Raw genomic sequence first — 57,671 nt, 5'->3', positions numbered from 1 at the left:
AGATGACGACCGAGCCCGACGATGATGTGGTGCATGTTGACCCCGAGTGCTGTCGCGGGGGCGGCCTGCGCGAGGCGGGTCTGTTCGGCACACAGCTGTTCGGCAGTAAGTCCCGCCCCACCGAACTCGGTCGGCACGAAAGCGGTGAGATAACGAGCGTCCGTGAGCTCGCGGAGATCCTGGTAGGGGAACGTGTTCTCGCGGTCCACCTCATTGGCGCGCGAGCGGATGCGGTGGAGGAGGTCGGAACTCAAGAAGGTCACGATGACAACTTTCTACTCGTGCGGACCATCTCACTCTATCGACACCGGAAGGCGCTACGACGGCGCCGATAGCGAACAGTGGAGTGGAGATAGGTGACGATGCTGCCGAATGACCACCCGACATCCGGCAGCATCGCGTATTAGGAGAGGGTCGCGACGACGTCCATTGTCTGGCGTGCGATCGCGAGCTCCTCATTAGTCGGGATGACAAGCACGGTGACGGATGAATCCGCGGTTGTAATTGCCCGGATGTTGTCACCGCGGACAGCATTGACCTCAGGATCGATCTTGACGCCGAAGGGGGCGAGGCGTTCGAGCACCTCGGCGCGCAGCCGGTCGTCGTTCTCGCCGATGCCAGCCGTGAACGCGATGACGTCGAGTCCTCCCATGACGGCCGCGTACGAGCCGATGTATTTGACGAGGCGGTGGACATAGATGTCGAGTGCCTCGCGGGCGTTCTCATCACCACTGTCCGCCATGTCCCACACGGCCCTCATGTCGTTTTCCCCGGCCAGGCCCTTGACTCCCGACTTCTTGTTGAAGAGGTCGTCGAGCTCGTCGATGCTCATGCCAGCAACTCTGCTGAGGTGGAAAATGACGGCGGGGTCGATGTCACCCGTGCGGGTGCCCATGACGAGGCCTTCAAGTGGCGTCAAACCCATCGACGTGTCAACTGCTTCCCCGTTAACGACCGCGGAGACGGACGCGCCGTTGCCGAGATGGAGGACGATTTGTTTGAGATCCTCACGTCCGATCCACTCCGACGCCTTGTGCGAAACGTACTGATGCGAGGTGCCGTGTGCACCGTAACGACGCACGCCGTACCTGTCTGCAACCTCGCGGTTGAGGGCATAACGAGCCGCCTCTTCGGGCAGGGTCTGAAAGAACGCCGTGTCGAACACGACGACGTGCGGCACATCGAGCAGCTCGCGAGCGACGTCGATACCGCGGAGGTTCGCCGGGTTGTGAAGCGGCGCGAGCGGGGCAAGCTCCTCGATAAGATCACGCACGTCTTCGGTGATAAGGGCGGGCCCATTGAAGTTGTCGCCGCCCTGGACGACGCGGTGGCCGACGGCGACGATGCCAGCCTCGGCCAGGCTCGGACCGACGCTGTCGAACAGGTCGAGGACGAACCGCAGTCCCTCCCCGTGGTCGGCCAGCCTCTGCTCGTACTCGTGCTTCTCCCCGTCGTAAGTGTGCTTGACCCGGCTCGTCGACTCACCAATTTGCTCGACCAGGCCGACAGCGATCGCTTCGCCAGATTCCGGATCGACGAGCTGGTACTTGATGGAGGATGAGCCGGAGTTGATGACGAGGACGGTCACGTGGTCTGCCTTTCGAACTGGGTCTGTGCCTGGATGGCGGTGATGGCGATGGTGTTGACGATGTCATCCACGAGCGCACCACGAGAAAGATCGTTGACGGGCTTATTGAGACCCTGAAGGATCGGGCCGACCGCGACAACACCGGACGAGCGCTGGACCGCCTTGTATCCGATGTTTCCCGCGTTGAGGTTCGGGAAGATGAAGACATTAGCTTTGCCGGCGACCGGAGAGTCCGGCATTTTCTTCCGTGCCACTGCGGGATCGACGGCCGCGTCATACTGAATGGGGCCTTCAATGAGGAGGGTCGGGTTTTTCTCCTTTGCGAGGCGCGTCGCCAGGGCGACTGCTTCAACGTCAGCTCCCGCGCCGGAGGCGCCGGTGGAGTAGGAGAGCATGGCAATGCGGGGATCAACGCCGAACTGCATCGCCGTCTCAGCTGAGGTGACAGCGATGTCGGCGAGCTGCTCGGGTGTTGGATTCGTGTTGACGGCGCAGTCGCCGTAAACGAGCACCCGATCGGCCATGAGCATGAGGAACACCGAAGAGACGATGGACGTGTCCGGTTTCGTCTTGATGATTTGGAATGACGGAATGATGGTTTCAGCCGTCGTGTGAGTAGCGCCCGCGACCATGCCGTCCGCGTCTCCCATATGAACCATCATCGTCGCGAAGTACGATGCCGTCTTGAGCTTCTCACGCGCCTGCTCTTCCGTCATGCCCTTCGACTTGCGGAGCCTAACGAGCTCAGGAACATAGCGATCGAGGTGGGCCGGGTCGGATGCGTCGACAAAGCGGGCTGATTCAAGGGAGTAACCGCGCTCAGCAGCACGCGCGAGCACGTCGTCCCGCGAACCGAGGAGGACGATGTCGGCGACGTCGTTGCTGAGAATGATCGAGGCAGCCTGAAGCACGCGATCGTCCTCGGATTCGGGAAGAACGATCGTGCGCCGGTCTGTTCGTGCCCGTTCCATGAGTTCGGTTTGGAACATGAAGGGAGGACGAAGCGCGGGCTCTTCTCGAAACGCGTCGAGGACCCGTTCGTCGACACCATCTGTGAAGACGAGCATTGACGGGTGATCCTCTGCGATCTCCGACTCGATGTCGTCCGGGGCGTTGACGACAAACACGGAGTTGACGGTGACTCGCGAGCCGGACATCTCTGCCGTCGCAAGATCGACGTACCCAGTGAGGCGATCTGCGCTACGGCGGGAACCATCAACGACGAGACCGACGGTCGAGCCGAGATTTGCGGCCGTGCGGCCCGAGCGGGCGATAAGGCCGGGGTTGACCGGATCGCCCTCGGTGTGACCGATGATGAGGACGGCATCGTAATCGAGTGCCTTCTTACGGTAGGCGCGGATGATCGTGTTGAGGGAAGAGGCCTCGTCCTCGAAGTAGTGATCTCGGGTTGTGCCATGCCACGCCCCGAACTCCTTGACGATGCGGTCGTCTTCGGGTGCGCCGTTCACGTAGGGGCGGAACACGCCGACGTTCTCGTAGGCGTCACCCAGCACCTTCAAGATCTCGTGAGCGATGCCGATTCCCCCTGTCGTCTGCTCGGTCGATGTGAGATAGAGAGAGTCAGTCACGACGTTGTTCCTTCCCGAAAACGCTCCAGTACTCAATCATTATCAGCCATAAGGCCTGGGGGAGGGGGAGGTAGCGCCAAATGTGACATAGAATCTAGCCATGGAAACGGACAGCCGCGGAAACATCTGGATCCGCGAAGCGCTGACCCCGCGGATGATTGTCCTCTTCATCATCCTCGCCTTCGCCGCCGGGCTCTGCATCCGCCTCGGCTACTGGCAGCTCGAGCGTGCGACATCCCGCGGCGCGGACCGCGTTATCGCCCAGCACGAGGAGAGACTCGGAGAGCCTGCGCAGCCGCTCCACGAGGTTCTCGGGCTACAAACGACAATGACCGCCGATGAGTACGCCCGGCCCGTCTATGTGACGGGAAGATTCGCTGACCAGCTCCGCGTCGTCGATCGCTCCGTTGGCGGCGAGAACGCCGACCTCATCCTCACTCAGCTCGTTCTCACCGAGGGCCCAGATAAGGGAGGGAACGTGCCCGTTGTCCGAGGGTGGGTTCCGGCGGGTGAGGATCTCCCCCCGGCACCGACCGGCACGCAGACCGTCTTCGGGTATCTCTCTGGACCGGAGGACTCGATAGGCGGCCTGACCGAGACGACAGCGCTCTCCATCTCTGCAGCTGAGCTTGTCAACGCGTGGGGGAGCCCCATCCTCTCTGGCTACATCGTCCAGTTCACTGTCGCAGCCGCCCCGAGCGCGATCGCGAACGGCTCCGCCATCGACATTTCTCAACGTCAGGAGATCTCCGACGGCGTTCGCCACGCCCCTCCGCCCAAGCCCGTCGAAGACGGTGGCTTCAACCTGCAAAACGCCGCCTACGCAATCGAGTGGGTGATCTTCGCCGGGTTTGCTCTCTTCATCTGGTTCCGAATCCTCCGCGGTGCCGTTATGCGCCGACGCGAGGACGAGCTTTTGGAGCAGTGGGCTGACGAGTTCGCTGGCGCGAACTCGTCACAAGACGCGACGAGATAACGCCCGGAAGCCAGTTCGTCGAAGTCACCCATTGCTCGAGTCCGCTGGACGCTCTGACCTTCCCGGATCAGCCCGATTCGCACGTGGGGACTAGCGCGACCCCTATCTCCTCCACGGCCTGTCCGCACGGAGGAGGGAGAATAACCGAGTGCGCCTTAGCGTTCCCCGTGCCACGTCTCCCAGAGCTTGGCGTAGGGCCCGCCCGCATGAACGAGTTCATCGTGGGATCCGAGCTCCCGAATAACGCCGTCTTCGATAACAGCGACGCGATCGGCGTCATGCGCCGTGTAGAGGCGGTGGGCGATCGCGACGACGGTGCGCCCGTCCAGCACCGCAGACAGGCTTGCTTCAAGCGTCCTTGCCGATCGTGGATCGATGAGGGACGTTGCCTCGTCGAGGACGACCGTGTGCGGGTCGAGAAGAACGAGACGGGCGAGCGCAAGCTGCTGCGCCTGCGCGGGATTGAGAACGAGCGCTCCTGAGCCAACCTGCGTCCGAATCCCGTCCGGCATCGACGCGACCCAGCTGAGGGCGTTAACCGAGGCGAGGACGGACATGAGTTCGTCATCGTCGGCGTTCGGCTTCGCGAGCCGCAGATTATCGGCCACCGTGCCAACAAACACGTGATGCTCCTGGGTGACGAGGGCGACCTGACTACGAAGCTCGTCTTCACTTAGGTCGACAAGGGACACCCCGCCGACTGTTACCGTCCCGCCGGTCGGAGGATGAATGCCGGCAAGCATTCTGCCGAAGGTCGACTTGCCAGCTCCGGACGGGCCGACAATGGCGAGCCGCTCACCCGGGATCAGCTCAAGAGTAATCCCGTGCAGAACATCTCGTCCCTCCCTGTAGGCGTACCGCACGTCTTTCGCGACGATCCTGTCGTCAGCTGGCTGGGCGCCCGACGGTACACGGTCGTTCTCGACGAGCCGGACACCGACGATACGGGCGAGCGACACGGACGCGACCTGGAGCTCGTCGAGCCACATGAGGAACTCGGTGACCGGGTTGCGAAGTTGGGCGGTGTAGAGAGCAACGGTTGTCACCATCCCTATCGTGGCGTAGCCGACGCCGACGAGATGGGCGCCCCACACGACCGCGGCCGCGGTCGGCATCGCGCAGCCGAAGATGAGGAAGAAGAAGAGTTCCATCCGCAGCTTTGTCGCGCGGACGTTCGCATCCCACGCATCCCCCATGAGGACGGACTTCATGCGAGCCCGCCGAGCAGTTCCCAAATCCATGGCGTCGATCGTGCCGACAAAATCGACCGATTCCGCGACGACAGAGTTAAGGGTCGCCCATGCTTGGGCCTCCCAGAGGTACGTTGCCCGGGCACGGGTGAGGTACCGGTGTGCGGATATGACGATGAAGGGCACTCCGAGGATGAAGGCGAGCGACACGAGCGGCGACGCCACAACCGCCATCGCCACCGTCACGATGATCGTGATCGCGGAGGTAATAAGGGCGGGAAGGCCGAACCGGATGACCCACTGGATCCGGTCAACATCGTTCGTCGTGCGGGACAGCAGGTCGCCCGTCCCAGCCGATTCAACAGTCGACAGAGGAAGGGTTGTCACGGTGTCGAGGAACTCCTCGCGTACCTCGGCGAAGACCTGTTCGCCGAGCACTCTCGTCCGCAACTGAACCTCCCGGGTGAGGAAGGCATAGACGAGGTACGACAGAACGACGATGAGAGCGGCACCGTTGATGTAGCTGCGTGTTGTTCCCGTAGCGACAGCGTCAATAATGAGGCCAACAATGTAGGGCACGGCGAGCGCGCTCACCGACGCGAGGGCATGAATGATGACGATGGCGATGAAGCGCCACCGATGCCGGGAGAAGATCTCCCTCGCGTACCTCACAACATCGCGGTTGTCCGCGATGGGAAGGACCTGGTTCATTCCTCCACCCCTGACTGTCGCGTGATGACCCACTCATAGCGTTGGGCTGCGGGATCGCCGTTGCGTGCGCGCGCAAGGAGCTCCGAATGCGAACCCCGAACGACCTCGTGGCCGCCTTCGATGAGGACAACCTCGTCGGCTCTGTCAAGCATGAGAGGCGATCCGGTTGTAAGGACCGTGGTCCGGCCCGCCCGGCGCTCGCGGAGCCGCTCGGCGATCCTGTCCTCCGTGTGGGAGTCGACCGCCGATGTGGGTTCTACGAGAATGAGGACACGGGGTGCGTCGACGAGTGACCGGGCAAGAGCGACGCGCTGGCGCTGGCCACCCGACAGGGAACGCGCCTTCTCCGTCACCTCACCAGAGAGCGAGTTGTCGAGAGATGAGAGCACATCATGCCCGTCCGTCGCCGCGAGGGCGTCAAGCAGGTGCTGGTCGCGTTCCTCATCGGGATGGAAAGGCTTGACTGCGGAGGCGCCGTAGATGAGGGCTCTTGCCTCGACAAGCGGACGGTCTGCGACGTCATAGGGACGCTTCGCATCGATGACGGCTCGCAACTGTCCGCCGAATAGTTCGGGCGTCGCCCGTGCGAGCATGATGTTCTGTCGCACGGTGGAGATCGGTAGCGTTCGGATGTCGATGCCGGACACCGTGACATCAGCTTCGGAATCGTCGATACGGGCGAGCCGCTCCGCGAGAGCAGCCGCATCCTCGGGTGTGCTTGAGACGATCGCCGTCGTGATCCCAGGAGTGATCGTCACACCGGTCCGGATGTCAACGAGCGGCCCGTCAAACGGGTCCTCAGACGGGCCCGTGTGCAGTTCGCCGTCCTCGGCGGCGATGCGTTCGTCGAGCGTTCCTGAAATCGGATCGATCCGCATGACATTGAAGATCTTGCGGGCACCGACCCGGGCGCGACCGAACTGGGTGATGACCATCATGACGATCTGGAGCGGACGCACAAGGTAGATCGTCAAACCGAACAGGGCTGTGAACTGGCCGATCGTGAGGTCCCCGTCCATTGTCAACAGCGCGCCCTGCCACATGACGAACGCCGTGAACACGCCGGGGATAAGGATCTGAAGCCCGTCGATCCACGACTGGAGCCTGGCGACCTCGTTGCCTGCCTGGCGGACCCGCTGGGACTGTTCGGCGTAACGGGCTGCGAACTGCGCTTCGCCGCCGATGCCGCGCAACACGCGAAGGCCGGCAACGGTGTCGGTGCCGAGCGAGGTCAGCTTCCCCTGCTCGTCACGCTGCTTTTGCTGGCGGCTTTGCAGGGGCTTGATGAGAAGGGCGGCGGCTGCCGTGATGACAGGTACGCCGATGAGGACGACAAGGCCGAGGGTCGTGTGCTGAAGAAGGAGGATGACAGCGACGGTGGCAAACGCCATGACAGAGCCGATGAGCCGCGGGGTTACCTCGACGAGGTTGCCGACGTGCTCGGAGTCGCTCATCGTCGTTGCGACGACCTCACCGGTTGAACGGTGGCGCAGAATAGCTGGGCCGGAGCGGGTGACGTGGCCGTGGACCTGATTGATCGAGCGCATGGCGGTGCGGAGCCACAGGAGGACTTCGACGCCATGGCCGTATGCCATCGTGAGTGACTGAATAAGAGCGAGCAACGTGAGCCAGCCAGCGATGATCCAGATTGCCGATGTGGCGCCTCTCTCCATTCCCGCGTCGAGGGCGATGCCGAGCACGACCGGTGTGAGCGCACCAATAACCTCCTGGATCGAACGGGAAACGACGCTGAGTGTCATCTCTGATCGTGAGGAGGTATAGAAATCGGTCATAATCGCCCGAGGGCGGCCGCCGGGAAGCGGCTTATCGACAACGCGGGGGAACGAAAACACCAGGACAGCATAGTGCACCCGGAGGGTGTCGGCCATGGCTCGCAGGGCGTCGTAGAATGGGCGAGGACCACTAACGCCGAGTGAAGGATTGACAGCGTGGCCGCATCTTTGCCCGACCCGACAGACGAGGACATCAGCCAGGCAGCCCTCGTGCGTGCCAACTCGGAGACGAAGGCGAACCTTTCGCTCTCGTTCTATAGGCTCATGGCCTATGTGACTGGAGCGTGGCTCCTTCTCCTCGTCGTAGAGATGGTGCTCAAGTACATCATCGACGTCAACGGTGATCACGCCCCCGTGCTTGGTACCTGGATCGCGATCGTCCACGGCATGATCTACGTTGTTTATGTCGTCGCCGTTTTCAACCTGTGGTCCGTCATGAGGTGGGGCTTCGGCCGCATGGTCTATCTCGTTATCGCCGGTGTCGTCCCCGTTCTGTCCTTCATCCTTGAACGCAGAGCCACCCACTGGTTCAGGGAGGACCTGCCAGCCGTCCTCGACGCTGCTGAGGGCCGTGCCCTCCGCCGAGCACAGATCTCGCGCCTTAAGTCCGAGCGCGGAAAGTAGGAGAACATGGATCATCAGACCGTTTACGTCGTCGACAACGGTGCCCAGTATGCCCAGCTCATCGCCCGAAGAGTGCGCGAGGCAGGCTTCTACTCCGAGATCGTGCCGCACTCCATCACCGCCGAGAACATCCTCTCTCGGAAGCCAGCCGCACTCATTCTCTCCGGAGGGCCGGCCTCAGTTTACGAGGACGGCGCACCTCGGCTTGACCCCGAGATCCTCGAGGCTGGCGTGCCGGTGCTCGGCATCTGCTACGGCTTCCAGTCGATGGCAGATGCACTCGGTGGCACAGTCGACAAGACCGGTGAGCGCGAATACGGCAATACTGACATCGAGTTGATGGGTGGACTGCTCGGGCAGGGTGCCGCCACGGTGTGGATGAGCCACGGGGACGCCGTCTCTGTCGCCCCCGAAGGTTTCACCGTCACCGCAACGTCGGCCGGGTCGCCCGTTGCAGCATTTGAGGATCCTGCCCGCCGTCTTTACGGCGTTCAGTGGCACCCGGAGGTCCGGCACACCCCCGGCGGCCAGGCCCTCATCGAACGTTTCCTCCACGAGGGCGCGGGACTCACCGCAAACTGGTCGACCGGAAGCATCATCGACGAGCAGGTCAGCCGGATCAAAGCCCAAATCGGCCAAGAGAAAGTCATCTGTGCGCTTTCCGGCGGAGTCGATTCCGCGGTCGCCGCAGCGCTCGTTCAGAAGGCGGTCGGCGATCAGCTCACGTGTGTCTTCGTCGATCACGGATTGCTACGCGCTGGCGAGCGAGCCCAGGTTGAACGCGACTTCGTCGCAGCAACCGGCGTGCGACTTATCACCCTCGACGACTCGGCGATCTTCCTTGACGCCCTCATCGGTGTCACCGAGCCCGAAGAGAAGAGGAAGATCATCGGCCGGGAGTTCATCAGATCTTTCGAACGTGCCGCGCGGCTCGTCTCCGAGGAGGAGGGTAGCGTCAAATTCCTTGTTCAGGGAACGCTGTACCCCGACGTCGTCGAGTCTGGCGGGGGAGAGGGCGCTGCGAACATCAAGTCGCACCACAACGTGGGCGGACTCCCCGACGACCTCGAGTTCGAGCTGTGCGAGCCGCTGAGGGAGCTCTTCAAAGATGAGGTCCGAGCCGTTGGTCGAGACCTCGGCATCCCGGAGGCGATCGTCGGCCGCCAGCCGTTCCCCGGCCCGGGCCTTGGTATCCGCATCATCGGTGAGGTCACCCGTGACCGACTCGATATTCTCCGCCGAGCCGACTTTATCGTCCGTGAGGAGCTCACCGCTGCCGGCCTCGACTCCGAGATTTGGCAGTGTCCCGTCGTCCTTCTCGCTGACGTTCGCTCTGTCGGCGTCCAGGGCGATCAGCGCACATATGGCCATCCGATCGTTCTACGCCCTGTCTCTTCGGAGGACGCGATGACGGCCGATTGGTCGCGCCTTCCCTACGATGTCATCGCCCGAATCTCCAGCCGGATCACAAACTCGGTCGCTGACGTCAATCGTGTTGTCGTCGACGTGACGTCGAAACCGCCCGGCACAATCGAGTGGGAGTAGCGCCGCTACCTCACCCGGACCGCCCCCGTGACGTCAGCGCGGGGGCGGTTCCGCGTCTATGCCTGGCAGCGCGACCATCCTCTAAGCCGATTGTCGCGGTTAGCGCAATCGACAAGACGTGAGTGGAAGCGGAGTGCCGACGCGCGAGCCTCTCGCCGAATAATGATAGATACCGGGTTTGGCCGCCAGCTCGGGCCAGGAGCGTTCGGTTAGGCGAGAGGTTACATAGATTCGCGAGGTGGAAGGATTCCCTAAATCTGGGACCTTCGTCTCTCACCCTCAGGCGCGGAATATTCACGACTTATACAAAAAATGGCCTGAAATGTCTGGCTGAACTGTATAAACATAACTCCGGGAATGCCGCGAAACGTGAGTATCCGCACAGCGTCTTCCGAAAATGCTGGTAGCGCAACTATTGAGGTCTTGCGGCTGTAGCGGTAACTTTTGTATACTTGTTGCAGGTCCTCGTAGTCTCTAGATTTGGGAACCGGAGGGCAAGCAAGGGCTGGCTCATTACAGCAGAAGGACGGCTCACCCGCTGTCCAAGGAGGAAGTAATGAACACAAAGCTCGCAAAGATCACCGGCATCGTCACCCTCATCTTCGGTGTCCTTTTCATCGGCACGGGTGCGACCGCATGGTTCCTCGTCGCCGACCAGCTCAAGGCAGAGAACATCACCGTCTCGGAGGATGCTGACCTCGCGGCAGGCAACCAGGTTGCTGGCCCGATCTCCGCGTACGCGCAGGCGCAGGTCATCCAGAAGCACGCGCTCGCCATCACTGACGGCGAGACCTATGCCACCCTCGGTGATCTTGCCCGGGCAGCTGAGGAAGCTGGCGATGAGGACCTCGCGACCGAGTACAGCGAGAAGCGCACGACGATGATGAACGCCTCGTTCCTCCGCTCCTCGCTCTTCACCTCGGTCCTGTCGTTTGGCGTTGCCCTCTTCGCCATCGGCGTCGGCGTGTGGATGCTTCTCGCCGGAGCCACTTTCCTCTCGACAAGCCGGACGAATGAGGAGATCGCAGCGGGACGTCGCACCGACACCTACTGATCACTTCAACCGTCTTGACCTGACAGCGCGCGGCTTTGGCCGCGCGCTGTTTCGCATCTACTGCGGCACCGCCACCTCACACGTCGTGGCCTGCCCCACCTTCCTCTCTAGGCCGAAGGTCTCATTTCGGGACCGGTTGCCATGCCCGATAGGGTAGGACATATGGATATTTTGCGTTCCGTTCTCGTCATCCTCCACCTTCTCAGCTGGGCTGTTGTCTTCGGGGCGGCGCTAGCGGGGCTACGCCAGCGGGTCATGCCAGCCGGACTTCTTCATGGAGCCGTGAGCGCACTCGTCACCGGCATCCTTCTCGTTGGAGTGCTTGAGATGGGCGACTACGACGTGAACCATGTGAAGATTGGTATCAAGCTCGTCGTGGCCCTCGTTGTCACCGGCCTCGTCTTCTGGGGCAATCGTAAGGATGAGCTCGACAAAGCCTTCTTCGGTAGCGTTGCAGGTTTGACCGCGGTGAACGTCGCCATCGCCGTCCTCGTCTGAGCGACCTCTCGACAACTCTCATGACGACAGAGCCTCCACTCTCAGCACTCGATCGCCTTCGGCAGAGGGTCGCGGCACAGACCGCCGCCGCCCGGCCGGAGGCACCCGTCTCGGTCCACGGCCACGCGCAGGGTTCTCCCGCGGGCGAGAGCCGACTGCTCGAGGGGTTGAACCCCGAGCAGCGCGCCGCCGTGGTTCACGCGGGCGGCCCCCTTCTTGTCATCGCGGGAGCTGGCTCCGGCAAAACACGTGTGTTAACCCACCGGATCGCCTACCTCGTCGAAACCGAACGGGCCAGACCGGGTGAGATCCTCGCCATCACGTTTACGAACAAGGCGGCGAAGGAGATGAAGGAGAGGCTGACGTCTCTCCTCGGTCCCGTCGCTCACCGCATGTGGATTTCAACGTTCCACTCCGCGTGCGTACGGATTCTCCGAGCGGAGCACGACGCGCTGGGAATGAGATCGACCTTCACGATCTACGATTCCGCGGATTCTCTGCGCCTCATGAACCAGGTGTGCAGGGAAGAGGGCATCGACTCTCGAGTCGCCACGCCGAAGGCGCTCCTGCGGCGGATCTCAGATCTCAAGAACGAGCTCATTGACCCTGATGGCTTCGCCCGGAGTATTAACGATGAGGCGGATGTGACGGTCGCGGCCGCCTATCGCGGATACCAGAACCGGTTGCGGGCCGCGAATGCTCTCGATTTTGACGACATCATCATGACGACGGTGGGCCTCCTCCAGTCTCATCCGGCAATTCTCGAGCACTACCAGCGCAGGTTCCGCCACATCCTCGTCGATGAGTACCAGGACACGAACCACGCCCAGTACGTCCTCATCCGTGAGCTGACGGGCAGGGGAGAGTCGATGGGCGAGCTGACTGTTGTTGGCGACGCCGACCAGTCAATTTACGCTTTCCGCGGGGCAACGATCCGAAACATTGAATCCTTCGAGGACGACTACCCAAACGCGGAATCGATTCTTCTCGAGCAGAACTACCGTTCGACACAGAACATCCTCACGGCAGCCAACGCTGTCATCGCGAACAACCCGAACCGTCGCGCCAAGCGCTTGTGGACCGATTCCGGCGCGGGTGAAAAGGTTGTCGGCTACGTCGCCGACTCGGAGCACGATGAGGCGCGGTTCCTTGTTGAAGAGCTTCAGTCACTCAGCGGGAACCGGCGCTGGTCCGATGTCGCTGTCTTCTACCGGACGAACGCCCAGTCGCGTGCCCTGGAGGAGATGCTGATCAGGGCGGGTATTCCCTACCGTGTCATTGGCGGCACCCGGTTCTACGAGCGTAAGGAGATCAAGGACGCACTCGCCTACCTTCAGGTCGTCGCCAATCCAGACGACACGGTGGCGATGAGAAGGATTTTCAACACGCCACGACGGGGCCTCGGCGCGAAGGCGGAGGATGCGGTTGCACTCCACGCTCAGCGGCACGGAATCTCTTTCGGTGCGGCACTCGACGACGTCGGGTCCGCCACTTACCCGCGGGAGCCCGTATCGGGGTTAACCCCACGTGCCGAGAAGGCGATCATTGATTTCCGGACCATCCTCGAGGAGGCGCGCGCCATGGCAGAGAGCGGCTCCGCTCCGGCAGATGTGCTCGATTCTCTCATGGCAGGAAGCGGCTACACGGAAGAGCTGAGACGCTCGGACGATCCGCAGGATGAAGCGAGAGTCGAGAACCTCGCGGAGCTCCACGCCGTCGCAGCGGATTTTAAGAAAGCGAATCCTGACGCGACGCTCGGCGATTTCCTGGAGCATGTCGCCCTCGTCTCCGACACGGATCAGCTCCCGGATGGGGATGCCATCGACGAAGGCGACATCACTCTCATGACGGTCCACACCGCCAAGGGGCTCGAGTTCCCGGTCGTTTTCGTCACCGGGCTCGAGGACGGCACGTTTCCACACATGCGATCGCTTGCCGATCCGGTCGAACTCGCTGAAGAGCGCCGCCTCGCGTACGTCGCTCTTACACGGGCGCGAGAGAACCTCTACATCACCCGGGCCTCTGTGCGCAGCCAGTGGGGTGCCCCGCAAGAACTTCCTCCGTCCCGGTTCCTCGACGAGATCCCGGACGGCCTCATCGACTGGCGACGCGCCCACTCATCGGCTGACGTGCTACGCCGCTCTAGCGCTCCTCGCTACTCCAAGCCGAGCTTCGGCGGATCGCGCACGGGCGGCACGGTCAAGCCGGGTCGGCTCGACAGCGGCACCGGTCGCCTCGATGGAAAAACGAAAAAGGCGGCCGCAGCTGAAACGCTGAGCCCAGAGGATCGCGAAAAGCTTGCAGCGGCCGAAGCGGCGAGAGCTGCGGAGCAGACAGCGGAAGCAGAAGAGGTGAAGAGGAAGCGGGCTGCGGCGGCGAAGCAGGAAGAGGAGAAGCTCGGTGCTCTCGCCTCCGTGAAACCCGGTGATACCCTCATCCACAAGAAGTTCGGTGCTGGCATCGTCCGTGCGGTCGAAGGTCGCGGTGCGAACATGGTGGCGACGATTGAATTCGATGGCAGGTCCAAGCGTCTCATGCTCGCCATGGCGCCACTCAGTCTGCCGGACTGAGCCGTCAAAGGGCGGTCGGCGTGCCGCGAGCGACCGGCGTGTCGTGCGGACTAGAGTGACCTCACCAGGGGAGGAGCGGCAGTGACAGTAGCTGAGCCGAATACCCGGCGCAGGCGCCATCCGATGGCGGATCCAGGCGGATACATTGCCGGGCTCGATGGTCTGCGAGCACTGGCGGTTGGCGCGGTCGTGATCTACCACATCACTCCCACTGCCATGCCCGGCGGTTTCCTTGGAGTCGACGTCTTCTTTGTCGTCTCCGGATTCCTCATCACGACCCTCCTGCTACGCGAACTGCGGAAGACAAAGGGCATCAACCTCAAGGGCTTTTGGACACGCCGTGCCCGCAGGCTGTTGCCCGCACTCATCTTTCTCGTCCTTACCGTCGTACCGGTCGCTGGTCTTATTAACAAGGACCTCCTCGTCGGCATCGGACGCCAGGTCCTCGGGGCGCTGACGTTCTCGTCGAACTGGCTCGAGATCGCCAACGGAAGCTCGTACTTCAACCAGACCTCCCCGCAGCTATTCAAGAACTTCTGGTCCCTTGCCGTTGAGGAGCAGTTCTACCTCATCTGGCCGCCGCTCTTCATTCTTGTCATCGTTTTCATGAGGGGATGGCGTCTGCGAGTCGGTATCAGCGTTGGACTTGCAGTGGCCTCGGCGATCCTCATGGCTGCCCTATACATCCCCGAATACGCGACACGCGTGTACTACGGCACGGATACGCACCTGTTCGGGCTTGCGCTTGGCATTGCCCTCGCCTTCTCTTGGGCCCCCGCCAGTGGCACGTGGCTTGCCGGCCGGTGGAGCCGCTGGAGTCAGGTCGCCGGAGTCGGTGCGCTCATTGGACTATTCGTTCTCATGCTCACCCTCGGGGACCAGTCGGCTCTTGCATACAGGGGCGGTATCTTCCTCTCCTCGATTCTCACCCTGACGGTCATCGCCGCCATGATCTCCCCGGGCTCACGACTCGCCAGGGCGTCCGAAAATCGCGTCTTCCACTGGATCGGAACCCGGTCATACGCTATTTATCTGTGGCACTGGCCGATTCTCGTCATGGTCGGGCTACTTGTGCCCGCGGCCCCCGGCACCGCACTCTTCTGGGTGCGCTCCGCGGCCGCCGTCGCCATCACCGCCGGTATCTGCGAATTTTCATTCCGCTACATTGAGACCCCGATCCGGGTCAACGGCTTCAGGGCGGGCTTCGGTTCTGTCCGGGACAGGCTTCTCACGCGGAGGCCGATCTACGTCGGACTCGCGGCGTCGACTGTGCTCATGATCGTCGGCACCGGTGTCGCCGTCGCTGTCGCCCCCGACAAGTCCTCCGTCCAGCTTGAGATCGAGGAAAACGAAAAGCGGTTAGAGGCCGCGACCCCTTCAGACAAGGATCCTGTCGGTCCGGTCGATGAGGGGGAGGAGCCCGCTGCACCGCCAGCAGCCCCCGACGCTGCGCAGGTCGAGCCTGCGGCAGATTCCCCGGCTCCGACGGAACCGGAAGCCGAGGCAGACAAGACGGACGGCAAGACCTTGTTCCCGATGCCGACGGGCGAGGAGATCACCGCAATTGGCGACTCGCTTATCGTCACCTCGGCCGGTGGCCTCGAGGCCACCTTCCCCGGCATCAACTTCATCGCGAAATCGAACAGGCAGTGGCACGAGGCGCCTGCTCTCGTGCAGGAGGGTCTCGACAATGGGACGATCCGGCGAGCCGTTATCCTCGACTACGGGACGAACGCCGGAATCCCAGATCCACAAATCGTTCGCGACACGATTGACATGCTTGGCCCTGACCGCATGATCGTACTCGTGACGATCTACGGACAGTCGACGTTCATTAATGCGGCGAACGACGTCATCAGGGAGATCGCCGCAGATTATCCCAATGTGGCGGTAGCTGATTGGCACGCGGCGATCAGCCTGGAGCCACACCTTCTCCAGGCCGACCAGACTCATCCGGATTATGGCGGAATGGACTTGTTTGCGGAGACGGTGCGCGACGCCTTCGCGACGCTTTCGCTTTGAGCGGCACGAATTCGCTCTTTTGGGGCGCACGTCACGTGCGGTTTTGATACCGTTGTCAAGATGTCTCGAAGTCGAGACACTTGTCGTGAAAGGGAAGGACCTCCTCCGTGGATCTCTTCGAATACCAGGCTCGGGATCTCTTCGCCAAGCATGGTGTACCCGTGCTTGCGGGGATCGTCGCCACAACCCCCCAGGAAGCCCGCGAGGCAGCAGAAGACATGGGCAGTGAGCTGTTCGTTGTCAAGGCTCAGGTGAAAACCGGTGGCCGCGGCAAAGCCGGCGGGGTCAAGCTTGCTCGGACCGCGGAGGAGGTGGAACAGGCCGCCGATGAGATCTTGGGTATGGACATCAAGGGCCACACCGTTCGCCGGGTCATGATCGCCGAAGGTACCGATATTGCTGAGGAGTACTACTTCTCGATCCTTCTCGACCGTTCTGAGCGCCGCTATCTCGCGATGTGCTCGGTTGAGGGAGGCGTCGAAATTGAACAGCTCGCGGTCGAGCGTCCCGATGCTCTCGCACGCGTCCCAATCGATCCCGATGAGGGCATCGATGAGGCGATGGCACGGCACATCGTCGACGAGGCCGGCTTCCCGGAAGCGGACGCGGATGCGGTCGCTGATGTCATCCTCAAGCTGTGGGACGTGTACGTCAACGAAGATGCAACGCTCGTTGAGGTCAACCCGCTCGTCAAGACAACCGACGGAACGATCCTCGCCCTTGACGGCAAGGTGAGCCTCGACGATAACGCGGCTTTCCGGCACCCTCACCATGCCGAGCTTGAAGACAGGGAGACGGAGAACCCTCTCGAGGCCAAGGCGAAAGAGAAGGGGCTGAATTACGTCAAGCTCGACGGCGGTCAGGTTGGCATCATCGGGAACGGAGCGGGTCTCGTCATGTCGACACTCGATGTTGTCGCATACGCCGGTGAGCAGTACGGGGTCGGTCCCGCAAACTTCCTCGACATCGGCGGAGGTGCGTCAGCAGAGGTCATGGCGAACGGACTCGATGTCATCCTCGGGGATGCGGATGTCCGCTCGGTTTTCGTCAATGTCTTCGGCGGCATCACCGCCTGTGACGAGGTCGCCAAGGGCATCGTCGCAGCGCTTGACATCCTTGGTGACGCGGCAACGAAGCCGCTCGTTGTGCGACTTGATGGCAACAATGTCGACGAGGGGCGGCGGATCCTCGAAGAGGCTGCCCACCCCCTTGTGACGATCATGGAAACGATGGACGGCGCGGCTGCCAAGGCCGCTGAGATTGCGGCATAGGGAGTAGCATCATGGCAATTTTTCTCGACTCCAGCTCGAAGGTCATTGTTCAAGGAATCACCGGATCCGAGGGCCGTAAGCACACAGCCCGAATGTTAAACGCGGGCACGAAGATTGTCGGCGGCACAAACCCGAAGAAGGCTGGCCAGACAGTCGGCTTCGACGTCGAGCCGGTCGGACCAGGTCGCGCCGAGGCAGGTCACGTTGACGTTCCCGTTTTCGGTACTGTCGACGAGGCGAAGGACGCGACCGGGGCGGATGTTTCGGTCATCTTCGTCCCACCCGCTTTCACGAAGGCCGCAGTTATCGAGGCTGTCGACGCAGGCATGAGGCTCGTCGTTATCGTCACCGAGGGAATCCCTGTCGCCGACACGGCCGAGTTCCGCTCGTACGCGGATAAGAAGGGCGTTCAGCTCATTGGCCCGAACTGCCCCGGCATTATCACTCCCGGTCAGTCAAACGTCGGCATCACCCCGCCCGACATCACCGGCCCCGGACGGATCGGTCTCGTGTCGAAGTCGGGCACTCTCACGTATCAGATGATGTACGAGCTGTCCGATATTGGGTTCTCCACCTGCATCGGAATCGGCGGCGACCCTATCGTCGGCACAACTCACATCGATGCGCTTCGAGCGTTCGAAGATGATCCGGATACGGACCTCGTCGTCATGATCGGCGAGATCGGGGGCGATGCCGAGGAGCGCGCAGCGGAGTTCATCAAGGCCAACATGTCGAAGCCTGTCGTTGGGTATGTCGCGGGCTTCACAGCCCCCGAAGGCAAAACCATGGGCCATGCAGGCGCCATCGTGTCCGGTTCTGCTGGAACGGCACAGGCGAAGAAGGAGGCCCTCGAGGCAGTCGGCGTCCGCGTCGGCAAGACGCCAACCGAGACTGCCAATCTCGCACGCGAGATCCTTAACAACTGACAATTGGGAGCCGGCGGGAGATTCTCCGGCGACGTCGGCGGGGTGGGAACCTTGACGTTCCCGCCCCGCGGTCAGTCGCGCACATGCCGGTGCCGGCCGTTTCGCGCGGGGCCTGTGCAGTGCGGCCCTGCCGAGTCGTCGCGGCGTCGGCTGCGAGAGGGCTGACACGACCTCTGCTCCATGAGGTCCCGACGAACGTACCCACAGTGCTGTAGCGGACTCATACTCAGCCGACACGTTCATTTCCGAGTGTTTGAGCACCGTAGGAGGCCGACGAGCAAACCCGGATGAGAGTCCTCTCATCTTCAGAGCGTTGCTCGTGGCCGCGCCTCTCGTGACCTGGAATGATGGTCTCGATGATTGTCGACAGACGAACGCACCCGCTCCGCCTCGTTGCGGCCGCAGTTCAGCCCATCCTCGCCGGCTGGGCCATTGTCGTTATCCTCGGGATCTTCTCCTACACGCTCATGGCCGACTCGCCCGCGCTCGGGGCGACAACATGGCAGGATGTCGCCGCAGTGACAACGGGCTGGTGGCTCACAGCCTTTGGCGGATCCCTCCACTTCGATGGCGTTGCCATCACGCTGCCGCCCCTGATGATCACGCTCCTCACGTTTTTTGCCGCACTCGCCTTCATCCGCCGGCGCGCGGTGAAGGATTGGATTGACGTGTCGATTATTGCCATCTCTTCAGGCGTCGCGGTAGCGGCTCTCGGGCTGCTCGCGCCGGCGGGATCGAATAGTTGGACGGCAGGCCTGGGGGCCGCGGTCCTTTCCCTCGTGGCAATCCTCGCATCAAAGAACAGAACCGACTGGTTCGCAACCGGCATCTTCACGTCCGCGCCGGGACGGGCTATTTACGATGGCTTCGTCCTCGCAAGGAGGGCGGTGTTGACAGGGATCGGTCTCGGCGCGCTCGGACTCGTTACCTCACTCGTCGTCGGCTGGTCGGAGATCCTGAGAATCAACGATTACTACATCGTCGAATGGCACTCGGGAGTCCTCATGTGGCTCTTCCAGATCGCGTACCTGCCCACCGTCGTGCTCTGGTCCCTGGCCTACCTCATCGGCGCTGGTTTCGCCGTCGGAACAGGAACGATCTTCTCCGCGTTCGGAGTCACTGCCGCACCGCTCCCCGCCATTCCCATCCTTGGTGCACTGCCGCAACCGGGATCCGGCGCCGCGTGGGTGGTCGTCATCGTCGTCGCCATCCTCATTCTTCGGGGAATGAGCGAGGCCCGAGCATTTCCCGACATGATCGAAGTGTTCATCACCGGTCTCATCCAGGTGGCGGCAACCGCTGCCATGGGAGCGTTGCTCGCCCTCATCTCGCACGGATCGATCGGTCCGCAGCGGATGAGTGTGACGGGGCCGGAGGCGCCGACGATGGCGCTGCACAGCGCCGTCTTCCTCGGTGTGCCTCTTGTTCTCGGGATGATCATCGGCCACCGCAGCACGGTCGCTGCCTTCCGGGCCAGCATCACGAGGGCCGGCGATACCGTTCGAGGCCTCCTGACAAAGAACAAGGTACCCGAGCCGAGCGGCGCGGCCGACGCGTCGTGGGAGTCGGTGCGCGACGGGGGCAGTGCCCTGAGCCCGGTGTGGCCCGACGTCACCACTGACGGCGCCGCACAGGCTACTCGTGGAACCGGTGTGCAGACGTTGACGACGGAGCCGAGTGCGAATGCGGAAGCGGCAGAGCTGGGCGAGTCGGTGGCGGATGTCGACAATGCTCCCGAGGAGCTCGCTTCCGCACACGCGGACGATGCTCAACGCGTCGAGGGAGATCACTCATTTGCCGGGGCCAAGGATCACCTTCGTGAGGGACCGACTCCGCCGACGCCCGCCACAGCCGAGACTCCGGCTGAGACCGGAAAGGAAGAGTCATGAACGACGACCGACGGAGACTTGCCGTTCTTGTTTCTGGCGGGGGCTCAAACCTTGCGGCACTCATGGACGCCTGCGAGAGTCCGGAGTACGGGTGCGAGGTTGTCCTTGTCGTCGCCGACCGTGACGGGTGCGGAGGTATTGAGACGGCGCAAGCGGCAGGCATTGAGACTGCGGTGATGCGAGTGCGCGACTTCCCTCATCGAGATGAATGGGACACGGCGCTCGCCGAGAAGATCGCAGGCTCGGCACCTGACCTTGTCGTGTCAGCGGGTTTTCTCAAGATGCTCGGGCCCTCCGTCCTACGGTCCTTCCCGGGCAAGATCGTCAACACCCATAACTCGCTCCTTCCGTCCTTCCCCGGTATCCATGGCCCTGCCGAAGCCCTCGCCTACGGTGTGAAGATCGCGGGGGCGACGCTGTTCCTTGTCGATGAGGGGATGGACACGGGCCAGATCCTGGCCCAGTGCGCGGTCGACGTGCGCGAGGACGACACGGAAGAGACGCTTCTCGAGAGAATCAAGGTCGCCGAGCGGGAGCAGCTCGTCCGCACCGTCGGGGCAATGATGAGGGACGGCTGGCGGGTTGACGGCCGGCGGGCCTTTCTCAAGAACCCACGCGGATAGACCGGACCGGCGCGGACGCGCTGGTCGACGATGTCGCACAGCGCATGAGTCACTGACGTGCTTGAATAATCCCGGGCAACATCGCGCCCGACCGAGAACGATTGGATAACAGCAGGATGCACCAGTGGGTGAGGGGCAGTGCCTCGGGAACAGCGCTTGTCATTGCAGGGTTTCTCATCGGAGCATCGGCTATGGCCGCGCCGATCGACCTGGGGCCGACTGACCAGTCGACTCCTGCCATGATCAAAACCGGACCGCCTGAAGTGGACCAGAGGGACACTGTGGATGCGGGCGATCGGACCGCCCCAGACGCGAGTATCGAAACGACAGGCCTGTCGATGCTCGACGACACGGCTGAACCGACAGAGTCCGGGGAGCCGACTGACGGTCCGGTGGACCCGACACAGGCTCCCACCGATGAGCCGACGCAAGACGCTAGTGAGGAGCCGACACCCGATCCGACCGAGGAGCCGACGGAGGGTCCCACGGACGAGCCGACTGTGCTCCCGACAGATGACGACTGGCCGGAGATGTCACGGCCACCGGCGGGGATGACGGGCGGGGGCGTCAGCGATCCATGGACACCCGCCGAACAGCCGCGGCTCAGCAGGGCACCCATCTTCGCGCCGATTCCAACGATCACGGCGCAGTCGCGTGCCCAGGTGAGTGACGTTGATCTCTGGTACGGTGTGCGGGTCCGCGATGACGTCGATCTCAGGCTGTCACCGACCATCTCCGACTGGGGGGACTGGTATAACGCGACCGAGTGCCCGAACGGGTTTCCCTGCACCTATCGGATCCTCTACCTCGTGACCGATTCCGACGGCAACGCGGCAGAAGCGACCCGTGACATCATCATTACGGGACGGGCTATGGCCGCGCCCGTAGACGAGCGCGGCGATCTGCCGCCTGAACAGATGCCGGAGTTGCCGCCGACCGGTGTCGGCAACTGGGGAATCTTCATGGCCGGAATGCTCCTTCTGGCATGTGGGACCGGCCTCCTCATCTCGTCGCGGCGGACGCAGTCGCGCTAAAGTGAGCGCTGGTCGCGACTGGCGCACAAGATGGAGGACCATCGGGGAGCGGCCGTGTCCGCTGCGTCGCACGCCTGGGCAGGGCAGCGGGTAACGACATGAGGAGAATCATGACCCGCGCACTCATTTCCGTTTACGACAAGTCCGGCATCGTCGACCTTGCTCGCGTCTTCGCGGATGCTGGCATCGACATCGTGTCCTCCGGAGGAACCGCAACCGCCCTCCAGGAAGCTGGGATCGCCGTCACTGGCGTCGAGGACGTCACCGGCTTCCCCGAGTGCTTCGATGGCCGAGTCAAGACGCTCCACCCTCTCATCCACGGCGGCCTCCTCGCTGATCGCCGCAAGCCCCAGCATGTTGAGCAGATGTCGGAGCTCGGGGTGACGCCAATCGATATCGTCATCGTCAACCTCTACCCGTTCGAGCAGACGCGTGCCTCCGGTGCCGAGGTCGATGAGATCATCGAGCAGATCGATATCGGCGGTCCAGCTATGGTCCGGGCCGCCGCTAAGAATCACGCCTCCGTCGCTGTCCTCACGGCCCCTGAGCAGTACGCGGATGCTGTAGACGCAGTCCGCAGGGGTGGTTTCACAGCGGAGGAGCGACGGGTTCTTGCCGCCCGTGCGTTCGCGCACACCGCCGCCTATGACGCGGCGGTGGCAACATGGATGTCGGAGCTCGTGGGCGATGAGCGTATCGATCTGTCTCTGCCGAAAACCCGCTCACTGCGCTACGGCGAGAACCCTCACCAGACGGCGTGGCTGTCTGCCGAGGGACGCGACGGCGTGGCTCACGCGGTGCAGCTAGGTGGCAAGGACATGAGCTACAACAACTACCGCGACACAGACGCAGCCGTGCGGGCCGCATACGACCATGACAAGCCCGCCGTCGCTGTTATCAAGCACATGAACCCGTGCGGTATCGCTGTCGGCGCCGACATCGCGCAGGCCTATGCGCGTGCACACGCCTGTGATCCCGTGTCGGCGTACGGCGGTGTCATCGCCGCGAACCGCAGAGTGACACTGGCGATGGCGGAACGGCTGGCACCGGTTTTCACCGAGGTCGTGACAGCCCCCGACTTCGATGACGACGCGCTTGAGGTCCTGCGGAAGAAGAAGAACCTGCGGATCCTGAAAGTCCGGCCGGATACGGCCGGTCGTGACATCACCCAGATTTCTGGCGGGTGGCTCGTGCAGGAGCGAGACCGTGTCGACGCACCCGGGGATCTGCCGTCCGGGTGGACGCACGCAGCCGGTCCAGTAGCCGACGAGGACACTCTTGCCGATCTTGAGTTCGCGTGGCGTGCTGTTCGGTCCGTGCGGTCAAACGCCGTGCTTCTCGCGAAGGGTGGCGCCTCCGTTGGCGTTGGGATGGGTCAGGTCAACCGCGTCGATTCGTGCCGGCTTGCCGTTGAGCGGGCCAACACGCTCGGAGCCGCGGTCGACTCGGATGTGGAGACGGCCGGCGGTGCGCAACAGTCGACGCTCTCGAGCGAGAAGCGGGCTGTGGGCTCAGTCGCGGCGTCGGACGCGTTCTTCCCGTTTGCCGACGGCTTCCAGGTGCTGGCCGATGCTGGGGTCAAGGCCGTCGTCCAGCCTGGTGGGTCGGTCCGCGATGACGAGGTCATTGCTGCGGCGAATGCGGCGGGCGTTCCCATGTACTTCACGGGAACGCGGCACTTTTCGCACTGAACCTTAGGGCATCTCGCGCAGGATCTTCTTGAGCGGGCGCGGGTCAGCCGCAGCCTCGGCCGTTAAGCGGGCCCCGATGTTTCTTCGCAACGCGACGCCGTCGGCGGGTCGGTCGATCGTGAACCCGCCGACGAGCCTGTCGTCCTTGAGCCAGAGCGAGCGTGACCCATCCGGGAGAGTGATGGGCATGCCAACCGGGTGGCCGATGAGAAGCAGCTCTCGGCGGGCAATCGTCGAGAACACATCGGGCGTCAGAGGAATTGGCTCGTCCTGTGGGTCCGTCATGATCGCTTGAGCGACGCGAGTGGCCTGATGAAGCGCCGTGTTCCAGTGGCCGCCTGCTGGGCCGATGGTCATCGATGCGCAGTCGCCGACAGCGAACACGCGTGGGAGCGTGGTGCGGCCCCAGCCGTCGGTCGTGAGGTCGAGACCGAGGGTGTTCGGTACGGCCCCTGTCGCTTCGATAACGGTTCCCGGGCTGTCCGGGATACTGTGCGTGATTAGCACCCCGAGTTCGCGCAGTGCGTCAGCCACGGGCAGAGCCGCCTCCCCGAGGGCAGGGAGGATATGCGTAGCGATCTCAACAAGAGTCACGTCGTGGCCGGCGGCCGCGAACGAGGAGGCAAGCTCGCAACCAATCCACCCTCCGCCGACGATTGTCACCGGTCCGTCGATACGACGTAGCCGTTCGGCATCGTCGCGGGTGCGTAAAGTGAGTGCCCCGTCGATCGTGCTCCGCGCATCAGCCCCGAGAGCGAGAACTGTGATATCAGACTCATATCGGATGCTATTGGCGATGACGGACGTGCCATCGAGCCCCTCGACCTCAGCGGTGATGATCTCGTCGCACACGTCAGCGAGGTCGCCGAGTCCGTCTGCCGACAGCGGCCGATCATAGTCGCCAAAGAGATTCTTCGATAGCGGCGGCCTGTCGTAGGGTGCGACGCCTTCGCGGCCGATGGCGCGAATAGCCTCGTCACAGCCGAGGCTCCGCAGTTCGACAGCCGTGCGAAGGCCAGCCAGTCCCGTTCCACAAATTGTGATCAATCGTCCTCCAAGCTATTAGGATTGATCGTATGGGAGAAAATCGGGTCCCTGCACCCGAGCTGTTAGGAGCTCTGTTTTTCTGGGTCGTGGCCATCGTTGTCCTCGGCTTCATCGCAGGACCCGTGTCAGCGATCCGCGTTCTCGGCATCACCCTCGTCGGCCTTGCGGCCGCTCGCCTCGTCCTGCCGACAGGTGTGGTGCCAGACGTTCGTGGACGCGCGTGGGACACAGCGACTCTCACGTTTATGGGGCTGGCCCTCCTTGGGCTCGCCGATTGGGGAAACGCCACGAACGTGGCGTAGAAAGAGATCAGGCAAATGGATATTGTGACGCGTTCAATTGCGAAGGCGCAGGAGTGGTCCGACAATGCGCAGAAGTATTCGACTCCGTATGCCTCTCGCCTACTGTCACGGGTGCTCGACCACCCGGGCGGCCTCGACTACACCGTGACCTTCGTCGACGGAGTTATCCGTCCCGAAGATTCGAAGGTCGTCTCCGATAATCTGTCCAACATTTCGTCGAAGGATGCGTCATTTCTGCCGCCCTACCTCGGAGTGTTGACGAAGGGCGGCGGCAAGCTGGCGCCGCTACTGCCGAAGGTGGCAGATGAAATTGCGCAGAAGATCTTCGCCGCGCTCGTCGGGGACCTTGTCGTCGACGTGACTCCTTCGAAGCTGGGGCCGGCGATCGCCAAGCTGAGGACGGACGGCTCTCGGCTCAACCTCAACCTGCTGGGCGAGGCCGTGCTGGGTGATGCTGAGGCGGCCCGCAGGCTCGCTGCGACAACGGAACTCATCCGCCGTGACGACGTCGACTATGTGTCACTCAAGGTCTCGTCGGTCATCGGCCCGCACGCAGCCTTCGGCTTCGACGATGCCGTCGCACACGCAGTCGACCAGCTGCTACCCGTCTTCCGGATCGCACGCGACTCGAACACGTTCATCAACCTGGACATGGAGGAGTACAAGGATCTCCACCTCACGCTGGACGTTTTCAAGTCGATCCTCGACATGCCGGAGTTCAAGGACTACCGGGCCGGGATCGTCCTCCAGTCCTACCTGCCCGACGGTCTCGATGCGCTCAAAGGCCTGACAGAGTGGGCGAAGGGACGCCGCGCCGAGGGCGGCGCGCCGATCAAGGTCCGTATTGTCAAGGGCGCGAACCTCTCGATGGAGCGTGTGGATGCGCTCATGCACGGCTGGGAGCTCGCCGTCCAGCCCTCCAAGGAGGCAACTGACGCGAACTACATCGCCATGCTCGACTACTCGCTGACGCGAGAGAACATTGACGCCGTCCACGTCGGCATCGCCGGTCAGAACCTCTTCACCCTTGCCTACGGAGTTCTCCTGTGCCGGGACCGCGACATCGCGCTCGGCACCGAGGTCGACATCGAGATGCTTGCGGGAATGGCAACTCCACAGGCACACGCGGTGCGCGACGATGTCGGGCAACTCCTTTACTACGTTCCTGTTGTCAAGCCTGAAGAGTACGACGTCGCCATTTCCTACCTTGTGCGCCGGCTCGAGGAGAACGCGACGCCCGAGAACTTCATGTCGAACGTGTTCTCCCTCGACGACGCGAGCGTCTTCGATGTGGAGGCCGACCGTTTCGCACAGGCATATAAGCTCGCGGAGTCGGGGCTGGAGCACGGCCCACGCCGACTGCAGAATCGCTATGAGAAGCACGACGGCTTCCCGATGACGTTCGCGAACACGCCGGACACGGACCCGTCGCTGCCCGCCAACCTCGAGTGGGCGAAGGACATCGCGGGACGAATGGAGGCCTCTCAGATCGGGGTCGACGCTGTTAACGCCAATACCCAGTCGACCTTCGCCGAGCTCGACAACATCATCGAGACCGCGGAGAACTCGGGCAAGGAGTGGGCGGCGCGGCCCGCAGTGGAGCGCGCAGAGATCCTCGTCAAGGTCGCCGACATGATGGAGGAGCATCGCGCCGAGCTCATCGAGGTGGCAGGCTCCGAAGCCTACAAGACGATCGATCAGGCGGACGTTGAGGTGTCGGAAGCGGTTGACTTCGCCCGCTATTACGCTCACCTCGCTCCGGCACTCGATGAGCTCGATGGCGCAAACTTCACGCCGGTGAGCACGACCCTCATCACACCGCCGTGGAACTTCCCCATCGCGATTCCGGCGGGCGGCGTTCTCGCCGCTCTCGCCACCGGATCAAGTGTGCTGTTCAAGCCCGCTCGCATTGCGCGCCGGATTGGTTCGTACATTGCCGAGCTCATGTGGCAGGCCGGTGTTCCCCGTGACGTTCTCCAGCTACTCAACCTCGACGAGTCTGTTGAGGGTGCCGATAAGGGACTTGGCCAGCACGTTGTTGAGCGAGTTGACCAGGTCATCCTCACCGGCTCGATCGAGACGGCCGAGATGTTCCGTTCCTGGCGTCCCGACCTCAGGGTGTTCGCCGAAACCTCGGGCAAGAACGCCATTATCGTCACCCCGCACGCCGACATCGATCTTGCCGTTAAGGATGTCGTCTATTCCGCATTCGGCCACGCTGGCCAGAAGTGCTCTGCGTCCTCTCTTGTCATCCTCGTTGGATCGGCGGGCTTCTCGCGTCGCTTCCACGACCAGCTGGTGGATGCGGTCCGCTCGCTCAATGTCGGATACCCCTCCGATCTGTCGACAGAGATGGGACCACTCACCGAGGCTCCGCGGGAGAAGCTCATGCGCGGCCTCACGAAGCTGGAGCCGGGCCAGTCGTGGGTCGTCAAGCCGAAAAAGATTGACGAGCATCTGTGGACCCCGGGCGTCCGTTCCGGCATCGAGCCTGGCTCCGAATATCACCTGACCGAGTACTTCGGCCCGATCCTCGGCGTCATGAGGGCTGAGAACCTCGTCCAGGCAGTCGAGTGGCAGAACGCGGTCGAGTTCGGCCTCACCGCCGGCATCCACTCGCTCGACGCGGATGAGATCGCCTACTGGATCGACCACGTCCACGCGGGCAACGCCTACATTAACCGCGGCATCACCGGTGCGATTGTGCAACGCCAGCCGTTCGGCGGGTGGAAGCGCTCCTCCGTCGGCACGGGAGCGAAGGCGGGCGGCCCGAACTACCTGTATGGGCTCGGTCGGGTCACCCCGAACTTCACGGGCACGCACTCCGCGCTCAACCACCGCGTGCTGCAGGATGCTGGGGCGGTGGCGGAGAAGCTGGATGATCCGGCTCGGACAAAGGACATCCTCTCCGGCATGGACAGGGCTCTCACGAGCGAATTCCTTGCCGAGCACGATCCGTCGCAGCTCGGTGTTGAGATCAACATTCTCCGCTACATCGGCTTCCCCCGCGTTGTCGTCCGGCTCGGTGAGGGTGAACCGGTCGGGGATCTTCTCGCCAGCGTTGCTGGGGCCGTCGCACTCAGCGCCGGTGTTGAAGCGTCGACAGCGACAGCGCTACCTGCCGAGGTTGAGAGGTTCATGAGCGATCACGGCGTTGTCGTGACGGTCGAGTCGGTCGAACAGTGGCACAGGCGGGCCAAGGGCATGTCCGTGTCCCCTGACGGCGTCCGCTTCCGGGTCATCGGTGAAGATCCCGCTGCGCTCGCGAGCGCCATTGATGGGTCTGTCGACGTCGGGATCTACTCCGATCCCATCACGCCGGCCGGCCGGGTTGAGCTCCTGCCGTACGTCCAGGAACAGGCGATTGCCGCCACCAACCACAGGTTCGGCAATCAGACCTCGCTCCTCGTTGGAGTCCTTCGATAGTCGCGAGGTTGATGACCGACACTGAATGACACATGCGTCCGCCCCCTGCACTGCAGGGGGCGGACCTGTCGGAGTGGAGCTCGGGCGGTCAGCGGGCTCTGACCGTCACGCTCTTAGCGGCCGCATCGACCGTGAGGTGAGCCTCCGACGGGTCGGACAGTCCCGGGCCAAGGTAGAGGGTTTGGGTCCCCGCCATACCCGCCCTTCTCATTCCCATGTCGGGATCGATGTTGACGTCAGGTGATGATGTTCGGATGGCGAGGAGGGCCGGATCGGCGAGGATCGTGGCCCGCTGGCTCACGACCGGGACGGTTAGAGCATCGGCAGAATCTATCCACCGGAGGTCGGCTACGACATTCTGTTTCGTCGTGACTCCGACCCGGGCTTCCTCGGCCGACAGTGGCGAGAACCGAAGTGTCTCGACAGGGGTCTGTTTCTTGGCTGAGCGGGGCCAGAGTGCGATGACAATGAGGAGGACTGCCAGTCCGAGTAGTGTCGCGACGAGGACAGTGGTTGGGTCGACATCCCTCACGAGTCTCACGTTGAAGGCGAGCGCGAGCGCCCACAAGCCCTGGATCGTGACAAGGATTCCAATGATGATTGTTCCGACGACGGGCTGCTTGGTCATGACTGCCTCTCAAGTGTGAAAGATCCGGCGATGAGGTCGACATTGATGACGATGTCTGCCTCATCGACTGAGGTGATGTCGCCGACGAAGATGATGGAGTCGCCGGTGATTCCGCCCGAGTTCGAATTGCGGCCGTTCGCTCCTGTCACATCAGCGATGACGTAATCGGCGACGATCGCGATCTTCTGCTCGTCGCTCGCGACGAGGGTGACATCACCGAGCCTGCCGCTGATGTCGAACTCCGCCTCGTCCAGGTCGGTCACGTCGACCTTGATAGCGCCCATGAGCATGGAGTACCCGCCCTCGGCCTCCTGCGCTGACGTCGGGGACCAGAACGCCTCGCCCATGATGACGTGATGTTCAGCCGACGGCACCGAGATGAGCGCAGCGGACGGCAGGCTGAGAGCGGCAACGACGATGGCGAGGGCGGAGAGGCCGCCGCCGCGCCTGCCGGTGATGCCGGATATGAGGACGGTAATGCCGAGGATGACAGCGGCGGCACCGAACGCGGCGATGACGATCGTGGAGCCGCTCAACGAGCCGAATCCGCGGTCGAAGGCAAGGGCAATGCCCGCAGCGAAGATGAGAAGGAGCGCGAGGGCGATAAGGACGACCCGCGAACTCAACACCGGCCTCTCATCCGGCTTGTCAATGTCCTCGCCGACGGTGGCATAGAGTGCCGAACGATCACTCTGCTGTGAGGGGCCCTCGGCCCAGGGCCGGTTCGGTGGCGGGGAGTCCCAGGTGCGATGAGCGCCAGTCACAGGACCGCTACTCGCTGGACCGGCAGTCGGGGGATCGGGCGCGGTGTATGGGTCGGCCTGCGGGGCGGCGGCGCTCTCGCCATCCGCGTCGGCAACGCCAGCTGGACCGGGCGGAGTATGTGGCGGCTGACGAGAATCACGGCTGTTTGCCATGATGACAACGACAATGATGAGGATGATCGTCAGGAGAATTCCGACAGGTCCGAATACATAGAAGTCGCGGAAGCCGAAGCTGAACGACGACATTGACGAGATGGCGATGAGGATGCCGAAGACGAGGCTTGCTGACACCTTGCCGTAGAACGGTTCCTGAGCGTGGATGCGCTCACGACTGTCGGGCAGGAAGATCCAGCCGAGTGCGTAAAGGGTGACGCCGGACCCGCCGAGGAAGGCGAGGGCGACAAAGACGGCCCGTACAACAAGTGGGTCGACGTTCCAGCGCTTCGCGAGTCCCGCGGAGACGCCGGCGAGCGGCGCGTCATCAGACCGCTGGATTCCCAGTGACCTGATGGAGTCAAAGAAAGTATCTCCAGTCATGTCTCTATTCTCCCGCGGTCGCAGTGGTGGGGATACTGGGGGAAGCCCTGATCTATCCCTGAGGATGCAGGTCAAGGGTCCCATGAGGGTCGGCGTCGTGCGAAGATCGTGCCATGGACCGCTACCCCCTGCGCAGGCCCCAGTCGGGGCGCATCATCACCGGAGTGTGTCAGGGCGTGTCGGACCACATCAATGTCAACGTGTGGATCATCCGGGGCATTTTCCTTCTTCTCGGCTTCGCGCGCTTTTCAGGCGTCCTCATCTACTTGTGGCTGACGATCTCTGTGTCGGCCTCTGAGGACGTCCCGGACAGGGTGGGTCCGAGATTCGCCCCGAGCCCTCGGGCCCGCCTTCTCGCGTTCGCCATCCTCGCTGCCGTCACCGCGGTCGCTCTCGTTGTGTTCCAGTCCCTCCTGACGATCTCTGCCGGTGTTGTCATCTCGATCATCTGCCTTGTGGCGGGAGCGGCGCTCGCGTGGACGAATATCGGCGGCAGTTCCGTGCGCGTCCAGCTCATCCGTTTCATTTCCGGCATTTCGCTTCTTGTCATCGGCGTTCTCATCTTCGCGGTGCGCGACGAGGACCCGCAGACGATGCTGACATCTGTCGTCGTTGCCCTCGGCGTTCTCGTCATCGCCGCGCTCGCCATGTGGCCCGCCGGCGCCCGCATGCTGCGCGAACTCGATGCGGCGCGGAGGGAGAGCGCCTCCGAGGCAGCCAGGGCCGATATCGCCGCACACCTGCACGATTCTGTCCTCCAGACGCTCACTCTCATTCGCACATCGGCGTCTGACCCTGCGACCGTCACGCGGCTCGCGCGCGTTCAGGAGCGTCAGCTACGCACATGGTTGTATGGATCCCACCGCGACGAGGCCTCCTTACCGGACTCATTGAGGACGATGATTGGTGAGGTCGAGGACCTCTATGGGGTCGACGTCGACTTCGTTGCCGTCGGCGATGGGGAGCGCGATATTCACAGCACGGCCCTGCTTGCCGCATGCCGGGAGGCTGTCGTCAACGCGGTCCGACACGGCGCGCCACCTGTGTCCGTCTATGCGGAGTTCTCGAAGGATGCGACTGATGTCTTCATCCGCGACCATGGTGAGGGGTTTGACATGGTCGAGATTCCGAGCGATCGGCACGGAGTGCGTGATTCCATTCTCGGCCGCACCCACAGGCACGGTGGAACTGCGACAATCAAGAGACGCAGTCCCGGCACAGAGGTCCACATGAGAATCCCGCGAGGTCAATCATGAGAGTCATCATCGTCGACGATCATCCGCTCGCACGGGCGGGCATGGTTGGTGAGCTCGCCCGCGTCGGCGGTTTCGACATTGTTGGGCAAGCCCACGACGTCGACTCAGCGATCGCGCTCACCCACGAGCTCACGCCCGATGTCGTCCTTCTCGACGTTCACATGCCGGGCGGCAGCGGCGGAGGGGGCGCGGAAGTCGTCCGCGCCTGCGCCGACCTCTACCCGGGCACGAAGTTCCTTGCCATTTCCGTCTCAGACGCAGCCCGAGATGTCGTTGCTGTCGTCCGCGCCGGCGCCCGCGGTTACGTGACGAAGGATGTGACGGGGGAGAAGCTCGCCGACGCCCTGCGGAGGGTGGCGGATGGGGATGCAGCATTCTCGGCACGGCTCGCCGGATTCGTCCTCGACGCGTTCGGCGCGGGCTCCGGTGATGTCGCCGACCGGGACGATGAACTTGACCGGCTGACTGCTCGCGAGCAGGAGGTCATGCGCCTCATCGCGCGCGGCATGGCATACAAAGAGGTTGCCAGCGAGCTTTACATCTCCATCAAAACCGTCGAAACCCACGTGTCGGCCGTGCTCCGCAAGCTCCAGCTGTCAAACAGGCACGAGCTCGCTCGCTGGGCGGCGGCCCGCAGGATTGTCTGACCGGCGGTCCTTTACGCCTCCTGGACGATCGGGAGCACGTGAGCGGGGTAGCTGTGGTGGGGATTGGAGACGATGTGGGCAGGCTCCTGCAACCCTAGCCACCACTGGTCCCGCGGCAGGCGCGTGACCGGATCCCACTGTTCCTCCATCCTTGTCAGCGGATTGCACACGATGTGCCCCTCGACCATGCCGGTATAGGCGCAGTCGTCCCGTCCCTGCACGACGAGGGCATCGAGCTTTTCCATGGCACTCTTGACGAGACGAACCGCGAGCAATCTGTCGAAGGGGGAGGGGTTACCGCCCTGCTGCTGGTGGCCGATGATGGCCTGGCGCACATCGAACAGGTCCCTGCCCTCGGCCTCGAAAAGTCGGACAAGGAAATCGGTCGTGTAGTGCTGGGATGCGTACTCGTTGCGGACGACAAGGTAGAGTCGGCGGCCCGTCTCGAAAGCATTGATCATGACCTTCGTGTCGATTTCGAGCTGTTTGAGCGAGATACCGGTTTCGGCGAGATACACCTGTTCTGCTCCGCCCGCGATCGCGGACATGAGGGCGAGATAACCCGCATTGCGGCCCATGACTTCCGCGACGAAACAGCGACGCGAGGCCGACGCGGACTGCTTAATCCGATCGAGCACCTCGACGTTCGTGTTGATGGCGGTGTCCGCGCCGATCGACAGCTCGGAAGCAGGGAGGTTGTTGTCGATCGAGGCGGGCACACACATGATGGGAATCCGGAATGCTGGGAAGCGCCGGCGCTCCTCCTTCATCAACGCAGCCGCCTCATATCCCTTGAGTCCGCCGATGATCATAAGACCGTCGATCCTATGCTCGACGAGGGCGCGGCTCATCTCCTGGAAATCTTCGACCGGTGGGATCGTCCTGCGCGTGCCAAGTTCGGCACCCCCGAGCCCGGACCAGGAATCGACGTCCGACCATGAGAGAGGGATAAGTTCCCCGTTGACAAGTCCCGGAAGGCCGTTTTGAATTCCGACCATGTCATAGCCGCGGTCAATCCCGAACCGGACGGCCGCACGTGCGGCGACATTCATTCCGGGCGCGAGGCCGCCGACGTGGACGATCGCTATCCGACGTCGACCGCCTGTCGAGTTATTCGTCGGAACGGGGGAGGCGATGGTCGAGAAGACGTCAATCATTTCCGCGTACGAGGATCCTCGTGCCTGAATAGCACGCCTGTAGTCGCCCTCTGCCGTGAATGTCTTGACCGCACGCGTGTCCTCGACGGCCTTCATGAGCGGCAGGCGGACAAGTCGGTTCCGGCGCGTTCCGATGACGACCGGATCGGCGTTGTTGCGCAGAAGTTCGAGGGCGGCCGTGTACCCGAGCAGGGTCGGCATCCACCGATCGTAGGCGGATGGTGGGCCGCCGCGCTGGACGTGTCCGAGGAGGGTGACGCGGGCTTCTTCGCCAAGTCCCTCTTCGAGGGCCTGCGCAACCCGGGTTGACGTGATTCGTTCGCCCCGGCGATCCGTCGCACCTTCGGCCACGATGATGATGGAGTCCCGCCGGCCAGCCTCCCGACCGGCTTTGAGAACGGCGCACATGTCGTCCTCCCAGCCGTCGGCGGGCGGCATCTCCGGGACAAAGACGTAGTCACAACCGCCCGCGATCGCGCTCATGAGGGCGAGATAGCCGCAGTGCCGGCCCATGACCTCGATGACGAACGACCTGCGGTGAGACTCGGCAGTCGACGAGATAGCGTCGATCGCATCAATAATCCGGTGAAGCGCCGAATCGGCGCCAACGGTCATATCGGTTCCGACAAGGTCGTTGTCGATTGAGCCGACGACCCCGGCGACCCTCAGCGTCGGATGACGGTCAGCGGTCTCCTCGTCGATCTCGCCCTTCTCGACAAGCTCAGCGAGGAGCGAGGACCACTGGTTCTTGAGCTCATTGGTGCCGGTCAGGGTACCGTCACCGCCGATGGCGACGAGGTGGTCGATGCCGAGCGTCACGAGGTTCTTCGCTGCAGCCAGCATCCCCTCCCGCTGCCGGAAACGGTCGGAGCGAGCGGTGCCGATGATCGTTCCGCCACGGTTAAGGATGTTCGAAACATCACCCCATGACATTTCACGGATGAGATCACCGCCCTCGACAGTCCCCTTCCAGCCCTCGCGGATGGCGAATGGTCGGGCACCCTCGTGGAGAGCGGTGCGGACGACAGCGCGGACAATGGCATTCATCCCCGGGGCGTCGCCGCCCGATGTCAGAACGGCAATCTTCACTTGTTCCATATGTTCCATTGTTCACGATGAGAGGCCGTGTGTGCGACGTTCGACGAGCGAGACGACGGCTTTTTGAGCGACTCAATGAGCCGGGCATGCCATGGCTGATAAACGTCACCGCAGGTCCGGGCGGAGACGGACGTGACGATTCGGTTCCATAGCCGCCCTGACCTGGGCGATAATGATTTCCATGAGTAGCGATGATCGCGACAACGACCAATTCCCTGACCAGCACGAAGATCCGCGCAAGCGCGACATCGACGGCTCGATGCAGGGCCCGGCTAGTCCAGGCCCAGACGGGGTGGCCTGGACAGGAAACGTCGGCGGCCCCGACCAGCCCGCAGGGGCGGGGTTTGGACCGGGGTACACCGATCCGCGGGTGCCAATCGCCACAGTCCCCGAGAACGGCTATGGGCGCACCGGCTCAGGCAGAACAGCGATTATCGTCGGTACGCTCGCCACTGTCGTCGTTCTTCTCATCGCGCTCGGTGTGTGGTGGGGCGCGGACCGCTCGGCGACCGCTGGAGAGGGCGCCCCGACCCCGGACAAGGCGGTGACGAGGTTCGTCGACGCGATGAACGGCGAGCTACCGAACGCTCTCGATTCGATCTCCCCAGCAGAGCAAGACCATGTGTCCTCCCTGTCCCTCCTCGCCCTGCGTTACGCCCCGGCGGACGCGGACATAGGAGAAGACAGCGTCTACGACGACATAAGGGCGAACCTCGAGCGGTACGCGGAGGTCATCGAACAGACGATGACTGTCGACGCGGTCGAGGAGGTGGCGATGACAGAGTCGATGACGGCGGCTGTCGTGACCGAAGGGTCGATTAGCGTTGACATCGTAGACGTTGAGGGCTTCGCACAGATCACCGCCGACATCGTGACGGAGCCGTACTCGGATGAACAGCTTGACGACATCTTCGGAGTCGCGAACACAGAAGAGCTCGCCAAGGATATTGAGCGGGAGCTGAAAGGTGGCGAGACGTCGTACTCTCGCGACTTTACCGAAGCCGAGCCCCTCATCCTCATGACCGTCGAAGAGAAGGGCTGGTACATCTCGCTCGCCGGCTCGGTCGCCGCCCAAACGAACACCGAGTACTTCACGGATGCGGACGCGAGGCAGGAGTTCATCCAGCGCAACGGAGACTTCACCCTGTACTCACCGCAGCGGTACCGCTCGCCAGACGAGGCGGTCGAGCAGTTCGTTGACGCCCTGTCCGACAAACCCCTCGATGATGCGATCGGTCATCTACCTGCCGCGGAACATCGCGGCCTTGGCCTCATGCTCTACCTCTCGGCAATGCCGCAAATACAAGAGCTCAGCTTCGGCGACCTTGTCACGCTGTCACACATCACGACAACGACCATCGACGTTTCCGACCGTTCGGCCCTCAGCGTTGTCTCGTCGCTCACGCTCCGCACGAACCCATTCATCACTGGCCAGGCGATGGAGATCATTCTCGATGATGGGCAGCTAACCGTCGGAGCATGTGACCCGATCGATGTCTCGATGTTTGACAGGGATGCGCCGCTGTTTGCCTTCTCGGTTCTCGAAGACAGCTCGGGGTGGAGCGTTTCCCTCATCGGTACGATCATCAATGCTGCGGCCGTCGCCTCATCCGCAGGTCCCGACATGAGTGTCATGGACGAGCTTGAGGGGTGCCTCGGACCCTGAAATGGAGCGCACCTACTCGAGGGATGTGTGAGAATCGAATCACAGACAGCCCCGACGGAGAAGGATCGCCATGCCTGCGTCACCCATCGACCCGACAAGCACGCCCGCCTGGTCAAGGCTCGTAGAGATCGCGGAGGGTTTCTCTCCGGACTTTCGAGCGTGGTTCGACGAGAACCCCCACCGCACTGACGAGTTCTCGTTCACTGCGGCCGACCTGCATGTCGACCTGTCGAAGTCCTTCCTCACTGCTGAGCTCAGAGACGCTCTCATCGGTCTGGCGAAAGAGACCGGCGTCGAGGAGCGCCGCGACGCGATGCTGCGGGGCGAGCGGATTAACGTGACCGAGGACCGGGCAGTTCTCCACACTGCGCTTCGCGCGCCCCGCGGTACGGAAACGATTGTCGATGGTGAGAACGTCGTTGATGAGGTCCACGAGGTCCTCGATCGGGTCTACGCCTTCGCGGAGAAGGTCCGCTCGGGCGAGTGGGTTGGCGCGACCGGACGGCCGATCGAGACGGTCGTCAACATCGGTATCGGTGGGTCCGATCTCGGGCCGGTCATGGCGTATGAGGCGCTCAAACCCTACCTGCAGGAGGATCTTGAGGTCCGCTTCATCTCCAACATCGACCCGACCGACGCTGGCGAGAAACTTGCCGGTCTCGACCCTGAGACAACGCTCTTCATCATCGTCTCGAAAACTTTCACGACTTTGGAGACACTGACGAACGCGAAGGTGGCGCGAGCCTGGTTACTCGACAGCCTCCCAGAAGAGGTACGAGACGATGCGGTCGCCAAGCACTTCGTCGCCGTGTCTACCGCTCTCGACAAGGTCGCAGACTTCGGAATTGATCCCGACAACGCGTTCGGCTTTTGGTCATGGGTAGGGGGCCGCTACTCCGTCGGGTCGGCTGTCGGCACGAGCCTCGTCATCGCCATCGGCCCCAACGCGTTCGCCGATTTCCTGTCGGGCCATCGGGCGATGGATGAGCATTTTGCGAAGGCGCCAGCAGAAGAGAACGTGCCGCTTCTCATGGCGATGCTCAACGTCTTCTACGTCAATTTCATGGGGGCCGCCTCTCACGCTGTCCTGCCCTACTCGCAATACCTCCACCGCTTTGCTGCCTACCTCCAGCAGCTGACGATGGAGTCGAATGGTAAGTCGGTGCGTTGGGATGGCACCCCGGTGACGACTGCAACGGGTGAGGTGTTCTGGGGAGAGCCCGGCACCAACGGCCAGCACGCGTTCTTCCAACTCATTCACCAGGGCACTCAGCTCATTCCCTGTGACTTCATCGCGTTCGCGAACCCGACATATCCGTTCGAGACCGACGGTCAGGACCAGCACGAGCTACTTCTTGGAAACTTCTTCGCCCAAACGAAGGCACTTGCCTTCGGCAAGACGGCCGAGGAGGTGCGCGCTGAGGGGACGGACGAGGCGATCGTGCCCGCCCGCGTCTTCCCGGGCAACAAGCCGACGGCATCGATCATGGCGCCCTATCTCAGTCCCTCGGTCCTCGGACAGCTCATCGCCCTGTATGAGCACGTGACATTCGTCCAGGGCGTTGTCTGGGGCATCGACTCATTCGACCAGTGGGGTGTCGAGCTCGGGAAGCAGATGGCGAACGATCTCGGTCCGGCGATCGCTGGCGACGAAGAGGCGCTTGCAGGGCAGGATCCCTCCACCCGCGCACTCATCGACTACTACCACCGTTTTCGGGACGCAAGACCCGCAGGAGAGAAATAGCAGACAGTAGACTGGTGACGGCTGCCCCACAGGGGACCAATCGACATAGGAGTTGTAACAGATGGCAAAGTCTCCCGTAACCGTCACCGTCACAGGTGCTGCAGGCAACATCGGCTATGCGCTACTCTTCCGTATCGCATCCGGTGCCATGCTCGGCCCGGACGTGCCCGTGCGTCTTAACCTTCTGGAGATCCCTCAGGCCGTCAAGGCCGCGGAAGGAACGGCGATGGAGCTCAACGACGCAGCGTTCCCGCTGCTCGACTCCGTCAACATTTACGACGACGTCAACCAGGCGTTCGAAGGCACGAACGTTGGCCTTCTTGTCGGCGCCCGTCCGCGCACGAAAGGCATGGAGCGTGCGGACCTACTCGCCGCGAACGGCGGCATCTTCGGTCCTCAAGGCAAGGCAATCAATGACCACGCTGCTGACGACGTCAAGGTTCTTGTCGTCGGCAACCCAGCGAACACGAACGCCTACATCGCCGCCGCCTCGGCACCCGATGTCTCGGCTGATCGGTTCAACGCGATGATGAGGCTCGATCATAACCGCGCGATGAGCCAGCTCAAGGAGAAGACGGGTACCCCGATTTCGGAGATCAATAACGTCGTCGTCTGGGGAAACCACTCTGCCGATCAGTACCCGGATGTCTCCTACGCGACGCTTGCTGGCAAGCCCGCGCTCGACGTTGTCGATACTGACTGGCTGTCGTCCTACTTCGTCCCGACCGTCGCCAAGCGAGGGGCCGCCATCATCGAAGCACGCGGAGCTTCCTCCGCAGCCTCGGCAGCCTCGGCCGCGATCGACCACATGTACGACTGGGTCAACGGCACGTCCGAGCGTAGCTGGACGACCGCTGGTGTCGCCTCGCATGGCGAATATGGGGTCCCTGAGGGTCTCATCTTCGGCTTCCCGGCCGTCTCCCGTGGTGGGGAATGGGAGATTGTCTCCGACCTCGAGATCTCTGACTCAACCCGTGCAGGAATCGAGAAGAACATCGCCGCAGCTCAGGAAGAGCTCGACGCTGTGAGGGACCTCGGCATCCTCTGATCCGGACTTATCAGCGTGTGCGCTCGGCGGTGCCGGGCGCACAGCTGTCTGTCAAAGGGTGATCCGCATTCATTGCCGTGGCGCAAGCGGTTGCCAGTTCCATGGTCAGCAGAAGCTGGCATGTCAGGCGCGCCGCGCGCCCCAGCGTCCTTCGTCCCTCACGAGTCGGATTGGATAGTCGAAGGCAGTGCTCAGGCTCTCGTCTGTTAGGACGAGGTCAACGGGACCCGTAGCGCTCACGAGGCCGTTTCGTAGCAAGACCGCGTGCGTCGTTGTTGACGGGATTTCTTCAACGTGGTGGGTGACAAGTAGTGACGTCACGTCGAGGGAGTCCATGGTGTCGAGAAGTTGCTCGCGGGCCGCGAGATCCAGCCCTGTCGTAGGTTCGTCGAGGAGGAGCAGGCGAGGTGTGGCAATGAGGGCGCGCGCGATGAGGACGCGGCCACGTTCGCCCTGCGACAGGGTCGGCCAGCGCGCTTCGGTCCTCGACGCAAGACCCATCGTCGCAAGCATGGCGTGCGCCCGATCAATCTCACGGCCGGAGGACTGCCATCGCATCGGCAACTCGATCGCGCCCGTGAGACCCGTGAGGACGACGTCGAGTGCGGGCGGTGCGCCACGGATGGGATGGCGGGGGTCGACGTGCCCGATGAGGGAGCGTAGGTCGGCGAGATTTACCCTGCCAACCCGCTTGCCGAGGATGTCGACCGTCCCGGAGGTCGGGTGTGCACGCGCCCCGCACAGGGCGAGGGTGGTCGACTTGCCGGAGCCGTTTTCACCGAGCATGACCCAACGCTCACCTTCGCGGACGGTCAGATCGATCCCGTTGAGGATATCGACGCCATTGCGCCGATACGTCACGGCATCGAGTCGTAAGACGTCACTGGGCATGCCATCCCCTACTTTCAGTAGCCTGCTCACGGGAGTCAGCCCTGCCGTCGGCCACCTGCTGTCAACTGTTACGGGAGAACGACCGTGCGCTCACCGTTGCGCAGGACCCTGCCTTCAGCATGCCACTGGACGGCACGGGCAAGCACGCGCCGCTCGACGTCCTCACCGATGGCCTGGAGATCGGTCCCCGTGTGTGCGTGCGTGACACGCTCGACATCCTGCTCGATGATGGGACCCTCGTCGAGCTCTTGCGTCACGTAGTGCGCGGTCGCACCGATGATCTTCACGCCCCGGTCGTGGGCCTGCTGGTAGGGGCGAGCTCCCTTGAAGGACGGCAGGAAGGAATGGTGGATATTGATAATCGACCCCGCCATCCGTTCGCACAGCTCGGGGGACAGGACCTGCATGTACCGGGCGAGGACAATAAGCTCTGCCCCTGTCTCTTCGACGATGTGGACGAGCTCGGCCTCCGCGTTCTCACGGTGCTCTTTCGAGAACGGGATGTGCGTGTACGGAACACCATAGAACTCTGCAATCGGCCGGAGCGTGTCATGGTTTGACACGACTCGTGTCACGTCGATTGCGAGCCTGCCCATGCGTTGCAAATACAGGAGGTCAGTGAGGCAGTGAGATGTCGTCGATGCCATGATGATCGTCTTGATCGGACGGCCCGACTCCGTCAGGTCGATCGTGCCCTCGAGGGTGGCCGCCAGCTCAGCAACCGGAGCACGCAACGCATCGATCGTCCCCGGGATATCCGCCTCGATGCGGAGAAAGAACCGCCCTGTGTCCGGGTCACCATACTGCTGGGACTCCGTGATGTTTCCACCGTGCTCGACAAGGAGGCCGGTGACGGAGTGGACGATGCCGGGACGGTCGGGACAGGAGAGCGAAAGAACAATAGATGGCATGCCCTCGAGGGTAGACCCTTCTGCCTTCCAGCCGATGGATGATTCGAACGTTGGACACCTCGGCGCCGAATGGGACTATACGATGGTGGGTGTTCGCCCGCCCGGCAGTGGAGGAAAAATGGATATGCTCAACAGTTCGATCGCAGAGGTCGACCCCGAGATCGCAGCGGTGCTCGACAACGAGCTCCAGCGCCAGCGCGACACGCTCGAGATGATTGCGTCGGAGAACTTCGTCCCGCGCGCCGTCCTCGAAGCACAGGGGTCGGTGCTGACGAATAAGTACGCGGAGGGTTACCCGGGTCGCCGCTACTACGGCGGTTGCGAGCATGTAGATGTTGCCGAGAACCTTGCGATTGAGCGAGCTAAAGCCGTCTTTGACTGCGACTACGTTAATGTCCAGCCGCATTCCGGCGCCCAGGCCAACGCTGCGGTCTACCATGCGCTCGTCACGCCCGGCGACACAATCATGGGCCTCGAACTTGCCCACGGTGGCCACCTCACACACGGCATGAAGATCAACTTCTCCGGCAAGAACTATCGTGTCGTCTCCTACGGCGTGCAGAAGGATACCGGCCTCATCGACATGGATGAGGTTCGCAGGATCGCGCATGAGGAAAAGCCGAAGCTCCTGATCGCCGGCTGGTCCGCCTACCCCCGCCACCTCGACTTCAAAGCTTTCCGGGACATCGCCGACGAGATCGGCGCTTACCTGTGGGTCGACATGGCACACTTCGCAGGACTTGTCGCAGCCGGTCTCCACCCGAGCCCACTCCCGCATGCTCACGTCGTGACAACGACGATTCACAAGACGATCGGTGGCCCCCGCTCGGGCATGATCCTTGCGAAGACTGATGAACTAGCGAAGAAGCTCAACTCTGCCGTGTTCCCCGGACAGCAGGGCGGCCCGCTCATGCATGTCATCGCCGCGAAGGCGGTTGCGATGAAGGTTGCCCAGTCTGACGACTTCCGTGACCGTCAGAAGCGCACGATCGAGGGTGCTCGCATCATCGCCGAGCGCCTTCTCGAAAAGGACGTGGCCGATGCCGGGATCACGCTCGTTTCCGGAGGTACCGAGGTTCATCTCGTCCTCGTCGATCTGAGGGACTGCCCCCTCGACGGGCAGGCCGCCGAGGATCTCCTCCACAAGGTCGGCATTACCGTTAACCGCAACGCAGTCCCGTTTGACCCGCGGCCACCGCGCGTCACCTCCGGTCTGCGGATCGGCACACCTGCGCTCGCGACCCGCGGGTTCGGGCCGGCCGAGTTCCGCGAAGTTGGCGACATCATTGCGGACACCCTTGTCGCCGGTCAGGATGCTGACGTTGACTCACTGGGAGCACGCGTCAAGGCGCTCGCGGATAGGTTCCCCCTCTACGAAGGGCTCTGAGGGTGACCGCGCGCATCCTCGACGGCAAGGCAACCGCCGCCGCGATCAAGGCTGAGGTCGCAGAGCGCGTAGCCGCGCTCAAAGCGCACGGCATCGTTCCAGGGCTTGGCACTGTGCTCGTCGGAGAGGATCCGGGCTCGCTTAAGTACGTGGCGGGCAAGCACAGGGACTGCCAGGAGGTGGGAATTACCTCGATCCGTGTCGACCTGCCCGGAACGGCCACCCAGAACGAGATCCTCGCGGCTGTTCAGCAACTGAATGAGGATCCAGCATGCACGGGCTACATTGTGCAGCTACCGCTACCAGCGGGAGTCGACACGAACCTCATCCTCGAATCAGTTGACCCGGACAAGGACGCCGACGGCCTCCATCCGACGAACCTCGGTCGGCTCGCTCTGCGCGCCAAGGAGCCAATTACATCGCCACTGCCCTGCACGCCTTCAGCCGTCATCGAGCTCCTACGTCGGTACGGCATCGACCTCAATGGCAGGGACGTCGCCGTTATTGGCCGCGGTACTACGGTAGGCCGGTCGATTGGTCTGATGCTCACGCGTCGCGACATCAATGCAACAGTCACGCTCATGCACACCGGAACAACGAATATGGCGGAGAAGGTCCGCTCAGCGGATGTCGTCATCGCTGCGGCCGGCTCCCCGAGGCTTGTCGACCCGTCCTGGATTAAACCGGGCGCGATCGTCCTCGATGTTGGAGTGTCGAGGGTGGTCGAGGATGGTCGTGAGCGCATTGTCGGCGACGTTGCGGAGGGGGTCCGAGATGTCGCCGCATGGATCTCGCCGAACCCCGGGGGAGTGGGGCCGATGACGCGGGCGATGCTGCTTGAGAACGTCGTGAAGATGGCAGAAAGGACACCGTGAGGGTTACGACGATTAATGTCAATGGAATCCGTGCCGCCATGCGTAAAGGCATGGCCGAGTGGCTTGTTGAGAGCAATCCCGATGTTCTCCTCATGCAGGAGGTTCGTGCCCCCGAAGAGCTCGTTGAGAAGCTCCTTCCGGGTGACTGGAATGTGATTCAAGAGGGCTCGAGAATAAAAGGCCGGGCCGGTGTCGCCGTTGCGGTCCGTCCCCATCTCGACGTCACCGCAGCCCGGATCGGGCTACCAGACGATACCGATGTGGACTCGGGGCGTTGGGTCGAGGCGGACGTGACCGTGGGACAAACGACCGTCACCTTCATCTCCGCCTACCTGCATTCCGGTACGGCCACGGACCCGGAGAAGATGGCTGCGAAGTACAGACACCTCGATATGGTGACCGCGCGGCTGGGAGAAATCGATGGGGAAAAGCTCATGGCCGGCGACTTCAACATTGTCCGCGGCCCCCGCGATATCAAGAACTTCAAGCCGAACCACAACAAGACCTCGGGTGTGCTCGACGAAGAGATGGCGTACCTGGAGGACTGGTTCTCCCGCTACGCGGACGTTCATCGACATCTCGTTGGTGACGTCCAAGGCCCCTACACGTGGTGGTCGCAACGCGGGAAGGCGTTCGACAACGATGCGGGATGGCGGATCGATTACCAGATGGCGACGCCCCGGTTCGCCGAGCGAGCCCACGAAGCGCACGTCGGCAGAGCGAGCGATTATGCGTCTCGATGGTCCGACCACGCCCCGCTCACTATCGATTACGACATCGCGGGATTCTAGGCGGGACGTGACTGCGTGCGGGCCCCCATTGACGAGGTCCCGTGCGTGCCCGCAACAGACTGACCGATGTCGCGACAGGCCACGTGTCTGACCGCTCAGCACGGCAATCCATCCACGTTTCGTTAGAGTGGCATTGTGGCTGATGACATTTATTACGACTCTCCGGCAACCGTGCCCTCGACACGTGCGGCGACCGTCGAGAAAGAGCCGATCCTCCATAAGCTCAAGAACCTGCGAATGTTGCGTGCATTCCAGCGCTACGGAGCGGCGAGAGGCCCGATGCTGTCCGGCGGCATCGCCTATTCCGCTCTGTTCTCGATCGCCGCTGCCCTCGCGATCGGCATTACGATCTTCATGGCAGTCCTCGGTCAGAACGACGAGCTACGCCAGACCGTGTTTGATGGGGTCAATGACGCCCTTCCGGGCATTCTCCAGACAGCGGAAAACCCGGATGGGCTTGTCAACCCCGAGAGTCTCATACTCGATACAGCGCTTAATCTGACGTCCATCATCGCAGCGGGCGTCCTTTTGTGGACAGCACTGTCGGTCATGAATGCGCTCAAGATGTCGATTCGCTCAATGTTCGGCATTGCGCGGCTTCCGGAAACCTTCATCATGCTCAAGCTCCGTGACCTCGTCGCCTTTGTCGTGTTAGCCGTCGGCGTCCTCGTTGGTTCGGTCCTGACCTCAGCTGCTGGCACGCTCGGGGGCACGATTCTCGACTTCATTGGCATCGACGGGACGGTCGCATCGTGGCTCATTCGCATTGCCTCCCTCTCCGTCGCTTTTCTCGTCGACTTCGCGGTCATCGTTCTCCTGTTTCGCTTCACTGCTGGAGCAAGACCGCCCCGGAGGGACCTCATCATGGGCGCCGGTCTCGGTGCTCTTGGCACGTCAAGCGTCCGACTGATTGGTACCTCCGTCATCGGCTCCGTCTCTGACAATCCGGTCCTCGGCTCGTTCGTCGCGATCGCGACCCTGTTGCTGTGGGTCAACTTTGTCTCCCGCATCGTTCTTCTCGCGGCCGCCTTCACTGCCAATCCGCCCGCCCCTGCGAAGATCGACGTCCCAGAGTCGATCCGCGCTGAGGAGACTCCGAACTACGTCACCCTGTCGAGCCCCGAGACGAGTTCGTGGAATCATGAGCCCTTCACCGGCATTGTCGTTCCTGACCTGACGGCGGACCCGGACTTTTCGGATAGGCAGGCCGATGATCTACCCGACTGGGACACGCTCGAGGGTATTAAGCGTCGCGCACGGATTAGAGAACTCCGGCTCAAACTCGAGCGGGAGAAGATGAACTACCGGCTTGACCGGGAGAGGGATCTCACATGACGTTCGTTGCTATTGTGCCTGCGGGAGGGGCCGGGACACGGCTGTGGCCCCTGTCGAGGCGCTCCCACCCCAAGTTCCTCATCGACATGACCGGAGGGGGTCGAACCCTCATTCAGGCGACGGCCGATAGACTCTCGCCCCTCGCCGACGATCTCATTGTTGTGACGGGAGCCGCCCATGCCGACGGTGTCGCAGACCAGCTGGGGATCAGCACAGACGACCTTGTCATCGAGCCGTCGCCGCGCGGGACGATGCCTGCGATCGGACTCGTCGCCGCCATTGTCGAACACCGCCACGGCGGCCATGCTGTCATCGGATCATTCGCCGCTGACCACGTCATCAACGACGTTGACGCCTTTCACGGAGCGGTCCGCCGCGCCATCCAAGCGGCGGAGGCAGGATTTGTCGTCACGGTCGGCATCACCCCGACGAGTCCCGACACAGGCTTCGGCTATATTCGCCAGGGCGCCGAAACCGCTGTTGACGGAGTGTTCGCAGTAGAGGCTTTCCTTGAAAAGCCCGACCGCGAGACCGCGGCCGCCTACGTCGCGTCAGGCGGGTACACGTGGAATGCGGGCATGTTCATCGCAAGAGCGGGAGTGCTTCTCGACGCTCTCGCGTCGTTCAAGCCGGACCTCGCGGACGCCCTGCGACGCATCGCGTCCCACTGGGATGGTCCGGACCGTGCCGATGCGCTGAGCGCTTGGGATTCACTCGAGAGTTGCGTCATCGACCGTGCCATCGCCGAGCCCCTCGCAGCCCAGGGCGGAGTCGCTACCGTCCCGGTCGCGATGGGCTGGTCGGATATCGGCGGGTATGACTCCCTCGCCGCTCACCTCGCCGAACCGGAAAGTGGGGTGTCCCCAGGCGGCGCGCCGCAGCGCGTTGTTCTTCGAGATTCTGCCGATTCTGTCGTGTACGTACACGATCGTCCCATTGTGATCCATGGGGTACCTGGGGCCGTCGTTGTGGATAGCGGTGATGTGATACTCGTTACAACACGGGACGCGTCATCGGGGCTTGGCGGCGTCATCGCTGATCTTTCGGGCGATCTTGAGCCTCTTCGCTAGTTTTTGGACAGGAGGGGCAGGTACGGCAATAATGTGTTAACCGCTCATCACATAACTGTGACCGCCGAAAGGACACGTTTCTACCCCGATTACCGTCCGTTAACAGTTATGCTGATTGAGAATCCGTGCCGACCCGGCATGGGCTTACCGTAGGAGTAACACGTGAAGAAATCCACGTCTTTCATGGCACTGTTGGGTGCCGCTGCTCTTGTACTTTCGGCCTGCGCAGACGACGCAGATACCGCTGACGAGGCGACGACGCCTGAGGTCACCGAAGATGCCGAGGACACCGAAGAGCCTGAGGACACCGACACGGAGGAGCCGGCCGAAGCGGGCCGCGACTACGCGTCGATCGATGCATCCGACTACCTCGCCTGCCTCGTCTCTGACGCCGGCGGCTGGGATGACAAGTCCTTCAACGAATCTGCATTCATCGGTCTGCAGGAGGCAGTTGACCTCATGAGTGTCAACAGCTCGACGGCTGAGTCGTCGTCGGACACCGACTTCGCCCCGAACGTCCAGGCCATGGTGGCCGAGGGCTGTGACGTCGTCATCGGCGTCGGCTTCCTTCTCGAAGAGGCCACCAGCGCCGCAGCGCAGGCGAACCCCGATGTGTCCTTCGCGCTCGTCGACTCGGGATTCAACACCCCGTCTGACAACGCTCGCCCGCTCCTCTTCAACACCGCTGAGGCAGCATTCCTCGCTGGCTACGTTGCTGGCGGCATGACGGAGACCGGCGTCGTCGCCACCTTCGGCGGTCTGCCGATTCCGTCCGTCCAGATCTTCATGGACGGCTTCTACGACGGCGTCATGGCCTACAACGAGGCAAATGATGCTGACGTGCAGGTTCTCGGCTGGGACAAGGAAGCCCAGTCCGGCTCCTTCTCCAACTCGTTCGACGATCAGGCCCAGGGCCAGCAGCTCGCCAACGGTTTCATCAACCAGGGTGCGGACATCATCATGCCCGTCGCCGGCCCGGTCGGCCTCGGCGCTGCCGCTGCCGCTCAGACCGCGGGTGACGTCTGGATCATCGGTGTTGACTCCGACTGGTACGAGTCCGCATCCGAGTTCTCGTCCATCATCCTGACCTCCGTGCTCAAGGCGATTGACCAGTCGGTCCTCGACACTATCGCTGACGTCGCTGAGGGCGCCTTCTCCTCCGAGCCGTACGTCGGCACGCTCGAGAATGGTGGCGTCGATATCGCTCCGTTCCATGATCTCGAGTCCGAGGTCCCGGCCGATCTCGTCTCCGAGGTTGAGGATCTGCGCGAGCAGATCATCTCCGGCGAACTCGTCATCGAGACCCCGAACGCTCCGTAGAACGTAACGGGTTGGCGGGCCCGGGACCATGCCGAGCATGGCTCTTGGGCCCGCCTATCTATCTCTGACGAGCTGTTCGACGACGAACCGCCGACAATAGAAAGGCAGCAGCCAAGGTGAAGCTTGAGCTTGTGGGAATCACGAAGAAGTTCGGTTCCCTGATCGCCAACGACCACATCGATCTTGAAGTCGAACCCGGCCAGATCCATGCACTCCTCGGAGAGAATGGCGCCGGGAAGTCGACGCTCATGAACGTCCTGTACGGACTGTATGACCCGGATGAGGGCGAGATCAGAATCGACGGGAAACCCGTCCACTTCAGCGGACCGGGTGACGCGGTTGCCGCCGGCATTGGCATGGTCCACCAGCACTTCATGCTGGTTCCCGTGTTCACCGTCGCAGAGTCCGTGGCGCTCGGTTACGAACCCACGCACCCCGCGTTCGGCATTATCAACGTCAAGCAGGCCCATCAGCTGGTCGAGGATGTGTCGAAGCGCTTCGGCTTCGCTCTCGACCCGAAAGCCAAAATCGAGGATCTCACGGTCGGCGCCCAGCAGCGCGTCGAAATCGTCAAGGCACTGTCCCGCAAGGCCGAGGTTCTTATCCTGGATGAGCCCACTGCCGTCCTCACACCCGCGGAGACCGACGAGCTCATGGCAATTATGCGGGAGCTCGCGGCAGCCGGGACCTCCATCGTCTTCATTACCCACAAGCTCCGCGAGGTGCGCGCTGTCGCCGACAAGATCACGGTCATTCGTCGCGGCCGCGTCGTGGGCGAAGCGGCACCGGACTCGTCCGAAGCAGAGCTCGCGACGATGATGGTCGGCCGCTCGGTTATGCTCAAGGTCGACAAGGAGCCACCGGCTCCGGGCCCGGTCATGCTCGAGCTCAAGGGCCTGTCTTATATCAATGACGATCAGGTAACGGTTCTCGAGCGAGTCAACCTCGAAGTCCAAGCCGGAGAAATCCTCGGCGTTGCCGGAGTCCAAGGCAACGGCCAGACCGAACTCACGGAGATACTCCTCGGGTTGCGCCAGCCGACAACGGGAACAATTGAGCTCGATGGCGAATCCATACTCAGGCACCCGGTACGTAAACGCGTCGATGAGGGGCTCGGCTTCATTCCAGAAGACCGAATTCGAGACGGTCTTGTCTCGAAGTTCTCCGTCGCGGAAAACCTCGTCCTCAACCAGTACCGCTCGCCAAAGTTCTCGCGCGGGCTATCCATCAAACCGAAGGCGATCTTCGAGAACGCAGAGACGTTACGCGACGAGTTCGATATTCGACTGTCAGACGTCACGTACCCGATCACGACACTGTCCGGTGGCAACCAGCAGAAGGTCATCGTCGCGCGCGAAATGTCGCGGGACCTCAAGCTCCTCGTCGCTAGCCAGCCAACGCGCGGGGTTGACGTCGGTTCGATCGAGTTCATTCACAACAGAATCGTCGAGGAGCGGGACAAGGGTACGGCTGTCGTTCTCGTCTCCTCGGAACTGGATGAGATCCAGGCGCTTTCCGACCGAATCGCCGTCATGTATCGCGGCCGGATCGTCGGCATCGTGCCAGCCCGCACACCCAACTCAGTACTCGGCCTCATGATGGCCGGCGTCCCCATGGAGGAAGCCATGCAGAAGGAGACTCGGTGAGCTCAACGACTGATACCGAAAAGCAGGCAGCGCCGCTGTCGCTCAAGGTGAAGGCTACGCTTCACGTCGCGCTCCGCTCGAACTGGATCATCTCGGTCTTCGCGATTGTCATCGCCTTTATCGTCGGCGCCTTCTTCATCTGGATCGCCGATGCGTCGATCATCGACACATATTGGCGGCTCTTCAAGGGCTCAATCTTTGACCCCGACCAGGAGCAATTCACTCGCCAGATCAGGCCTCTGACGAACACGTTGCGAGATTCGTCGCCACTCATCCTCGCGGGTCTTGGCCTCGGACTCGGCTTCCGTGCCGGTCTGTTCAACATCGGCGGCCAGGGTCAGCTCATCCTCGGAGCTATCGCGGCGACCTACCTCGGCTTCTCGCTCGACCTGCCCTACTTCGTCCACATGCTCGTCGCCCTCGTTGGCGCCGTTATCGCTGCCGGACTGTGGGGCGGCTTCGCCGGTTTCCTCAAGGCAACGACCGGGGCAAACGAGGTCATCGTGACGATCATGCTTAACTCGATCGCAGGATTCCTCCTCCTCTACGTGCTGAAACAGAGCGTCTTCCAGGGCCCGAACAACAATCAGCCCAAATCCCAGCCGGTCGCAGACGAAGCCCGCCTGCCAGATATTCTTCCTGGCGACGAGTTCAGCCTTCACGCCGGATTCATCCTGGCGATCCTCGCGACCGTTTTCGTCTGGTGGCTGCTTGAGAGGTCGAAGTTCGGCTTCGAGTTACGCGCCGTCGGCGCGAACGCCCACGCGTCAGAAACGGCTGGCATGTCGACTAAGAAGGTCATCACACTGACGATGTTTGTTTCTGCGTCCCTCGCGGGACTGGCGGGCGCTAACCAGATTCTCGGGACGCTCGGCAGCCTGACGCAGGGCGCTGCAGGCTCTATTGGTTTTGACGCGATCACCGTGGCCCTTCTCGGCCGCAACAAGCCCGTCGGCATCTTCGGTGCGGGCCTCCTCTTCGGCGCATTCCAAGCAGGATCGCCCCGCATGCAGGGGGCGGGAGTCCCGGTCGATATGATCCTCATTCTGCAGTCCGTCATTGTTCTTCTCATTGCGGCCCCGCCGCTTATCCGTTGGCTGTTCCGCTTCCCGACGCCTGACGGGCTCGGCTACCGGGAGTACATCACTCTTCACCAGGAGGCAAAGTGACCACCGTTGTCGATCAGCCGCAGGCTGTCCCCGCAAAGGACGATGTTCTCGCCCCAATCTCCTGGAAGCTCCCGATCATCTATGCGTTCGGCACGCTGCTCGGAGTGTATTTCGCCCTCAAGGCGGATGGCATCACTCAGTTCGTGTGGAAGGACATCCGGCCGAGCGGAGGAGCCGACCTGCTTCTCCACGCCGCCCCCGCCATCTGGGTGCTCGTCGCCGTCATGGCGGCCGCCACTGCATACTCTGTTGTCCGTGCGGTCAGGCGCGAGACCCAGCCTCTCTGGCTCGGGCTTCTCGTTCTCATGCCACTCATTCTCGCTTTCCTCACGTTCTCCGGAGCGGGTTCGCCCAGGTACGTGACGATCGCTTTCCTGTTCTCTGCGACGCTCGTCGCGGCAGCACCGCTCGTCTACGGCTCGATGGCCGGCGTCGTGTGTGAGCGTGTCGGAGTCGTTAATATCGCGATCGAGGGACAGCTACTCGTCGGAGCCTTCACCGGCATCGTCGTGGCCTCGGCGTTTGGAAGTCCGTGGCTTGGCCTCATCGCAGCGCCGATCGCAGGTGCTCTCGTCGGCCTGTTGCTCGCCTTCTTCTCTGTGAAGTATGCGGTCGACCAGATCATCGTCGGCGTTGTCCTCAACGTGCTTGTGCTCGGCATTACCTCCTTCCTCCTCGGAACGATCGTCAAGGACAACCCGTCCTGGAACTCGATCGCGTACTCCCTGCCCGTGTGGGAGGTTCCGCTCCTGTCACAGATTCCGTTCATCGGCCCGGTGTTCTTCCGACACACAATCGTCATGTACCTGCTGTACGCCCTCATCATCGTCCTCACAATCATGCTGTTCCGCTCCCGTTGGGGTCTGCGCATGAGGTCCGTCGGTGAGCACCCGAAGGCTGCAGACACGGTCGGTATCAACGTCAACCGGACACGGTTCCTCAACACCATGCTCGGTTCGTCTCTCGCAGGCCTCGGCGGCGCTGCCTTTACGATCGGAGCGAACGCCGTCTTCACGGAGAACATTTCTGCAGGCAATGGCTACATCGCCCTTGCGGCAATGATCCTCGGCAAGTGGCATCCCGTCGGCGCGATGGGGGCGGCCCTCATGTTCGGCTTCGCCTCCGCAATCGTCGACTTCCTGCCGCTCGTGGCGACGAGTCCGATCGACCCGAGCCTGCTCGCTATGATCCCCTACATCGTTACGATCCTCGCCGTCGCCGGGTTCGTCGGTAAGAGCCGCCCGCCCGCCGCTGAGAACATCCCCTACATCAAATGATGATCGACTGGAACGAGCTGCGTAACGCAGCAGTAGAAGCAATGACAATGGCCTATGCGCCCTACTCCGGTTATCCGGTGGGTGCTGCGGGGCTCTCGGAGGACGGTCGGATCTTTACCGGCTGCAACGTCGAGAACGCCGCGTACGGCGTCGCCCTGTGTGCGGAATGCGGAATGATTTCCGACCTCGTGAGAAGTGGCGGCGGCAGGCTGGTGGCGTTCACATGCGTCAACGGCAACGGAGACTTCACGGTCCCGTGCGGTCGGTGCCGTCAGCTCCTGTGGGAGCACGGGGGCCCGGACATGGAAATTGAGATGCCCGCCGGCATCATGCGGATGTCCGATGTCCTGCCGTACGGTTTCGGACCCGATGACTTGGACATGGTTGAGAGGAAAAACAATGGTTGAGCGTTTTGACGCCGTCGACATTATCCGGACGAAGAGGGATCGGGGGGTTCTCTCGGACGATGAGATCCGCTGGGTTGTCGATGCCTACACGCGCGGCGTTGTAGCCGAGGAGCAGATGTCCGCCCTCGCCATGGCGATATTCCTCAACGGCATGACCGATGAGGAGATTTCGACCTGGACGACCGCCATGATCGACTCCGGTGAGACAATGGACTTCTCTTCACTGTCAAAGCCGACGTCCGATAAGCATTCAACAGGCGGGGTGGGCGACAAGCTAACACTGCCTCTGGCTCCGCTCGTCGCGTCCTACGGCGTGGCAGTACCTCAGCTGTCCGGCAGGGGGCTTGGTCACACCGGCGGAACTCTCGATAAGCTCGAGGCCATCCCGGGGTGGCGGGCCCACTTGTCGAATGACGAGATCATGGAGCAGTTGGAGAGCATTGGCGCCGTCATCTGCGCCGCCGGCACCGGACTCGCCCCAGCGGACAAGAAGCTCTATGCGTTGCGCGATATCACCTCGACTGTCGAGGCGATTCCCCTCATCGCATCCTCCATCATGTCGAAGAAGATTGCTGAGGGAACAGACTCCCTAGTGCTCGACGTTAAGGTGGGATCCGGCGCCTTCATGAAGGATCTCGAGCAGGCCCGGCAGCTCGCCCACACGATGGTTCGAATCGGCAAGAGTGCCGGCACAGCAACCGTCGCGTTGCTGACCGACATGTCCGTGCCACTCGGCAGGAAGATCGGCAATGCTCTCGAGGTTGAAGAGTCCGTCGAGGTGCTCGCCGGTGGCGGCCCCGATGATGTTGTTGAGCTGACCGTTGCGCTCGCCAAGGAGATGCTTGTCCTTGCCGGGGTCGATGAGGACCCGGCAGACAACCTCGCCAATGGCAAGGCAATGGACGTGTGGCGCGACATAATTCGTGCTCAGGGCGGCGATCCCGACGCGCCACTACCGGTCTCCAACCACACGGAGACTGTCGTCGCAGACAGCGACGGAGTCGTCTCAGCGCTCGATGCCTACAAGGTCGGCGTTGCGTCCTGGCGGCTTGGCGCGGGCAGGGCGCGCAGGGAGGACCCGGTCCAGGCCGGTGCCGGGATCACGATCCACGCCCACCTCGGTGAGCGCGTGAAGGCTGGTGAGCCGATCCTCACGCTGCACACGGACGACGAAGAGCGTTTCGAGAGGGCCCGCGAGGCACTCGACGGTGGGATCTCGGTCAGCAACGTCGCTTCCACCCGGACCTCCGTCATCTTGGACCGTATCGGCTGACCGTGTCCTTTTTGCACCTCGGCCGGATCGTCGCTGCGTTCCAGCGGCCGGTGAGGAGCCGCAATCTCGCATGGGCAGAGCCATTTCTCATCGGCCCTGTCCCCGTTACTCTCGGGGGCAGGGCTGTCACCCAAGTGGACGGCACAACGTGCGGTGCGACGGTCCTCCTCATGCTCCGAGCGTCAGGCGACCCTCAACTCGCCGCCGAGCTTGACGAGCATCCCCATAGCATCGCGGCCAAACAGCTGGCGATCTTTGACCACATTCGGAGCCACGCAGTGGGCCCACTGAGGTGGCCGCGCAGATTCGGAAGCCCGCCGTGGACGCTGGCACGCGAGGCTGTATTCCCGGGTGTCACCTATCGCTCGGTGGCGGTCAACGACCGATCGCGTGACGGACGTGAGATTTTGTCGGCCGTGTGGAACGCAAACCGGGCTGGCATACCCGTCCCTCTCTATACCGGTGGCAATGTGGGCCAGGGGATTGCCCGTGCAGTTCCGCGGCATGTTGTGCTTGCCGTGCCCCCATCCGTGCCTTCGCATGAACGGAAGCTACGGATCTATGAACCCTCCACGGGGACCCTCGTCGATATCGCTCTCGATGATCTCGTGAACAGGACGGCGCCTCATCCTGCACTGGGCGGGTGGACCCACGTCGTGTGGGCGGTCCTGCCGACCCCGACTGCTCGAATCGCCACGCGCTGAGGGCACGATGCTCGAGCGAGACGGCGACCCGCGTGTGGGCAGATAGCGTCGTGGGGTGCGGAGACTAAAGAGGTCTCCACACCCCACATCGCGGTGGCTCAACTGGCCGAGATACTCGGCTCAGGCAGGCAGCGTCAGCGCAGCCGACATGTCCTTCTGCAGTAGTGCCATCCGGCGGGAGGCCTCTGCACGTGCGGTCTCGACCGAGTCGACGACCGGCTCGATGACCTCGAGATAGCACTTGACCTTCGGTTCGGTGCCGGACGGTCTGACGACAGCTCGATCCCCCTTCTCGTTGAGGAGGACAACCGCATCGGTTGGCGGTAGCTCGGCAGACCCTTCCGTCAGGTCGCTCACCTCCGTGACCGGTAGTCCGGCAAGCACGGTGGGGGAGTTCGCGCGCAGATGAGCCATCGTGGCGGGCATGAGAGCAAGGTCGCTCACACGGATCGTCACCGGCGCAGTGAGATAGACACCGTGAGCACGAGCGAGATGATCAAGCTGATCCTCGATGGTCTGGTCACGTGACTGCAATAGCGCTGTGACATAAGCGAAAAGGAGCCCCGCGGTGAGGCCGTCCTTGTCCTTAACCCCATCAGGGTCAACGCAGAAGCCAATGGCCTCCTCATATCCGTAAATAATTTCGGGGGCTCGAGCGATCCATTTAAAGCCCGTCAGCGTGGTCTCGTGCTTGAGTCCGTGGCTGTGTGCAATCTCCCTGAGAAGGCGAGATGAGACGACGGATGAGGCAAATGTGCCGCCCGTGATCGCGCCGATCTTGGCGATCTGTTCGCCGAGGATTGAGCCGATCTCATCGCCGTTGAGCTGTCGCCATCCCGTGCTTGTCGGTATGGCGACAGAACACCGGTCTGCATCTGGATCGTTGGCAATGACGAGATCAGCACCGACTCTCTTTGCTTCCGCGATCGCAAGATCGAGCGCGCCTGGCTCTTCGGGATTCGGGAAGCTGACCGTCGGGAAGCTCGGGTCGGGCTCAGCCTGCTGAGGAACCTCGTGGACATTGACGAAACCTGCGCCCTCGAGCACCCGGCGCATCGTCTCGCCGCCGACACCGTGCATCGACGTGTGGACGATCTTCAGGTCCGAGGCGTGCTCTGGGGTGACAAGAGACTTCGTCCGCTCGAGGTAAGCATCGACGACGGACTCGTCGATGAGACCCCAGCCGGTCGACGCCAACGGAATCTCATCCGCGGGCGGCGTCGCCGCGATCTTCGCCGCGATCTGCGAATCAAAGGGCGGGACGATCTGGATACCGCGTGCCTCAGGCTCGACGGCGCGGCCTCCGAGATAGACCTTGTACCCGTTGTCCCGCGGCGGGTTATGGGATGCGGTCACCATGACTCCAGCGTCCGCATTGAGATAGCGGACGGCCCATGCGAGAAGCGGCGTGGGCAGGTGGCGGGGAAAGATAAGGGCTCGTGCGCCCGCAGCGGTTGCGACCGCTGCTGTGTCGAGGGCGAAGTCGTGTGAGTTGTAGCGGGCGTCGTAACCGATGACGATGAGGGCATCTCGACCCACTGTGTCCTGGAGGAATTCGACAAGGCCGGCTGCGGCTTTGCGCACAACCGCCCGGTTCATCCGGAACGGACCTCCTGCCATTTCGCCTCGCAGGCCAGCCGTGCCGAACTCGAGCAGTCCGGAGAATCGGTCGTCCAGCTCCGCGCGTGCAACAGGATCGCCATCTTCAGCACGTTGCTTGAGCTCGGTGAGCTCGCTGCGGGTCACAGGGTCAGGATCGTGTGCGATCCACGAATCGATACTTATCATGACTCTTTCATTCCGTTGACAATGTCAGACAGGAGTTTGGCAAGCCTCGCGGAGGCATCGGCGCCCGCCTGGAGAACTTCCGTGTGCGAGAGCGGGGCGGCTGAGAATCCGGCGGCCTGGTTCGTCACGAGGGAAATCCCGAGGACCTCGAGGCCCGCTTCGCGGGCAGCAATTGTCTCGAGCGCGGTCGACATGCCGACAAGGTCAGCGCCGAGCAGCCGAGCCATCTGAACCTCGGCAGGGGTCTCGTAGTGCGGTCCGGGGAACTGGGCATAGACACCCTCGGGGAGATTCGGGTCAATGCTCTTGGCGAGCTCTCTCAGGCGAGGACTGTACGCATCTGTCAGGTCGACGAAATTCGCTCCGCGGATCGGGGAGACAGCCGTGAGATTGAGGTGATCCTTAATGAGAACTGCTGTCCCGGGAGTCCAATCAGTCACCGTCGAACCGCATCCGTTCGTCAGGATCAGGACCGACGCGCCCAGCTTCGCTGCAGTGCGCACGCCGTGAGCAACGGGGTCGACCCCTCTGCCTTCGTAGAGATGGGTGCGCGCGCCGAGGATGAGGGCGTGCCGGCCATCGGCGAGCCGCCGCACCGTGAGGGTGCCGCCGTGGCCCGCCACTCCGGATGTTGAGAAGCCGGGCACGCTATCGGCGGTGAGTTGGACGATCGCGTCGCCGAGGAGGTCCTCAGCGTCGCGCCAGCCCGACCCGAGGACGAGAGCAAGGTCGATTGTGTCCACCTGTGTTTCGCGGCGGATATGGTCCGCTGCCTTCGAGGCAAGCTCATATGGGTCTGAAGTCATGGCACCACGTTACATTCTTGACTCAGGAAATGGTGAGCAAGCAGATCATGCCATTCGGGTGGCGTTCTTTGACACAATTAGCGCGTGATAAACAGCGAACGACAGCAGACAGGACCAACGATCACCGGAGCCCCGAAATCCGGTCTACCGGGGGCATCCCGAGTGAGGGAAGGATCTCGAGTCGTCATCATCGGCGGGGGTCCAGGTGGCTACGAGGCTGCTCTCACCGCGCGCCAGCTGGGGGCTCGGTGCACCCTGGTCGAGGACAAGGGTGTGGGCGGAAGTGCCGTTCTCACGGACGTCGTCCCATCGAAAACCCTCATCGCCTCCGCCGAGTGGCTCCATTCCGTCGAATCTGCCGACCAACTCGGCATCGTCGCGACCGGCGAACCATGGCGGGCCTCCTTCTCTGCGATCAATGCCCGGATCCGAGCGCTCGCGGCACGCCAGTCCGAGGACATCCGCAGACGGCTCGCGAATGTTGGGGTAACCATCCTCGACGGGCGGGCAAAAATCGCGACTGCACTCGGCCGGGACGGGACGCGCATGGTCCGTGCCCATCTCACCGACGGCACTGTCCGTGACCTCGAGGCGGAGGTTGTCCTTATCGCCACCGGGGCGGCACCGCGTGAGCTACCCGATGCGAAGCCGGACGGGGAGCGCATCCTCAACTGGACCCAGATGTACGAGCTCACCGAGCTTCCTCGCCACCTCGTTGTCGTCGGTTCCGGCGTGACGGGCGCTGAATTTGCTGGGGCGTACAACGCGCTTGGCGTACCTGTCACACTCGTGTCCTCTCGCGACAGGGTTCTTCCCAACGAGGACCCGGACGGTGCCGAGGTGATTGAGCGGGTCTTCGCTAGACGTGGCATGACAATTCTGTCGCGCAGTCGCGCGCAGGCAGTTCGACGGTCGACGGACGGCGTTGTCGTCACGTTGGACGACGGACGGCACATTGAGGCCTCCCACTGCCTGCTAGCTGTACTGACCGGACAGGTTGGTTGAGGCAGTGCGATGACACGCGCTGACTTGTGACGTGAAGAGAGGGCCTTCCGCGATTGAGTGGGAGTTGCGAAACCAGCACTCCGAGGAAGGCCCTCCGTATGT

General features: G+C 62.6%; 46 protein-coding genes and 1 riboswitch (1 of these 47 running past the window's edge). Of the genes, 33 read left to right on the top strand and 13 right to left on the bottom strand.

Annotated features, from left to right (window positions below):
- The 3 genes from H7E91_RS05800 to pta form a co-directional block, all read right to left on the bottom strand.
- Positions 1-263, bottom strand: partial view of an acyl-CoA dehydrogenase family protein gene (locus H7E91_RS05800; protein ID WP_182354155.1) — the beginning only. Its footprint begins 883 nt before the window's first position; only the first 263 of its 1,146 coding nucleotides appear in the window; its start codon is at positions 261-263; the stop codon falls past the left edge of the window.
- A 140-nt stretch (positions 264-403) separates the two neighbouring features.
- Positions 404-1,588, bottom strand: coding sequence for an acetate/propionate family kinase (locus H7E91_RS05795; RefSeq protein WP_182354154.1), 1,185 nt, complete (start codon positions 1,586-1,588; stop codon positions 404-406).
- Complete coding sequence (pta, locus tag H7E91_RS05790) at positions 1,585-3,177, bottom strand: phosphate acetyltransferase (RefSeq protein WP_338401749.1); 1,593 nt, start codon at positions 3,175-3,177, stop codon at positions 1,585-1,587. Before pta ends, H7E91_RS05795 begins: the two co-directional genes overlap by 4 nt.
- A 100-nt stretch (positions 3,178-3,277) precedes the next feature.
- Here pta and H7E91_RS05785 point away from each other — a divergent pair, with 100 nt between their 5' ends.
- The gene (locus H7E91_RS05785) at positions 3,278-4,153 is read left to right on the top strand and encodes an SURF1 family protein (RefSeq protein WP_182354153.1); all 876 of its coding nucleotides are present in this window, start codon (positions 3,278-3,280) and stop codon (positions 4,151-4,153) included.
- Between the two features lie 155 nt (positions 4,154-4,308).
- Here H7E91_RS05785 and H7E91_RS05780 read toward each other — a convergent pair whose 3' ends face one another.
- Positions 4,309-6,054 carry an ABC transporter ATP-binding protein gene (locus H7E91_RS05780; RefSeq protein WP_182354152.1) on the bottom strand — a complete coding sequence of 582 codons (1,746 nt, stop codon included), beginning with the start codon at positions 6,052-6,054 and terminating at the stop codon, positions 4,309-4,311.
- Positions 6,051-7,907: an ABC transporter transmembrane domain-containing protein gene (locus H7E91_RS05775; RefSeq protein WP_182354151.1), complete on the bottom strand. Its 1,857-nt coding sequence runs from the start codon at positions 7,905-7,907 to the stop codon at positions 6,051-6,053. The genes H7E91_RS05780 and H7E91_RS05775 overlap by 4 nt, the downstream gene beginning before the upstream one ends.
- A gap of 96 nt (positions 7,908-8,003) precedes the next feature.
- Between H7E91_RS05775 and H7E91_RS05770 the strand changes: the two genes are divergently transcribed.
- The 12 genes from H7E91_RS05770 (at position 8,004) to purH (ending at position 23,594) form a co-directional block, all read left to right on the top strand.
- Entirely contained in the window at positions 8,004-8,471 is a 468-nt protein-coding gene (locus H7E91_RS05770) for a DUF3817 domain-containing protein (RefSeq protein WP_206680363.1), read from the top strand.
- A gap of 6 nt (positions 8,472-8,477) precedes the next feature.
- Complete coding sequence (guaA, locus tag H7E91_RS05765; protein WP_182354150.1) at positions 8,478-10,016, top strand: glutamine-hydrolyzing GMP synthase; 1,539 nt, start codon at positions 8,478-8,480, stop codon at positions 10,014-10,016.
- Positions 10,017-10,572: 556 nt separating this feature from the next.
- Positions 10,573-11,070, top strand: coding sequence for an aromatic ring-opening dioxygenase LigA (locus H7E91_RS05760; RefSeq protein ID WP_182354149.1), 498 nt, complete (start codon positions 10,573-10,575; stop codon positions 11,068-11,070).
- 162 nt (positions 11,071-11,232) lie between these two features.
- Complete coding sequence (locus H7E91_RS05755; protein WP_182354148.1) at positions 11,233-11,568, top strand: hypothetical protein; 336 nt, start codon at positions 11,233-11,235, stop codon at positions 11,566-11,568.
- 20 nt (positions 11,569-11,588) lie between these two features.
- The gene (locus H7E91_RS05750; RefSeq protein WP_182354147.1) at positions 11,589-14,138 is read left to right on the top strand and encodes a UvrD-helicase domain-containing protein; all 2,550 of its coding nucleotides are present in this window, start codon (positions 11,589-11,591) and stop codon (positions 14,136-14,138) included.
- 81 nt (positions 14,139-14,219) lie between these two features.
- Positions 14,220-16,160 carry an acyltransferase family protein gene (locus tag H7E91_RS05745; RefSeq protein ID WP_182354146.1) on the top strand — a complete coding sequence of 647 codons (1,941 nt, stop codon included), beginning with the start codon at positions 14,220-14,222 and terminating at the stop codon, positions 16,158-16,160.
- Between the two features lie 107 nt (positions 16,161-16,267).
- Positions 16,268-17,431: an ADP-forming succinate--CoA ligase subunit beta gene (sucC, locus tag H7E91_RS05740; protein WP_182354145.1), complete on the top strand. Its 1,164-nt coding sequence runs from the start codon at positions 16,268-16,270 to the stop codon at positions 17,429-17,431.
- Between the two features lie 11 nt (positions 17,432-17,442).
- Complete coding sequence (sucD, locus tag H7E91_RS05735; RefSeq protein WP_182354144.1) at positions 17,443-18,357, top strand: succinate--CoA ligase subunit alpha; 915 nt, start codon at positions 17,443-17,445, stop codon at positions 18,355-18,357.
- A gap of 356 nt (positions 18,358-18,713) precedes the next feature.
- Positions 18,714-20,246 (top strand): cell division protein PerM, encoded by a 1,533-nt coding sequence (locus H7E91_RS05730; RefSeq protein ID WP_182354143.1) that lies wholly within the window; start codon positions 18,714-18,716, stop codon positions 20,244-20,246.
- A complete protein-coding gene (purN, locus tag H7E91_RS05725; RefSeq protein WP_182354142.1) occupies positions 20,243-20,869 on the top strand; it encodes a phosphoribosylglycinamide formyltransferase in 627 nt (208 codons plus the stop codon). Before H7E91_RS05730 ends, purN begins: the two co-directional genes overlap by 4 nt.
- A 101-nt stretch (positions 20,870-20,970) precedes the next feature.
- Positions 20,971-21,903, top strand: a complete 933-nt coding sequence (locus tag H7E91_RS11970; RefSeq protein ID WP_182354141.1) for a hypothetical protein — start codon at positions 20,971-20,973, stop codon at positions 21,901-21,903.
- A gap of 4 nt (positions 21,904-21,907) precedes the next feature.
- Positions 21,908-21,990: riboswitch (ZMP/ZTP riboswitch) on the top strand.
- A gap of 23 nt (positions 21,991-22,013) precedes the next feature.
- Positions 22,014-23,594 (top strand): bifunctional phosphoribosylaminoimidazolecarboxamide formyltransferase/IMP cyclohydrolase, encoded by a 1,581-nt coding sequence (purH, locus tag H7E91_RS05715; protein WP_241698423.1) that lies wholly within the window; start codon positions 22,014-22,016, stop codon positions 23,592-23,594.
- Positions 23,595-23,597: 3 nt separating this feature from the next.
- On the opposite strand, the gene H7E91_RS05710 is transcribed toward purH, so the two are convergent.
- Positions 23,598-24,641 (bottom strand): FAD-dependent oxidoreductase, encoded by a 1,044-nt coding sequence (locus H7E91_RS05710; RefSeq protein WP_182354139.1) that lies wholly within the window; start codon positions 24,639-24,641, stop codon positions 23,598-23,600.
- A 29-nt stretch (positions 24,642-24,670) separates the two neighbouring features.
- On the opposite strand from H7E91_RS05710, the gene H7E91_RS05705 reads away from it, so the two are divergent.
- Both H7E91_RS05705 and H7E91_RS05700 read left to right on the top strand, forming a co-directional pair.
- Positions 24,671-24,943 carry a DUF3017 domain-containing protein gene (locus H7E91_RS05705; RefSeq protein WP_182354138.1) on the top strand — a complete coding sequence of 91 codons (273 nt, stop codon included), beginning with the start codon at positions 24,671-24,673 and terminating at the stop codon, positions 24,941-24,943.
- Positions 24,944-24,958: 15 nt separating this feature from the next.
- Positions 24,959-28,369, top strand: a complete 3,411-nt coding sequence (locus H7E91_RS05700; RefSeq protein ID WP_182354137.1) for a proline dehydrogenase family protein — start codon at positions 24,959-24,961, stop codon at positions 28,367-28,369.
- An 88-nt stretch (positions 28,370-28,457) separates the two neighbouring features.
- Here the strand turns inward: H7E91_RS05700 and H7E91_RS05695 are convergent, their stop codons facing one another.
- Together H7E91_RS05695 and H7E91_RS05690 are read right to left on the bottom strand one after the other, a co-directional pair.
- On the bottom strand, positions 28,458-28,997 hold the full coding sequence (locus H7E91_RS05695; RefSeq protein ID WP_182354136.1) for a hypothetical protein: 540 nt from the start codon (positions 28,995-28,997) through the stop codon (positions 28,458-28,460).
- A complete protein-coding gene (locus H7E91_RS05690; RefSeq protein WP_182354135.1) occupies positions 28,994-30,298 on the bottom strand; it encodes a PspC domain-containing protein in 1,305 nt (434 codons plus the stop codon). Before H7E91_RS05690 ends, H7E91_RS05695 begins: the two co-directional genes overlap by 4 nt.
- A gap of 113 nt (positions 30,299-30,411) precedes the next feature.
- Here H7E91_RS05690 and H7E91_RS05685 point away from each other — a divergent pair, with 113 nt between their 5' ends.
- Both H7E91_RS05685 and H7E91_RS05680 read left to right on the top strand, forming a co-directional pair.
- Positions 30,412-31,554, top strand: a complete 1,143-nt coding sequence (locus H7E91_RS05685) for an ATP-binding protein (RefSeq protein ID WP_182354134.1) — start codon at positions 30,412-30,414, stop codon at positions 31,552-31,554.
- Positions 31,551-32,201 (top strand): response regulator, encoded by a 651-nt coding sequence (locus tag H7E91_RS05680; protein WP_182354133.1) that lies wholly within the window; start codon positions 31,551-31,553, stop codon positions 32,199-32,201. The genes H7E91_RS05685 and H7E91_RS05680 overlap by 4 nt, the downstream gene beginning before the upstream one ends.
- Positions 32,202-32,212: 11 nt before the next feature.
- Here the strand turns inward: H7E91_RS05680 and H7E91_RS05675 are convergent, their stop codons facing one another.
- On the bottom strand, positions 32,213-34,456 hold the full coding sequence (locus tag H7E91_RS05675; protein ID WP_241698422.1) for a 6-phosphofructokinase: 2,244 nt from the start codon (positions 34,454-34,456) through the stop codon (positions 32,213-32,215).
- Positions 34,457-34,637: 181 nt separating this feature from the next.
- Here H7E91_RS05675 and H7E91_RS05670 point away from each other — a divergent pair, with 181 nt between their 5' ends.
- From H7E91_RS05670 to H7E91_RS05660, 3 genes are all read left to right on the top strand, one after another.
- A complete protein-coding gene (locus tag H7E91_RS05670; RefSeq protein WP_182354131.1) occupies positions 34,638-36,122 on the top strand; it encodes a hypothetical protein in 1,485 nt (494 codons plus the stop codon).
- Positions 36,123-36,192: 70 nt separating this feature from the next.
- Positions 36,193-37,866 carry a glucose-6-phosphate isomerase gene (gene pgi / locus H7E91_RS05665; protein ID WP_182354130.1) on the top strand — a complete coding sequence of 558 codons (1,674 nt, stop codon included), beginning with the start codon at positions 36,193-36,195 and terminating at the stop codon, positions 37,864-37,866.
- Between the two features lie 61 nt (positions 37,867-37,927).
- Positions 37,928-38,914 carry a malate dehydrogenase gene (locus H7E91_RS05660; RefSeq protein WP_182354129.1) on the top strand — a complete coding sequence of 329 codons (987 nt, stop codon included), beginning with the start codon at positions 37,928-37,930 and terminating at the stop codon, positions 38,912-38,914.
- 123 nt (positions 38,915-39,037) lie between these two features.
- Here H7E91_RS05660 and H7E91_RS05655 read toward each other — a convergent pair whose 3' ends face one another.
- Together H7E91_RS05655 and purU are read right to left on the bottom strand one after the other, a co-directional pair.
- Complete coding sequence (locus tag H7E91_RS05655) at positions 39,038-39,805, bottom strand: ABC transporter ATP-binding protein (protein ID WP_182354128.1); 768 nt, start codon at positions 39,803-39,805, stop codon at positions 39,038-39,040.
- Between the two features lie 68 nt (positions 39,806-39,873).
- Positions 39,874-40,716, bottom strand: coding sequence for a formyltetrahydrofolate deformylase (gene purU, locus H7E91_RS05650; protein WP_182354127.1), 843 nt, complete (start codon positions 40,714-40,716; stop codon positions 39,874-39,876).
- Positions 40,717-40,834: 118 nt separating this feature from the next.
- Between purU and glyA the strand changes: the two genes are divergently transcribed.
- The 12 genes from glyA (at position 40,835) to H7E91_RS05590 (ending at position 53,970) form a co-directional block, all read left to right on the top strand.
- The gene (gene glyA, locus H7E91_RS05645; RefSeq protein WP_206680370.1) at positions 40,835-42,103 is read left to right on the top strand and encodes a serine hydroxymethyltransferase; all 1,269 of its coding nucleotides are present in this window, start codon (positions 40,835-40,837) and stop codon (positions 42,101-42,103) included.
- A gap of 2 nt (positions 42,104-42,105) precedes the next feature.
- Complete coding sequence (locus tag H7E91_RS05640) at positions 42,106-42,978, top strand: bifunctional methylenetetrahydrofolate dehydrogenase/methenyltetrahydrofolate cyclohydrolase (RefSeq protein ID WP_182354126.1); 873 nt, start codon at positions 42,106-42,108, stop codon at positions 42,976-42,978.
- Positions 42,975-43,769, top strand: a complete 795-nt coding sequence (locus H7E91_RS05635; RefSeq protein WP_182354125.1) for an exodeoxyribonuclease III — start codon at positions 42,975-42,977, stop codon at positions 43,767-43,769. The genes H7E91_RS05640 and H7E91_RS05635 overlap by 4 nt, the downstream gene beginning before the upstream one ends.
- A gap of 135 nt (positions 43,770-43,904) precedes the next feature.
- The gene (locus H7E91_RS05630; protein WP_182354124.1) at positions 43,905-45,104 is read left to right on the top strand and encodes a YhjD/YihY/BrkB family envelope integrity protein; all 1,200 of its coding nucleotides are present in this window, start codon (positions 43,905-43,907) and stop codon (positions 45,102-45,104) included.
- Complete coding sequence (locus tag H7E91_RS05625) at positions 45,101-46,174, top strand: mannose-1-phosphate guanylyltransferase (protein ID WP_182354123.1); 1,074 nt, start codon at positions 45,101-45,103, stop codon at positions 46,172-46,174. The genes H7E91_RS05630 and H7E91_RS05625 overlap by 4 nt, the downstream gene beginning before the upstream one ends.
- Positions 46,175-46,336: 162 nt before the next feature.
- Positions 46,337-47,494, top strand: a complete 1,158-nt coding sequence (locus H7E91_RS05620) for a BMP family lipoprotein (protein ID WP_338401748.1) — start codon at positions 46,337-46,339, stop codon at positions 47,492-47,494.
- A gap of 116 nt (positions 47,495-47,610) precedes the next feature.
- Positions 47,611-49,140, top strand: coding sequence for an ATP-binding cassette domain-containing protein (locus H7E91_RS05615; RefSeq protein WP_182354122.1), 1,530 nt, complete (start codon positions 47,611-47,613; stop codon positions 49,138-49,140).
- The gene (locus H7E91_RS05610) at positions 49,137-50,309 is read left to right on the top strand and encodes an ABC transporter permease (RefSeq protein ID WP_338401747.1); all 1,173 of its coding nucleotides are present in this window, start codon (positions 49,137-49,139) and stop codon (positions 50,307-50,309) included. The genes H7E91_RS05615 and H7E91_RS05610 overlap by 4 nt, the downstream gene beginning before the upstream one ends.
- Entirely contained in the window at positions 50,306-51,586 is a 1,281-nt protein-coding gene (locus tag H7E91_RS05605; RefSeq protein WP_338401746.1) for an ABC transporter permease, read from the top strand. The genes H7E91_RS05610 and H7E91_RS05605 overlap by 4 nt, the downstream gene beginning before the upstream one ends.
- Positions 51,583-51,993: a cytidine deaminase gene (locus H7E91_RS05600; protein ID WP_182354121.1), complete on the top strand. Its 411-nt coding sequence runs from the start codon at positions 51,583-51,585 to the stop codon at positions 51,991-51,993. The genes H7E91_RS05605 and H7E91_RS05600 overlap by 4 nt, the downstream gene beginning before the upstream one ends.
- Entirely contained in the window at positions 51,986-53,266 is a 1,281-nt protein-coding gene (locus H7E91_RS05595; protein ID WP_182354120.1) for a thymidine phosphorylase, read from the top strand. Before H7E91_RS05600 ends, H7E91_RS05595 begins: the two co-directional genes overlap by 8 nt.
- Positions 53,267-53,268: 2 nt before the next feature.
- The gene (locus tag H7E91_RS05590; RefSeq protein WP_182354119.1) at positions 53,269-53,970 is read left to right on the top strand and encodes a hypothetical protein; all 702 of its coding nucleotides are present in this window, start codon (positions 53,269-53,271) and stop codon (positions 53,968-53,970) included.
- A gap of 120 nt (positions 53,971-54,090) precedes the next feature.
- On the opposite strand, the gene H7E91_RS05585 is transcribed toward H7E91_RS05590, so the two are convergent.
- Positions 54,091-55,758, bottom strand: a complete 1,668-nt coding sequence (locus H7E91_RS05585; RefSeq protein WP_182354118.1) for a phospho-sugar mutase — start codon at positions 55,756-55,758, stop codon at positions 54,091-54,093.
- Complete coding sequence (locus tag H7E91_RS05580; RefSeq protein ID WP_182354117.1) at positions 55,755-56,564, bottom strand: purine-nucleoside phosphorylase; 810 nt, start codon at positions 56,562-56,564, stop codon at positions 55,755-55,757. The genes H7E91_RS05585 and H7E91_RS05580 overlap by 4 nt, the downstream gene beginning before the upstream one ends.
- A gap of 84 nt (positions 56,565-56,648) precedes the next feature.
- On the opposite strand from H7E91_RS05580, the gene H7E91_RS05575 reads away from it, so the two are divergent.
- Positions 56,649-57,569: an FAD-dependent oxidoreductase gene (locus H7E91_RS05575; RefSeq protein ID WP_206680362.1), complete on the top strand. Its 921-nt coding sequence runs from the start codon at positions 56,649-56,651 to the stop codon at positions 57,567-57,569.
- The last annotated feature ends 102 nt before the right edge of the window (positions 57,570-57,671 follow it).

It is taken from the genome of Flaviflexus huanghaiensis, from assembly GCF_014118685.1.
Lineage (GTDB): Bacteria > Actinomycetota > Actinomycetes > Actinomycetales > Actinomycetaceae > Flaviflexus > Flaviflexus huanghaiensis.
The sequence above is the reverse complement of the archived record's forward strand: the minus strand, read 5'-3'. Positions and strand labels throughout refer to the sequence as shown.

Bases quoted from the DNA above. Each gene is read 5' to 3' on its own strand.
- guaA (WP_182354150.1), top strand. From the start codon at position 8,478: ATGGATCATCAGACCGTTTACGTCGTCGACAACGGTGCCCAGTATGCC.
- pgi (WP_182354130.1), top strand. From the start codon at position 36,193: ATGCCTGCGTCACCCATCGACCCGACAAGCACGCCCGCCTGGTCAAGG.
- purU (WP_182354127.1), bottom strand. From the start codon at position 40,716: ATGCCATCTATTGTTCTTTCGCTCTCCTGTCCCGACCGTCCCGGCATC.
- purH (WP_241698423.1), top strand. From the start codon at position 22,014: ATGACCCGCGCACTCATTTCCGTTTACGACAAGTCCGGCATCGTCGAC.
- H7E91_RS05660 (WP_182354129.1), top strand. From the start codon at position 37,928: ATGGCAAAGTCTCCCGTAACCGTCACCGTCACAGGTGCTGCAGGCAAC.
- H7E91_RS05695 (WP_182354136.1), bottom strand. From the start codon at position 28,997: ATGACCAAGCAGCCCGTCGTCGGAACAATCATCATTGGAATCCTTGTC.
- H7E91_RS05730 (WP_182354143.1), top strand. From the start codon at position 18,714: ATGATTGTCGACAGACGAACGCACCCGCTCCGCCTCGTTGCGGCCGCA.
- H7E91_RS05680 (WP_182354133.1), top strand. From the start codon at position 31,551: ATGAGAGTCATCATCGTCGACGATCATCCGCTCGCACGGGCGGGCATG.
- H7E91_RS05655 (WP_182354128.1), bottom strand. From the start codon at position 39,805: ATGCCCAGTGACGTCTTACGACTCGATGCCGTGACGTATCGGCGCAAT.
- H7E91_RS05785 (WP_182354153.1), top strand. From the start codon at position 3,278: ATGGAAACGGACAGCCGCGGAAACATCTGGATCCGCGAAGCGCTGACC.
- glyA (WP_206680370.1), top strand. From the start codon at position 40,835: ATGGATATGCTCAACAGTTCGATCGCAGAGGTCGACCCCGAGATCGCA.
- H7E91_RS05705 (WP_182354138.1), top strand. From the start codon at position 24,671: ATGGGAGAAAATCGGGTCCCTGCACCCGAGCTGTTAGGAGCTCTGTTT.
- H7E91_RS05755 (WP_182354148.1), top strand. From the start codon at position 11,233: ATGGATATTTTGCGTTCCGTTCTCGTCATCCTCCACCTTCTCAGCTGG.
- purN (WP_182354142.1), top strand. From the start codon at position 20,243: ATGAACGACGACCGACGGAGACTTGCCGTTCTTGTTTCTGGCGGGGGC.
- sucD (WP_182354144.1), top strand. From the start codon at position 17,443: ATGGCAATTTTTCTCGACTCCAGCTCGAAGGTCATTGTTCAAGGAATC.
- H7E91_RS05600 (WP_182354121.1), top strand. From the start codon at position 51,583: ATGATGATCGACTGGAACGAGCTGCGTAACGCAGCAGTAGAAGCAATG.
- H7E91_RS05670 (WP_182354131.1), top strand. From the start codon at position 34,638: ATGAGTAGCGATGATCGCGACAACGACCAATTCCCTGACCAGCACGAA.
- H7E91_RS05750 (WP_182354147.1), top strand. From the start codon at position 11,589: ATGACGACAGAGCCTCCACTCTCAGCACTCGATCGCCTTCGGCAGAGG.
- H7E91_RS05760 (WP_182354149.1), top strand. From the start codon at position 10,573: ATGAACACAAAGCTCGCAAAGATCACCGGCATCGTCACCCTCATCTTC.
- H7E91_RS05625 (WP_182354123.1), top strand. From the start codon at position 45,101: ATGACGTTCGTTGCTATTGTGCCTGCGGGAGGGGCCGGGACACGGCTG.
- H7E91_RS05580 (WP_182354117.1), bottom strand. From the start codon at position 56,564: ATGACTTCAGACCCATATGAGCTTGCCTCGAAGGCAGCGGACCATATC.
- H7E91_RS05595 (WP_182354120.1), top strand. From the start codon at position 51,986: ATGGTTGAGCGTTTTGACGCCGTCGACATTATCCGGACGAAGAGGGAT.
- H7E91_RS05700 (WP_182354137.1), top strand. From the start codon at position 24,959: ATGGATATTGTGACGCGTTCAATTGCGAAGGCGCAGGAGTGGTCCGAC.
- H7E91_RS05675 (WP_241698422.1), bottom strand. From the start codon at position 34,456: ATGGAACAAGTGAAGATTGCCGTTCTGACATCGGGCGGCGACGCCCCG.
- H7E91_RS05780 (WP_182354152.1), bottom strand. From the start codon at position 6,054: ATGAACCAGGTCCTTCCCATCGCGGACAACCGCGATGTTGTGAGGTAC.
- H7E91_RS05585 (WP_182354118.1), bottom strand. From the start codon at position 55,758: ATGATAAGTATCGATTCGTGGATCGCACACGATCCTGACCCTGTGACC.
- H7E91_RS05685 (WP_182354134.1), top strand. From the start codon at position 30,412: ATGGACCGCTACCCCCTGCGCAGGCCCCAGTCGGGGCGCATCATCACC.
- H7E91_RS05690 (WP_182354135.1), bottom strand. From the start codon at position 30,298: ATGACTGGAGATACTTTCTTTGACTCCATCAGGTCACTGGGAATCCAG.